This is a genomic window from Streptococcus gallolyticus subsp. gallolyticus DSM 16831 (genome assembly GCF_002000985.1).
Lineage (GTDB): Bacteria > Bacillota > Bacilli > Lactobacillales > Streptococcaceae > Streptococcus > Streptococcus gallolyticus.
Map to the genome: position 1 here is coordinate 1,173,892 of NZ_CP018822.1, position 57,671 is coordinate 1,231,562.

Below are 57,671 nucleotides of genomic sequence, written 5' to 3' on the forward strand. Positions count from 1 at the left end.
GGAGATATGTTTTTTGAGTGGTTGTCATATTAGAATGTCCGAGTCGTCTAGCAACACTTGCTATGGAGACGCCGGCAAAGAGCAGTAGTGAGGCATGAGTATGACGCAAACCATGAACGGAAATAATAGGAATACCAGCATTTTTACAATGTCGAGCTAAACGGTCGTTTACAGTAGAGTTATAGATTTTTCCTTTGACAAAAATCGGCTTATCTTCGGGCAAATTTTTTAGTAATTCTGCAAATTGAATAACAGTCTGCCAATCAATAGGAATTTTTCTGATTGAGGATTGATTTTTAGTCGGTAGAAATCCACCGTCGCCTTTATAATCCCATGTTTTTGAGACGGAAAGTGTTTGTCGCGTTAAATCAAAATCTTTAGGGGTTAGAGCAAGAGCCTCTGAAAAACGTAAGCCAGTTTTTGCTATCAATAGAATCAACCAATCCATATTAATTTGTGGGGCTAAGTCAAGGTCATCAAGCAATTTATGAAGTTCATACTGATTAAGAAATTTTGGTTTCTTAGCACGTGGTTGCTTTCCTTTGATAATAGCCTTACGTGTAGGGTCTCTTCGGATGAGCCCTTCATCAACAGCGTCCAAAATCGCACACTTTAAATGATGATGAAAGTCCATAGTTGTTTGTTTTTCGTGAACACTTGCATATTGATTTAATAATTTTTGATAAGAAATACGATCTAAATGTTGTATCTGCAATTTTGGAACTAACTTTTCGAGCCAACGATAGGCCATATAGTACTTTTTCATGGTTACAGGACGTATAGCTCCCTCTTTGTAAACCATAATCCATTGCTTATAATAATCACAAAATAACATTGTTTCAGAATTAATTATCATTTCATCCATTTAAATTATAAACCTCCTCTCAATAATGTATCATAAAGGCACTCAAAATGTACTTTTAAAGTTGAATTTTCAGCAGAAATAGCAGTCTCTATCAAAATCCCCACATTTTTGAACCAAAAATCCTTACGCTGATGAAGAGTGATGAGGCGGTCGAGGTGGCTGAAAAATCTAGCAATCTTTTCTTGTTCATCATATGAAGCTACGTCCACAATAAATTCCTGCATCTCAGAAGCGAGGATATGTTTAATGGTATTACCTGTTGTTATGTTCTCGATTTTCTTTTTTGCCTTGACTGTCTGGTACTGATAATTCAAAAAATACGGTTCAATCTTAACCTTTGGATTTCTGAACATAATAAGTGCGTGGGCGGCTGAACAGTCCAGCTCTTCTGGAATTACAGCAGCATGACCAACATGTCCAGATTGAACCATAACCATATCACCAGTGTGCAGCCATTTATCTTTTTGTTTCTCATAAAACTCATCATTAATAAATACTTCGGTATTATGGTTTATCTGTCCGTCTTTTACATTATTGGATTCAAGATAGAAATGTCCCTCTTCAACATAATACGGAGTAGCAGTTCCAACAAAGGCATTTCCAATATCTCTGTATATATCCGACAACTTACGCTGTTCCCAAGGGTGAGTATACTAGAGATTTTTAGTTTTTAAAAGAAACGCTAATTTAAAATCAAAACAAAATAGTACATTTTATCCACTTAAACAGGTACTAACTTAATAGTTAGTACCTGTTTTTCTATATCATTCACTCTAATTTCCCAGCGCTAGCTTATTTTCTTCTCAATCTAAAAAATCCTTGAACAAAGTTTGCTATACTCAATTAACTTCACAGCTCCGCCATTTTCCAAAAGAAATAACACTAAAAACTTCGGCAAAAATATGTTAAAATAAAGCAAGGTTATTTAGAACAGAACGGGAGTAGGTTATGGTTCCAGCGTATATTAGAATTCATGATGCGATTAAGAAAGAGATTGATGGGGGCGTTTGGGAGATTGGTCAGCGTTTGCCGAGTGAGCGTGATTTGGCGGATGATTACGAGGTGAGTCGGATGACACTTCGTCAGGCGATTACGCTTTTGGTCGAAGAGGGCATTTTGGAGCGCCGTGTGGGTAGCGGGACTTATGTGGCTAGCCACCGTGTGCAAGAAAAAATGCGTGGGACAACCAGTTTCACCGAAATTGTGCGTTCGCAGGGTAAAACGCCGTCGTCACAATTGATTTCTTATCAGCGAAAAACTGCTAATGAAACGGAAATCCAGCAGTTACAACTAAAAGCGACAGATACCGTGGTGCGTATGGAGCGCGTGCGTTTTGCAGATAACGTTCCTTTGGTTTTTGAAGTGGCATCAATTCCAGAAAAGCTCATTCAGTCTTTCAATCAAGAGGACATCACAGAGCATTTCTTTCAAACATTAACGGATAATGGTTATGAAATTGGCAAGAGTCAGCAAACGATTTATGCTAAAAATGCAAGCGAGCGCGTGGCGAATTATCTCAAAGTGCCTAAAAATCATGCGGTTCTGGCATTGACACAGGTATCCTATTTCACAGACGGACGACCATTTGAATACGTTCATAGCCAATACGTCGGCGACCGTTTTGAATTTTATTTGGAGAATAATTAAGCTTGCAGGACAGTACGTTATGGTGCTGTCCTGTTTTTAGTGAGTTTACTTGTAAATTATGATAGAATAAAGGAAATAACATCAAGGAGAATGGGAGGAGATTTGATGGAAATTAAAAGCGATTTATCTGCGGCGCAACAACATGCAACAGCGTTGACAACTGCTAAGGATCAGTTGTTAGCGGATGCGTCGTCGGTTACGTTGGATGAGCAAACAACCGTGCAAGGAAACCCGAAAGCTAAAGCCGTCATTCAACGAAGCGGGGCAATAGCTAACCAGGTTAAAACAGCTTTAGCCACGACAATGGAACATTTGCATTCTGTTGCCAGTGATTTTGAAGCGGTTGATCAAGAGGGAGCACAAGCGTTAAAGGGAGAGTAGGATGAAACGGTATGAAATTGAAAACCAGATAGAAGAGACCTATGTGGTTCGGCGAAAAACAGCGGAGTTACAGGAGACCTACGAGTACTATTCAGGAATAGCGGCTCAAGCAGAGGAGTTTTTCTGGCAAGACGGTTATCAGAGTTATTATGCGCCTCGTTTTGAAATGGCTTTAGACCTGACAAGCCGTTACCGTCATCATTTGATTGGGGAAGCAGATGAGGCATTAGCGGAGCTTAAAAAACAAGAAGATGACCTCGAAGACGCTCTTGTTGACCTCTTGCGAAAGGAGGCACAAGATGAGCATTGATATGATTTTAGAGGACTCACAAAGTCAAGCACAAACGACCACCAGTTATTGTCAACACCAACTGGAAGGGTATCAAGCTATCCAACAAGCGATTAATCAGTTTGTTTCCGATACGGAAAGCTTAAAAGGCAAAGCTTATGATTCTGCCAGGACTTTTGCGGAGACCGTTCTTCAAGCGTTAGCTCGTGGTGGGGAACTCTACGAGGAAACCTTAAGCCAACTGATTAGCAAACTGCCGAATGATTATATTGAGATGGTGGACGGAAAGTCTTGGCGAGAAGATGAGTTGCTGCAACGCATCGACCAGCAACAGCAGTGCCTAAATGTTCTGGAAGAGGCGGAGTTGCAATTGTCCTTGATTTCAGTGATGTCATTAGAACGCAAAACGAGTCTTCATCAATACCATGCGGAATTGATTGAGATGCATGCGGAGCTCAAACGGACTTATGAAGAAATCTTAGAAAAGCTTTACGCCTTTGACACTTATTCAGCCAGTATCTTTGATGCGTTAGCTGATATTGATACGCAAATGACGCTTGGGTTATCTCAAATCGACCAGTCATGGAATGCCCAAACAGGTACTTTTCAAACCATGGCGAATATGTCTTGGGCAACGGTTCTAAATAACCAGTATGCGGTAAAGGATGTTAAAGCCACTACCGAAGAAAAAACATTCATGGCTAACTTGATGACTCAGTACGGTTTTGATGCAGAAACCGCTCAAATTATCCTAGATGTTAAACGAGGTATTGACAAAGAGTTCCCGAAACTCTCACAAGACGAAAGAGATTATTTGTTGTTACGGCTTATTGGGAGTGTCTCTTACGGTGCGGTTAATGGAACTACGGACGAAATTCTCTGGAATACAACCGCAGGAGACTTGACAAATTACTTTTATCATGAAAAATCAACAGCTAGCGGCAATTCTGTCTATCGTGTTGGAATGACTTATGACGAAATCATGGCAAAACTTGGCATATCAGCGGAAGATTCCGAGACACTTTATAAAAATCTAACACTTCAGCATGGTCTGTCGGGTGCGGATTTAACAGGAGAAAATCTTTTGAAGTATGCTGAAGGTACTGTACGCGACTATAAAGATAATAAAGGTATTGATATTACCGTTGAAGAAGTCTTAGCTGGAATTGAGACCATGAATCACAAAGCTGATTTTACTCATCAATCCATTACGATGGCTACGCACTTACGACCGTCTACTTATCCACTGATTAATGGGCAAGTGGAAGATTTAGCAGGTTGGGAAGGTGATACCACTCGAAATGCAAATGAAAGAGATCCAAGTATTGGCATTGATGATTATTTAGCCGATTTGGATGCGGTTAACCTTACGAGTCGGATGTCATCAGGGCAATCTTATATGACTGCCTTGAATAGCTACCAATCAGAGTTAAGGGCGGGGAAAACAACCCGTGAGGCAGAGTTTAAACAAAACATTGACCTTAAGGAAGTTAAAACGACAATCTTTTCTAGCTTAGTGCCAAAAGAAGTGGTTGCAGTAAACCCTGTTACTGGAGCTCCGATTTATGCTTCGGTTTCAGAAGACGAAGCCATGGCTTATTTGCAAGAAAATTACGAGGGCTCTTACTTGTTTATTCAGAGTCTAGAAGAGGAAGAAAACTTATTTGGAGAGGACAACTAATGAAAAAGAAAGTATTTCTAATGTTAGGACTTGTAATAGTAGTTGCTCTATCTGGCTATTGGTTCTCCGTTTATCGTAGTTTAAAGAATCCCTTTGATGAGATGTATTATTCGGAAACAGAAAGCATTAACATTGTTGGGTTACCAAAGTTGAGTGATGTCGTGGGTAGTAAAAGTCATTATGATCCCGTTGAACAAGATGTCTCCATTCTAACTTATGATAAAGATTATCTGGATGATAATGAGGAGTTTTTGAGTATTTATTTGACAGAGCAAAAAAGTTATTTTAGTTTTTTATATCGTTACCAATTAGCTGATAATGTCTTTTTGACAGTAAGTTATTCTTATAATTTTAACGATTGCTCTTTGATACAAGAAATATCTATTGCAGACCAAACTGGCACAGAAGATATTGTGGATGATCCAGATGAAATTATTACGCAGCTTGCAAGTTACGGTAAAGATTTAGATTGGCTTCAAACCACATGTCAGACTGTTTTAGAAGATGATATTTTAGGACTTTGGTTTAAGAAAGGCAGTCATCGTTATTCTTTGGATAACTTAGGCGATCTAACCATTACTTACGATGATGTTTTGAGTGATAACTAAAAAAGCGATTGTAATGGTTAAATACTCTTTATGAGGATTAAAAAAATGAAAAAACTTAAAAAGTGGCTTATCTTTTCCATGTCATTAGTGGTGCTTTGCCTAGGTTATTTTGCCATCCGCCATTATATTATTCATAATATTTTTGATGAAATTTACTATAATCAAAAGAATTCATTAGGAACACCAGCCTTGGAAAGAATTGAAGGAGTTTCTAATCCTGCTAGTGGAGAACCTATTGTTGATGAGTTACAACAGGAAGAATATGATGAAGAACATTTACCTAAATCTGTGACTAGCTTAGGTTATGTGTTTAATTACACAGATAAGCATCTCGCTTTTGAAATTAGGTATGATATTGGAAATGACAGTCCTCAAACCTTGAATATCAGCTATCAATATGATGTTAGTAAGCGACAGCTTTCAAGGAAGCTATGGATATTTAACGGTGCTACTCATGACAACAATAAAGAGTATGTACAGACATTTCTTGAAGAATATGGTAGCAGCATTGATGAGTGTATTACTTTTGGTGACAATGTGGTTAAGAACGTTCTTCTAAAAGATTGGTGCTCTGTTTACAATAGCCGATATTCTCCAGATGATTGGGGAGATGTGACTGTTAAAAGTAGGTGGGAGTGATGAACTATTTTTGTTCAATTTTATAAAAATTAATGCGATGAGCCTAAAAAGCACAATAGGGAGTTAGAGACATCTCTAATCGTAAGCCCCGCTGGAAGCTTTTCCAGCCGTGCTTTTATAAAATGGTAATAAAAATTAAAATCCAAGAAATAAAACTTCTTGGATTTTAATTATACTCACAATCACTGCAAGTCTTTCTTGGCTAGGTTTTCGATGGCATTTTTTTGCCTTCGGTTGGTAAAGTAATTTGAGGTGTAGAGCAGGCTATAAAGGCAATTTAAAATGTAATGCATGGCGGTTTGTGAATAGTAACCGCCTGCTTTGTTAACGATACTTTCTTTAGCAGGAAAAGTGATGTTTAAGTCAATCTTATCTTTAAAGGCTTTGGAAGAAATCAGAATCGTCTTTCCATGACGGGTTTTGATAAGCTCTAATTCTTGAGCGTAGGTGTTCAAGATATTGCCAGAATAAGATAAAAACAGAATCACATCATCTTTGTTTGAATGATAAATCACAGCGATACTGTCATGAAATTGATTGACCATGATTGCTTGAATGCCAAGTTTTACCAACATATTTGAAAAAGACAAGCCAACCAAGTAAGAATCTCCTGTCGCAAAAATGTAAACACGCTTAGCCTTGGCAATTTGCTGCGCAGCTTTGGCGACTAAGTCTTGTGACACCGAAGCATAGCAAATATCGATAGCTTCCTTAGAAATACTGGCAACGTTTTTGAAGATATTCGCCGTATTTTCGCTCATGGAGAAAGGATTGTCAAAATCAACATGACTTTTTGAGAAACGTTGTTTTTCGAGTTCGGCTGCTAAGGCGATACGAAAAGCTTTGTAACCAGCCACACCAAGCTTTTTACATAGGCGATTGACAGTAGCATTTGACGTAAATGATTGCTGAGCTAACTGCGAAATCGTCAGCTGTGGAATGTCGTTTAAATGCTCTAAAATGTAATTAGAAAGCTCTTTTTCAAGCTCGGTAAAGGTTGTTTGATTTTCCAAATCTGCAATAATTCCCATATCATGCTCCTTTTCTTTAAGTATATCAAAAATGTCTGAAAAAAATGTCCATAAAAGAACTATCTAGGCAAAAAAATCGTGAAAATAATTTTCTAAATCTGCTCAAAACCATGCTTTTTTAATAAACAAGGCGTAAGATAACAGTATCAAGTCACAAAGGAGAAAAACAATGAAATTAGGTATTATCGGAGCAGGTTTAATTGTTGAAGAATTTTTACCGAAATTGGTTCAAATAGAGCAGTTGGAAATTTTAGGGATTCAAAGCGTTCCAAGTGATATGGACAAGCTAAAGCAGTGGTGTACAAAGTATAACATTCCTCTAGCCACCAGCGATTTTGAGGAATTAAGTCAATCTGGCATCGATACCGTTTATATTGCCGTTCCTAATTTTTTACACGTTAGTTTTGTTGAAAAGGCGTTAAATAGCGGGCTCAACGTCATCGTTGAAAAACCAATGACAAGTAATGCCAAAGAAGCGCAGCATTTGAAAGAATTAGCACAATCTAAAGGATTGTTCTTGTTTGAAGCTATCACGACACGTTATTTTAAAACCTATCAAAAAATCCGTGAATGGTTACCGAAAATCGGTCAGATAAAATTAGTTGAAAGCAATTACAGTCAATATTCTCATCGTTATGATGCTTTTCAGAAAGGTGAGGTTTTACCTGTTTTTGACCCTGCCAAAGCTGGCGGTGCCATGATGGATTTAAATTTGTATAACTTGCACTTTGTCATGGGACTTTTCGGTCAACCAGAAAATCAGCATTATTTTGCAAATGTGGAACGTGGCATTGATACAAGTGGTGTTGCTGTGTTAAACTACCCAGACTTTATCGCGGTTTGTACAGCAGCAAAAGATAGCAAAGGAAAATCTGGCAGCCTTATCCAAGGAACAAAGGGTTATATCGAAACAACGCTATCTCCAAATCTCGTCGGTGAGGTCAAATTGGTCTTAAATGACGGTAGCAAAGAAAGTTTTGATGACGGTTTGTCACAAGCAAGACTTATTCCAGAATTTCAAGCTTTTGTCAAAATGATTAATGACAATGATTTGGAAGCTTGTTACAAAGAACTTGAAGCCAGTCTTTCTGTTAGCAAAGTTCAAACACAATTGCGTAAAGAAGCAGGCATTATTTTCTCAATGGATAATTAATTATATGGCAAATGAAACGATTTTAGAGAAAACAAAAGGCTATTATAAAACTGAACATTTGGAGGAGTTAGAGAAACTTGAACATCAGCTGCGCTTTCAAAGTTTTGGCAGCCAAGAGGCACTTGCTTTGGGTGGAAAAATACTCAAAAATACAGAGCAAGCTGAAAAACTCGCTATCCAAATCATCAGAGTATCTGACAAAGTCCCCATTTTTCAATACGTTGGTAACCAAGCGAAAGAACGAAATCTCAGTTTTGTTCAAGGCAAGATAAAAACTGTGTTAAAAACAGAGCACAATAGCCTCTGGGCTTTAGTTGCTCATCATGTGGGAGAAATGACTTTGACAGAAACGGAAATCCATTCGCAGTTACCCGTTAGCGGCGCTTTTCCGATTAAGGTGGGCGAGGAATTGGTCGCCGTAGTTGGATTATCAGGTTTAAAAAATGGTGATGATTTTCGTGTTCTAGTAGCAGGAATGGCAGATTATCTTTCGGTTCAAGCAGAGCCATTCACAGGATTTTTGATTTAATTTATAAAAGGAGACCTATCATGACAAAACGATTGACAATTGGTTATTATGGCAATGGTAAAAGCACGAATCGCTACCATTTACCGTTTTTAATGCGTCGGCAAGATACTATTTTTGTAAAGACGATTTATGCCCCAACTTTGCGAGATGATTGGGCTAGGTGGGAAGGTGTTCATTATACCGATAAATTAGATGACTTGTTGAACGACCCAGAAATTGATGTCGTTGTTGTAACAACGCCTGCTCCCGCGCATTATGAGACAGCTAAGCAGGTCTTAGAAGCAGGTAAAAATCTTGTTCTTGAGAAACCATTTACTCAGTCTGTTAAGGAATCACAAGAATTATTTGATTTGGCAAGAGAAAAAGGGCTCATGATACAAGGGTATCAAAATCGCCGATTTGACAGTGATTTTTTGACAACGCAAGCGGTGATTACTTCTGGAAAATTGGGTGATTTGTTAGAAGTTGAAATGCACTACGATTACTACCGCCCTGAGGTGCCAGAGAATGTTACACAATATTCGAAAGATGAATCTTATGTTTATAACCATGCTTGCCACACGGTAGATCAAGTGATTTCTTATTTTGGCAAGCCTGATGATGTGCAATATGATGTGCGTCAGCTTTTAGGTGCTGGGCGCATGAATGATTATTTTGACATTGATTTTTATTATCAAAATTCAACAGATGTATTTCATGTTGCCCCTGGCGGCTTAAAAGTTTCGGTAAAATCAAGCTATTTCAGAGTAAAAGAACGTCCAAGTTTTGTCGTTTATGGTCGCAAGGGCATGTTTGTTAAATACGAAAAAGACCGCCAAGAAGCGGATCTCAAGAAATTCTATTTGCCAGACAATGACGACTTTGGTTTGGATAAACCAGAAAATTTTGGCACGTTAACGTATTACGATGACAATGGGCATTACCATGAAGAAGCAGTAGAGACAGTCAAAGGAGATAACGGTCGCTTTTACGACGCCTTGTATGAAACCCTCATCAATCACAAACCAACTTTGGTAACAGAGGAACAAACCATTCTCCAAATGCACATCCTAGAAGAAGCCACAAAAGATTTGAAATGACAAAACTCATGATTCGCTTTTTCATTTCTAGGCTTATTAAAAAAACTGTCCACTGGACCTAACTCGCTTTTTAATTTTTAGGCTCATAAAAAAACTGTCCACTGGACAGTTTTTTTAATAATGGTCTTTGCAAGAATAAAAGTAAATAGTAGTTTCATCAACACTGTAAATTAAACGATGTTCATCGGTTATGCGTCGTGACCATTTGCCAGATAAATCGTGTTTAAGTGGTTCAGGTTTACCAATGCCAGTAAAAGGAGTGCGGTCAATCTCCTTGATTAGGCGATTAATTTTTTTAATTGTCGCTTTATTTCCTTGATTATACCAATACATATAGTCGTTCCACGCATCGTCAGACCATGCTTTAATCATCATCTACCTCGAGCAATTCATGTGTCTGAAAATTAGCTGCTTTGAATTGTTCATCGCCGCGTTTAATTTTATTCATTAGGTAGTTATTAGACATAATGCGAAATGTTTCTTGCATGCTATCATAGTCACGTTTTGAAAGGACTACGACAGTGTCATCAATATTTTTAGAAGTTACAATAAGTGGTTCAGCGTCATCATTAACTTGTTTCATATAATGTTTTAAATTTTGTCTAAAATTTGAATATGCAACAGCTTCCATATTGGCTCCTCCTCTGTCTATTTTGTACAATAAATTGTACCACTTTACGCTAAATAAAGCAAGAAAAAGCATTTTTACTATTATTTTTATCGAAAATGAGGTATCATGATTTTTAACCATTTCTGACTATTAAATTCAGCTAAATTATGGTAAAATAAAGGCTATGGAAATTGAAAAAACCAATCGTATGAATGCTCTTTTTGAGTTCTATGCTGCTTTGTTAACGGACAAGCAGATGAATTATATTGAACTATATTATGCGGATGATTATAGTTTGGCAGAAATTGCTGAAGAATTCGGTGTGAGCCGTCAAGCAGTCTATGATAACATTAAACGAACAGAGAAAATCTTAGAAGCTTACGAGATGAAGTTGCACATGTATTCAGATTATATTGTTCGTAGCCAAATTTTTGATGATATTTTAGAAAAATATCCTGATGATAAATTTTTGAAAGAGAAAATTTCCGTTTTGAGTAGTATTGATAATCGTGATTAATCCGTATTATTCATCAAACAGAAGAACATTTGTAAAATTATAGAGATACTTAGGTAGGAGAAAAGATACTATGGCTTTTGAAAGTTTGACAGAACGCCTGCAAGGGGTGTTTAAAAATATTCGCGGAAAGAAGAAGTTGTCTGAAAAAGACGTCCAAGAAGTCACAAAAGAAATTCGTCTGGCATTGCTTGAAGCTGACGTTGCTTTGCCAGTTGTTAAGACTTTCATCAAACGCGTGCGTGAACGTGCAGTTGGTCATGAAATCATTGATACACTTGACCCAACACAACAAATCGTTAAGATTGTTAACGAAGAATTAACTGAAATTCTTGGTTCTGAAACAGCTGAACTTAAAAAATCACCTAAAATTCCAACAATCATTATGATGGTTGGTCTCCAAGGTGCTGGTAAAACAACATTTGCAGGGAAATTAGCTAACAAGCTGATTAAAGATGAAAATGCACGTCCGTTGATGATTGCTGCCGATATTTACCGCCCAGCGGCTATCGACCAATTAAAAACACTTGGTAATCAAATCAATGTGCCAGTTTTTGACATGGGAACTGACCACTCAGCTGTTGAAATCGTGACAAATGGTTTGGCACAAGCCAAAGAAAATCACAACGATTACGTTATCATTGATACGGCTGGTCGTTTGCAAATTGACGAAAAACTCATGGAAGAACTCCGTGATGTTAAGGCTTTAGCAAATCCAAATGAAATTCTTTTGGTTGTTGATAGCATGATTGGTCAAGAAGCTGCCAATGTCGCTGACGAATTCAACAAACAATTGGATATCACAGGGGTTGTTTTAACTAAGATTGACGGTGATACACGTGGTGGTGCTGCGCTTTCAATCCGTGAAATTACTGGTAAACCAATCAAATTCACTGGTACTGGTGAAAAAATTACGGATATTGAAACCTTCCACCCAGATCGTATGTCTAGCCGTATCCTTGGCATGGGTGATTTGCTGACATTGATTGAAAAAGCCAGCCAAGAATATGACGAGAAAAAATCATTGGAACTCGCGGAAAAAATGCGTGAAAATACCTTTGATTTCAACGATTTCATCGACCAATTAGATCAAGTTCAAAACATGGGACCAATGGAAGATTTGCTTAAAATGATTCCTGGTATGGCAAACAATCCAGCGCTTAAAAACTTTAAAGTTGATGAAAAAGCTGTCGCTCGTAAACGTGCTATCGTGTCATCAATGACACCAGAAGAACGTGAAAATCCTGATTTGCTCAACCCAAGCCGCCGTCGCCGTATTGCTGCAGGTTCAGGAAATAGCTTCGTTGAAGTTAATAAATTCATCAAAGATTTCAACCAAGCAAAACAAATGATGCAAGGTGTTATGTCTGGTGACATGGAAAAAGCAATGAAGCAAATGGGAATCAACCCAAATAATCTCCCTAAAAATATGCCAAATGGTATGGATATGTCATCACTTGAAGGCATGATGGGCGGTAATGGTATGCCAGACCTTTCAGCACTTGGTGGCGGAGATATGGATCTTAGTCAAATGATGGGCGGCGGTCTAAAAGGGAAAGTCGGCGAATTTGCGATGAAGCAATCAATGAAACGCATGGCAAATAAAATGAAAAAAGCGAAGAAAAAACGCCGTAAATAAGGTTAGATAAAACAAACTAAAAACGAAGCTAGACTTTGTCTCAGCTTCGTTTTTAGTTTGTTTTCGTTAATATTTATTCTGCAAGTTTTTGTGATTTGCAAATTTCGTTTTGGCAATTATCGCATGGCAATCTTTTTTGGATAAAAGAGGTTTGTTTCTTGATGTCATGCGGATAGACACCGATATATTTTTTAAAAAGACTCGAAAAACGGCTGTGCGAATGATAACCAACAGCGATAGCAACTTCTTTAATTTCCAGTTGTGTGGTTGTTAGTAATTGCTCGGCTAAACTCATGCGTCGCCGTTGAATGTACTCTGTCAAGGTCATATTGTATTTTAATTTGAAAGAGTCCTTTAATTTTGTTTTGCTCATCATGGCGATTTTAGCCAATAAATCCTGTGGAATGGTCGTTGTCAAATGGTCATTAATGTAATGTTTGACGTTTTCTAGTGCCAGATTGTCATCTCGGTTGATTTGTTTTTCGTTTTGGCGATTGTAGTAGTCGTTGATAATGATGCTAAGCCATTCTTTAGCCTTAATTTCGTAAAAAAGCTCACTTCCGATAGAAGAAACTTTGTAATTGATGATTTCGTCAGCAATTTTTCCAAATCGACCACCAATAAAGCTGTTAGCCTCTTGAAAAATCTGAAAAATTTCGTCTTGATTCAGTTGGTATTGCCCTACTAAATACTCATCAACCATTTTTTGCGTAAAATCAATGTTGACAGCATAGTAGTTGGAATGCTGATGCAGGTGTGTTTGCAAGGTTTGATGCTGATTGAACAGTACCAAGCTTTGATTACTAGAGAGTTGCTGATAAGGAGGGAGAATCTCACCGTTGGCACACATGATGTGTGATGAAAAGGCGACATATTTTGAGAAGTCTTCTAGCTGATAAGCATAACTAAGCGTCTTTTTGAGGTGAAAATCGAAAATCGTAATGGCGAAATAATCTGTCTTATATTCCCAGAAAAAGCCGTCAACCTCATCATTTACGAGGTGATAAGTTTGTCCGTGCGGAGCAAATCTCACACAATTTTTTAATGGAATGGCTTCTTTACCAGCATGATTGAAAAAAATCGAAGTCATTTTCTCTCCTTAATTAAATAAAATAACACGATTAGCCAAATAATACAATTCGCCAATCTTATCTTTTATGCATTGAACTGATAATTATTACATGATAAAATGTATCTCAAACCTATTATAATGCTTTGTTACTATTTTAGCAATATTTTGGTTAAAGTGAAAAAGGAGAGAAAATGTTTAAGGTTTATAAAAAATTATTTTCCTATGTGCCTGAATACAAATTCATGGCTTATCTTGCTATTTTATTGGCTGCGCTTTCATCGATTTTGTCAATAGGCGCCTTTTATTTTGTCTATCAGTTTTTGAATCGATTAATTGTTCAGAATAATGCGACAGATAGCGCTTTTTATGCGATGATTATCATGGTTATGATGGTTGCTAGCATTTTGATTTATATGTTTGCTGGTGGTCTGACACACTTGGTAGCCTTTCGTTTGGAAACGAATTTGAGAAAGAAAGGGATTGATGCGTTAACGACCTCAAACTTTTCATATTTCGATACGACAACGTCTGGTAAAATCCGTAAAACGATTGATGATAATGCTGCAGAAACACATACAATTATTGCGCATTTAATCCCTGATAATACGACGAGTTTTGTAACGGCAGTGGTTCTTTTGGGGATTACGTTTGCTATTAATGCTTATATGGGAATTGCCCTTCTCGTTCTAGCAGCGGTAGCTATTTTCCAAATTAAGAACATGATGGGAAATGCAGAATTTATGAAATCTTATATGCAATCTCTTGAAAATATGAACAGCGAAACGGTTGAATACGTTCGTGGGATGCAGGTGATTAAGATTTTTAAAACGTCTGTTCAATCCTTTAAAGCACTTTATCAAGCGATTAAAGATTATTCTGATTATGCTTTGAATTATAGCTTTTCATGTCGTCAAGCTTACGTGATTTTCCAAGTGATGTTTGCGGCTTATACCGTTTTATTTATCCCGATTTATACTGCGCTTGTGCCACAAAGTCAGCATTTGGAGTCTGTGCCACAGTTCATTTTCTTTTTCTGTGCAGTTGGGTTGATGTATTTGACTTCTATGAAAATCATGTATGTTTTTATGTACCTCTACAAAGGTGACATTTCGGCTGAAAAAATTGAAACGATTTTTGAAGAAATGACTAGCAACCGTGTCTCTACTGGACAAGAGGAAGTCTTTGCGGATGGTAGCATTCGTTTTGAGAATGTTTCTTTTGGTTATGAAGAGCAAAATATCATCGAAGATTTGTCATTCACACTTGATGAAAATAAAGTTTATGCTTTCGTCGGAAGTAGTGGTAGCGGAAAATCAACGATCGCAAAATTAATTGCTGGTTTTTATAAGATTAACAGCGGTAGCATTTTACTAGGTGGAAAACCGATTGAAAATTATCGCCAAGAAGCCCTAATGAAACACGTTGCCTTTGTTTTCCAACAATCAAAACTTTTTAAAATGTCAATTTTTGACAATGTCAAACTTGGCAATCCAAAAGCAAGTTATGAGCAGGTCATGAATGCTTTGAAACTGGCATCATGTCAAGAAATTTTGGATAAATTCCCTGAACGAGAAAATACAGTGATTGGCTCTAAAGGAGTGTATTTATCTGGCGGTGAACAGCAACGTATCGCCATTGCTCGCGCTATTTTGAAAGACGCTAAAATCGTTATCCTAGATGAAGCGTCAGCCGCTACGGACGTTAACAACGAATACCAAATTCAAAAAGCATTTGCTAATCTTATCGCCAATAAGACGGTTATCATCATTGCGCACCGTTTGTCATCAATCAAAGGTGTTGATGAGATTCTTGTTATTGACAAAGGCGCTATTGTTGAACGTGGTAGTGACCAAGAATTAACGGTTGCCGCTGGTCGATACAAACACTTTAAAGAACTTTACGCATCTGCTAATGAATGGAGGGTCTCATGAAAAACAAATTACAAAATGTATTTGGAGTGACTGAAAATGGCGCCAATAATGTAATCAAAGCTTGCTTCACTGCGATTTTAGTATTCATTGCAGAAATGGCACCGATTGGCTTACTAGTATATTACGTGCAAAATGTGATTGAAGGACATCCGTTGTCACTTTCGACAATGATTATTGGGCTTATTGCTATTATTGTGGTTGCTTACAGTTTTATGTACATTGATTACAATGCGACATACACCGCTACTTATCAAGAAAGTTTTGATATTCGAGTTAATATTGCTGAGATTCTTCAAAAATTGCCTTTGTCATATTTCTCACAACGTGATTTGACAGACTTATCTCAAACCTTGATGAGTGATGTGGAGCGTTTGGAACACGCTCTTAGCCATGCCATTTCAAAAACGGTTGGTTTTGTGATTTATTTTACATTGGTTACAATTGCCATGCTTTTCTTTAATGTGCCACTAAGCTTGTGTATTTTAATACCAGTATTAGTGAGCGCAGCTTGTTTAATTTTCTCTAAAAAAGCTCAAGAAAAAGCTGTCACAAAATATTGGAAGCAACTCCGTGCCAATTCGGATAGTTTCCAAGAAGCGATTGAATTGCAACAAGAAATCAAAGCTTACAATTTAGCAGAGCAATTCCATGATAGTTTGTATCAACAAATGGAAGATAGCGAACGCATCCATATCAAGTCAGAATTTACGCAAGGAATGCCGCTCAGTATCGCCAATCCGTTGGTACGATTGACAATCGGTATTGTGATTTTCTTTGGTTCAACGCTTTATTTCCAAGGAAAAGTTTCGTTGATTGTTTTCATTGTCTATCTTTTGTTAGCGATAAAAATTTCAGATGCCTTGCAAAATGTCTATTTTGACGTCGCGGAAATTTTCTATATCAATTCTGCGGTAAAAAATATCAATACTCTTCGTAACATTGAACAACAAATCGGAGAAGATGTCGCCCTTGAGACGTTTGATATTGAGCTCAAAGATGTGAAATTTGGCTATAAAGACGCCCAGCAAGTGATTAAAGGCGTATCGTTTACAGCTAATCAAAATGAAATCACAGCGCTTGTCGGACCGTCAGGCTGCGGAAAAACAACTTTATTACGTTTAGTCTCACGCCTTTATGATTACGAAGAAGGACAAATTCTCGTTGGTGGACATGATATCAAGCAAATCAGCACCAACAGTCTCTTTGATAAGATTTCAATTGTTTTCCAAGACGTGACTTTATTTAATAACACTGTTTTAGAAAATATCCGCATAGGACGACCTGATGCAACAGATGAAGAAGTCAAAGAAGCAGCACGTCTGGCGAATTGTCAAGATTTTATCGCTAAATTGTCACAAGGTTTTGATACTAAAATCGGTGAAAATGGTGCAAAATTGTCTGGCGGTGAACGTCAACGTTTATCAATTGCTCGCGCGATTTTGAAACAAGCACCGATTGTTCTTCTTGATGAAATCACGTCATCACTTGATATCGAAAACGAGAAATTGATTCAAGAAAGTTTGAATTACCTCTTGAAAGATAAAACTGTTTTGATTATTTCACATCGTTTGAAATCAGTTGAAAATGCCGATAAAATCGTTGTTCTGAAAGATGGACAAATTGACGGAATCGGTCGGCATACTGATTTGCTAGAAAGTTCAGCTGTCTATCGTGAATTGATTGAAACCTCACAAAAAATCGAAGATTTCAAATATAAAAAGAACGCTTAGGAGAACATTATCACATGAAAAAACAATCGTTTTCTGTTAAAGATTTAATCAACGCAGGTCTCTTTTCATTGCTTGTTTTTGCAGCAATGTTTGTCGGTGGCATAATTGGTTTTATCCCAATATTTATGCCGTTTATTCCATTTATTTGTGCTCTTTGTTCAGGACCAGTATTTATGCTTTATAGCACAAAAATTCACCGTTTTGGAATGGTGCTCATCATGGGTACTATTATCGGTTTGTTATTTATGGTGACTGGTCATGGTATTTATGTCTTACCAGGGACAATGTTGCTTGCTCTTATTGGGGAATACATTCTTAAAAAAGGAAATTACGAAAGCCTAAACCACACAAGATGGTGCTTTACGGTTTATTCGTTAGCATCAGGTTTTATGATGATTCCGATTTATATTACACGTGATGCTTATATTCAAAGATTAATCGACCAAGGTTATGGTCAAGCTTACGCTGATAAAATGATGAGCGTATTGCCAAACTGGACATTTCTTCCTGTCTTGCTTTTGGGAGCAATCGGTGGCTACCTTGGAGCAACGATTGGTATTAAAATGCTTCAAAAACATTTCAAAAAATTAGGCATGGCTTAATTGTTATAAAAATAGATAAAAGGAGAATGGGTGAAGTGGCTATTTGTGGCTTGCTTCACCTTTTAAATCATTATGAAATTAGACTTTCGGACAAAAGCATTGATGACAATTGTGATTTCTCTTGTTCTGTTATTTGGAAACTTACAAAAAACTTACCCTTGGGTGGCTTGGTGTTTAATGGCACTGCCTTATATGCTCTTATTAAGTGAAAAGAAATTCGGGAAAGCTTTTAAGGGAATTGCTTGGTTGATAGTAGCGCTTATTTTAGAAAAATGTGCGGTCTATTTTTCGTTTTCAGGCTTGCTAGCATCGGTTGCTTTGTTCTTTTCGATTATTGTGTTGCGTATGCTACCAGGCATAGTCATGGGAGAATACAGCCTTTTAACAACATCTATGAGTGATTTAGTGGCTTCTTTGCAAAAAATGAAATTGCCTGATGCTCTAATCATTCCGATTTCGGTCATGTTTCGTTTCTTTTATACGGTCAAAGAAGATTATCAGCAAGTCACAGAAGCCATGTATCTGCATGGGCTTGTTGGGCGACGATTTTTCCGCCAACCGCTACGCATGATTGAATATCGTTTTGTTCCTTTATTGCTTTGCTTGTCACGCACAGCAGACGACGTTGCTATCTCTGCCACAACAAGAGGAATGGTCGTTGGGCAAAAACGTTCAACGATTTCAAATACAAAACTAAGAATCCTTGATTATGTTCTTATATTAGCGATGTTAGCAGTATTAGTGTTAAATTTTTGGAGTCAATATGCTTAAAATAAAAAATTTTACGTTAACTTATGACGAACCTGTTCTGGAAAATGTCAATCTCAGCTTTAAATCTGGTGAAATCACAGTATTAACTGGGACATCAGGAAGCGGAAAGAGCAGTCTTTTAAAGGTTATCAATGGTGTTATTCCTTATTTTCAACCAGCCGAACTATCAGGTGAAATCACTTATCAAGGCAAAAATTTGCTTGATTTGGATATGTCTGAACGTAGCAATATCGTGGCTACCGTCTTTCAAAATCCTAAGACACAATTTTATGCTGTCAATTCCACAGATGAAATGGCTTTTGCCTTAGAAAATCGCCATTTACCACCAAAAACCATTTTTCAGCGTATCAATCAATTCACACAATTGTTAGAAATGGAAGATTTGCTGAATCGCGATATTTTCGCTTTATCAGGTGGTGAAAAGCAGCTTTTAGCCATTACCAGCGTTGCTTGCATGGATAACGACATCTATCTTTTTGACGAACCGTCGTCATCGCTTGACCGAGAAGCTATTGCACGCTTTAAAAAAGTCTTGGTTAAATTGAAAGAAATGGGCAAAATCGTCATTATTGCCGAACATAGATTGTATTATTTAAAAGAATTAATGAACCAGTTAATCGTTATCAAAGATAAAAAAGTGACTAGTTATCCAGCAGTTGATATTACAGACGACTTCACCAAAACACAGAATCTTCGTCAATTAAACGAAATCAGCAAAACAGAGTTAATCGAAAGCCTACCGTATCAAAAGCATTCCAAAAAATCACAAACTTTGCCTGAATCAAGCGATTTAATTTGCCAAAATTATCGCTATAAACACCGTGATAGCAAGGATAATATCTTTGATTTCAACCTTGGATTGGATAAAGGAATTAACTTTATTATTGGAAAAAATGGTGTCGGAAAAACAACCTTTTTACGTTGCCTATCGGGGCTCAATAAAACGTTCAAAGGGCAAACATTCTATGAAAAACAACCTGTAAAGCCCACATATGACTGGATTAGTGAGGTTGTTCAAGATGTTAATTACCAATTATTCACCGAATCGGTCTGGTCAGAAATTTCCATTGTGAGTGATGATGAAAAAACTAAAAAGGATGCGCTTACACAATTTGGTTTAATCGATAAAATCGAAAGACATCCGCAAAGTTTATCAGGTGGTGAAAAACAACGATTGTTATTAGCCATGGCTAAAGCTTCAAATAAGCCAATTATCATTCTAGACGAGCCAACAAGTGGACTTTGCAGACTGCAAATGGAACGTATGATTGAAGATTTGCATGATATGGCAAAAACAGGGAAATTAATCATCGTTGTGACACATGATTACGAACTTATCAAAAACTGCAGCGGAAAGATCATCGAATTCGTTGAATAAACGACCATATAAGAGATAGCGTTAAAATCCAAAATCAGCAAATTCAATACAAAATCAACGTCAATAAATAACATAATATTTGTTGACGTTTTTTAGCGCAAAAAATAGAAAAAATAAAATAAGACAATACAGAAAAAAAGTAAAAGCAGTTCCGAAAAAAATATTAAGTGAATTTCTCATAATATCTTTCCGAAAAACTGTAATTTTCTTGAAAAACAAATCAGTCTGTGATATACTCCTATTATAAAGACATCTCAAGGAGATTTTTAAATGAAACGTGAAAAATTACTTGAAAAAATTGATGAACTTAAAGAAATAATGCCTTGGTACGTCTTAGACTATTACCAATCAAAACTTTCGGTTCCTTATAGTTTCACAACTTTATATGAATACTTAAAAGAATATCGCCGATTTTTCGAATGGCTTTTGGATTCTGGAATTTCAGATGTTACTAAAATTGCTGACGTTGAATTAACGACTCTGGAACATCTTTCTAAAAAAGACATGGAATCATTCATCCTTTATCTGCGTGAACGTCCTTCTTTGAACACTTATTCAACAAAACAAGGTGTCTCACAAACAACAATTAATCGGACGTTATCAGCACTTTCAAGCCTGTTTAAATACCTAACAGAAGAGGTCGAAGATGAAAATGGTGAGCCCTACTTCTATCGAAATGTCATGAAAAAAATCGCTACTAAGAAGAAAAAAGAAACGCTGGCAGCTCGAGCTGAAAATATAAAAGGCAAACTTTTTCTAGGTGACGAGACCATGGCATTTATCGACTATATCGATACAGAGTATCAAAATAAGCTCTCTCACCGCGCTCTCTCCTCCTTCCAAAAGAATAAGGAGCGTGATTTAGCGCTTATTGCTCTTCTGCTTGCCTCTGGTGTCCGTCTTTCAGAAGCTGTTAATCTTGATTTGAAAGACTTAAACCTTAATATGATGGTTATCGAAGTCACTCGTAAAGGTGGAAAACGTGATTCTGTCAATGTTGCTAACTTTGCTAAGCCTTATTTAGAAGCTTATTTGCAAATCAGAGCGCCTCGCTATAAGGCGGAAAAACAAGACCAAGCTCTCTTTTTAACAGAATATCGCGGTGTTCCTAACCGTATTGATGCTTCAAGCGTTGAAAAGTTAGTTGCTAAATACTCTCAAGATTTCAAAGTTCGTGTAACACCCCACAAACTGCGCCACACACTTGCAACACGTCTTTACGATGCTACTAAATCACAAGTCCTAGTTAGCCACCAATTAGGACATGCCAGTACACAAGTTACCGACTTATACACCCATATTGTCAACGACGAACAAAAAAATGCCTTAGATAAGCTTTAAAAATTAACCTGAACCATTAATAGTTCAGGTTTTTTATTATCTCCTTGCTGACAAATAAATAATGAATGTTCTAAAAATATTTTACATAATATTATTTATGTAAAACTAAACTTCAAGTGGCATGAAATTGCCGACAATCTTACCAATGATTCGAGGATTTTCATCATAAGGCGCGAATTTATCGGCGTAGTGTTTGTTGAGTGAGACTAAACGAAGTCCGTCCTCTTCTCGATAAACTTTCTTAATATAAGTTTGCCCATCCCAATCAACAGCATAGATAGCACCGTCATAATCAAAACCTGTTTGCTTAATCAAGACAACCTCACCATTTAAATAAGTGGGTTCCATTGAATCCCCAAAGACCCATGAAGCAAAGTCATGGTCAAGTTGTTCATCATAAAAAACAGTATCATAATTACCGTCACCAAAATAAGAATATCCAGTACCTGCAGATAATTTTTCAAAAACCTTGTAAGCATAATACTTAGGCAACTGAACTATTTTTTCTTGCTCTTTGAGTAAATCGTCAGCATAATTTTCGAGTTTATGACGGTTGTCTTTATTGAGTTTGAAATAGGTGTCAACAATATCATATTCAGATACAAAATAAGTTTCCTCGACACCGAGTAACTGACTCAAAAGGTTAAGATTTTTTTGATTTGGCTTTGTTTTACCATTTTCCCAATTAAAGTAGGAAACTCTAGAAATATTAAGTAATTTAGCTACTTCTGCCTGTGAGTAACCTTTTTCTTCTCTAATATTTTTTAACTTTTCTCCAGAAAACATAAACTCCCTCCTTGTTAGTTTATAAACTAACAATATTATAAAAAAATAAACCTAAAAAAGCAAGGGCTTAGCCCCTACTTCTGTTAATTTTTATGTGATGAAATTTCGACTTGTGTTCCTTTATCGATTTGGCTATCGATAGTGATGTTTAGGTTAAGGGTGTCTAAAACTTGTTTAGTCATGTACAGCCCTAGACCAGTTGCTTTTTGGTGTTCATGACCGTTAAATCCAGTAAAACCTTCGTCAAAAAGACGTGGTAAATCTTCTTCTAGTATTCCAATACCATCATCAGATATAACGATATTTCCATCACTTATACTAATAATAATTGTTCCGTCTGTTTTGGAATACTTAACGGCGTTATCAATAATTTGTGAAATAGCAAAGCTTAGCCATTTTCGGTCAGAACTTAGCTCCCAATCACCGACAACCTCAACAGAAAGATTTTTTAGTAAACACGGAATACGATATTTTTTGATGATCTTTGTTGTAACATCTCTGACAGATAGTTTTTCAAAGCGAAAATCGTCTTTGTTTTGACTGAATTTTAAATAAGTCAACAACGTATCAAGATAGTTTTGAAGTCGTGTCAATTGTTGCTGTACTTCGTTTGAGTCGAGTTGGTCAGTCTGTGCCATTAATGAAAGGGCTGATATGGGAACTTTCATTTGATGTGACCACATTTTGACAAGATTTTGCAGATTTTCAGTTTGCGTCTTTTCAGCTAGCAGTTCATTGGCGCTAGTTTCTTTTAGTTTGATGATAATGTCTCTATAAGCCAGTTCTGACGGCAATTCTAATTCATCTAATTCTTTTACATAAATAAAATGATGTAAAATAGATAATTTCTGCTTAAATTTAAGGTATTGCCAAATGCTGATAAAGATTAAAATCGTTAAATTGATTAAAATACTAACTTTAAAGTAAGCCAATGGCAGGCGATATAAGGCAAAAATAACAATGAATAATATACTTAAAAGGATATAAGTTAAATACCAGACGGAATATTCTTTAAAAAATTGTCGAATCATTTTAGAAGGTAGCCAACTCCTCTCACGGTGTGAATACGATCAAAACCTAATGGTTGTGTTTTCTTGCGCAGTCGTGTTATGTTAACGCTAAGGGTATTTTGGTCAATGAAACTTTCATTTTCCCAAAGTTTCTCGAGTAATTCCTCTTTGGGCACGACTTGATTTTGATGTTCAAAGAGAACCGCTAAAATCTTATTTTCTGTCGGAGATAAGGTGATATGGTCGTCACCGTTTGATAAAATTCCGTCACGCGACAGAGAAAACTGGTCCAATTGGTAATTATCCGAGGTAAACTGGTAAGCACGTCTTAAAAAGGCTGAAATTTTGGCGTCTAAAATCGTTAGAGAAAATGGTTTTGACACAAAATCATCCCCTCCCATGTTAAGTGCCATGACAGTATCCATTTCATCATCACTAGATGAGATAAAAATAATCGGCAATGTCATAGTTTTACGAATTTCTGTTGTCCAATAAAAACCATTAAAATACGGCAACGTGATATCAATCAGGATAAGGTCAGGCTTGATTTCTTCGACTTCCTGCTTAATAGCTCGAAAATTAGTGACACTAAAGACATCATAAGTTTGACTAAGATGTTGTTCTAAAAGTTTAACGATAGTTTCATCGTCCTCGACAATATAAATCTTTCCTTGTTTCATAGTTTTATTGTAACAAAAAATGGTCATCACGACCATTTTTTAGTAAAAATTTTCAGAATCTTTCAAACGACTGTTCGAAGATAGGAGTTAACGTTCAATAATTTTATAGTAAGTTCTACTTGTGAATTTATAGATGAAGAAATAGATTACGGTGATGCTTAGTATTGTAATACCACTGACGGTATAAATCATACTTGAGCTTGTTACCCCAAACATGAGTAACATTTGTTTTAGCATGACAAGCGCTACGGCGAAGTGTAAAACTGCAAAACCGAGTGGCATGAAGAATACGAGTAAAATTTGAGAATTAATTGCTCGCTTCACTTCTTTTTCTCCCATTCCCACTTCTTGCAAAATTTTATACGATTTTTTATCTTCAATCCCTTCAGAACGTTGTTTATAGTAAATGATTAGGGCTGCACCAAGCAAGAAACTAATACCAAGTAAGAATCCTGTAAAGAGAAAGCCACCTGTAAAGCCATACATGTCCTCAAGGAAAGATGATTTGGTATCGACAATTCCTGTTGCTGCGTTGCCATCTGAATCAAGATATTGACCTGTTTCGTCTGAAATGTAACCGTCATCATTTGTAATTTTAGCGATTTCGGCTTTAGAAAGGTCAGCGTAACCAGTGAAATTACTTTGGAATTGGAAATTGTGTTGAGTAAAGAGCTCTTGAAGTTCATTTAAAACATTTTTATCACTAACGATTAACAACGCTGGATTATAAGTATTAGCAATATCAGGGAATATAACACTTCTTAGATTTTCGACATTGTCAAATTCTTTTCCAAAAAGGGTTAATTTTTTCAGTTGGCTATTTCCCTTTTGAACGTAAAAGGCAGATTGATTTTCTTTTAAAGTTGGTAGGCTATTACCTAAATTTTTAAAATCATCTTGGGTCATGATATATAAAGAGCCCATTTTTGCCATATCAGGAGTGTCTATATCTTGGTCTGTTATTGTGATTTCTTTATCAGTTGATACTGGAATTACTGAGGAACCAGTATAGTAGGTGATATAGTCACTTTCTGGTTTATCTAATTTATCGATAACTGCTGTTTTGAAAAAAGCTTCCGCATCTGTATCAGTCGTCGAATAGATTGTAATTTGAGTGTCTTTTGGGAACATATCGTCGGCTTGTTTTTGAGTATTGACATACAAAGACGTTGTTGTGGCAATCGTTACAAAAGCCATAACGGCTAGTAGCGTAATATTAGCAAGTCCGACAGCATTTTGTTTCATTCGGAAAATCATTTGTGCTGTGGTTACGAAATGTTCAGGTTGGTAAAAATATTTTTTGTTTTTACGACGGCGTTTTAGGTACCAAGTCATAAAACTGATGTAAAAAAGGTACGTTCCAATGATAACAAGAACAACCGCGATAAAGAAACGATATAGGACGACAAGCGCAGCTATTCTCGTTGAAGAAATTGAAAGATAATAACCTGAGCTTAAGCAAATGATGCTTAACAACGCAAAGAGAATATTGCCGCGTGGCTCTTTTTCACCCTGTTCTTGCCTCCTAAATAAAGCTAGTGGCGATGAACGACGGATATTAAAGAGGCTGATAAGTTCTAGGAAAAAGAAGATTGCAGCGAATGCAAACGCTGTGCTAATAAACGCTGCTGGTGATAAAGTCATTACCAACTGATTATAGTGTAAAAGATTAATAAAAATCAAATAAAACAATTGTGAAAAGACAGCTGATAAAAGGCTTCCTAAGATAATCACACCCACAAAAATAACAATCAGTTCAATAGTCGATACAAGACTGATTTGAAACCTGTTCATCCCAAGGATGTTATAAAGCCCGAATTCCCTACTTCTTTGTTTTAAAAGGAAATTATAACTGTAAATCTCCATGATAATCGAGAAGATAAAAAGGACAACAATGGATAAGCCAAGTGTTGCGGCACCATATGACATGCTTTTTCCAACAGGGCTAAATAAAATCAGCAAGGTTGAACAATTTAGAAGAAATAAAATGGTGCTTGTGAGTAAAAATGGTCCAAAAATATTGACAGATTTTTTGAGGTTTGACCAAGCTAATTTAGCATAGAACATATTACTCACCTCCAAGAAGTGCGCTCATTGCAAGTGAAATATCCTTGCTGAATTCTTGATTGGTTTTGTTACCACGATAAATTTGGTGGAAAATGCGACCATCTTTGATGAAAAGGACACGTTTAGCATGACTAGCAGCGTTTGCTGAGTGTGTTACCATAAGCAATGTTTGACCGTCATTATTAATATCCTCAAAAAGGTTTAGAATATCTTCAGAATTGCGATAATCTAGCGCTGCTGTCGGTTCATCAGCCAAAAGTAACTGCGGATTTGTGATAAGGCTGCGAGCGATAGCAACACGTTGTTTTTGACCGCCAGACAATTCAAATGGGCGTTTTGCTAACAAATCTTCGATATGAAGTTTTGGAGCGAGTGTTGCTAGTCTATTTTCCATTTCTTGGTAGTTAACACGACCAAGTACCAATGGTAAGAAAATATTATCCTTGACAGAAAGCGTGTCTAATAAATTGAAATCTTGAAAGACGAATCCGAGATTGTTTAAACGAAATTCTGCTAATTGGCTTTCTTTGATTTTTGTGATTTCTTTCCCATTTAGAACAACAGAACCTTTCGTTGGCTTTTCCAGGGTTGCTAAGATATTAAGCAAAGTTGTTTTCCCAGAACCAGATTCTCCCATGATAGCGATAAATTCATTTTCATCTACTTTGAAATCAACATCTTGCAAAGCACGTGTTACTTCTTTTGAAAAACGTGTGCGAAAAACTTTTTCTAAGTGATTAATCTCCAGTAACATAATTTCTCCTTTGTTTCATTATACCTTTTTTCGATTAAATAAAAACTCTAATCGGAATGTTTTTGCTAAAAAGCAATTAATTTAAATTTAGTATTTTAATACTAAGAGTGTTTCAAAGGTCTTCTTCCACTCCAATACCAAAGAGCGAGACTTACTACTCCCACTACGACGATAAGAAGAATTGTAATAAGACTATAAAAACCTACCATTTCAAAAACCTCCTCCTATTATTTTGTGATACGGAGGGTATAACAGACAATATAAGTAATGGAACCTAAAATAACCATGACTAACCAAATCAGAAGATTACTCCATAAATTAATATGTCTTTTGATTTCTTGACTCATATGACTGCTCCTCTCTTATTGACAAGTTTATTTTATCGAAAATCAGGTAGTTACTTCCTTACAATTTGAAAGTCAAATCTTACAAAAATGTAAGGTTGCTTTTTGGCAACAAAAAAGCCCAAAACAAACGTTTCAGGCTTAACAGTTACTACTTACTATTGATTGCTTGTGCTACTTTTGTAAGGTAGGCGTGGCTTTCAAGCTGCTCAATGGGATTGTTTAAATCTTTTAGGTTAATCTCGTAAATACTTGTGGCTTTTTCGTTGAACAATGGCAGAGCTTCTGCCCAATTGATTTTTCCATGACCTAGTGTCAAACTATCATGCGTTTCACCTAAAGAGTCAACTAAATGATAGTGAATAATAGTCTTTTTCAAAGTTTCTAGTGAGCATTGCAAAGCTTTATTATCCCCATGCAGATAAATGAAAGCATGAGAAATATCATAAGCAAGTGGATAGCCTTTTTGAGCTAACAATTGGTCGAATTCAGGCTTGCCAAATGAAAATAGTTTTGAAATACCATTTTCAAACATGATATGATTTTCACCAAGCTCACAAAATTCATCCATGCGAGTAAAAAGATAATTTTGCGCTTCTTCAATGTTTTCAAAAGGTTCTAGCAAATCTTTTTCACGCAGTTCATAAGAGCCATGAACTAAGACTTTACAATCGAAATCTCGAGCGATTTTCAATAATTCTTGGGTTGAATAGTTGATAAAATCGACTAAATCAGCCTTATTTTTAGGGTGCGCCACAAGTTCTAAAAATTGACCTTGGTATTTCATCGGATGATGAAGAACAATCGCTTTGACACCACTTGCTTTTACTGTTTGAACAGCTTCTCTAAGGTGTTGTAAGCCGCTAGCAGTGAAGTCGGTTTCAGATGTGAAAAATTCAAAGACATCTGGATGATATTTTAGGCGACTTTCCATTTGCTCAAGGTCGCAACTAGCTTTTAGTCCTAATTGAATTGGAAACATTTTGTCACCTCTTTTAATATAGTATTGGAATACTAAACGTTAAGATAATCTTGCAAATCGTTTAAAGCACGTTCAGCAACTTTTTCATAACGTTCTTTTTTATCACGGATACGTGGTCCGTCAAGCTCTTTAACGATACCGAAGTTAACATTCATTGGTTGGAAATGTTTGCTTTCGGCATGTGTAATGTAATGTGGAAGAGAGCCGATAGCAGTCGTTTGCGGGAAGATAACCGCTTCTTCTCCTTTAAAACGACGTACAGCGTTGATACCAGCAACTAGCCCTGAAGCAGCTGATTCCACATATCCCTCAACCCCTGTCATTTGACCAGCAAAGAAAAGGTCTGGATTTTGGCGTGTGGCAAATGTTTCGGTCAAAAGATTTGGAGAATCCATGTAAGAGTTACGGTGCATTACGCCATAACGGACAAATTCGGCATTTTCAAGACCTGGAATCATGCGGAAAACACGTTTTTGCTCACCCCATTTAAGGTGTGTTTGGAAACCAACGATGTTAAAGAGACTACCAGCAGTATTATCTTGACGTAATTGAACAACGGCATATGGTGTCTTGAATTCACCGTCACGAGGTCCTTTGTAGTCATCTGGGTATTCTAAGCCAACAGGCTTCATTGGACCATAGAGCATTGTTTTAATGCCGCGTTTTGCCATAACTTCAATCGGCATACAACCTTCAAAATATTTTTCTTTTTCAAAGCTATTAAGCGGAGCTTCTTCGGCATTGACAAGCGCTTCATGGAACGCCATAAATTCCTCTTTGGTCATTGGACAGTTAAGATAGGCAGCTTCTCCTTTATCGTAACGTGATTTCAAATAAACCTTGTCCATATCGATAGAATTTTTATCAACGATTGGCGCTGCGGCATCATAGAAATAAAAACCGTCGCCACCGTTCAATTCATGAATTTTTTCAGCAAGTGCATCTGATGTTAAAGGACCACTAGCGATAACAGTAATGGCATCAGTTGGAATTTCTGTGATTTCTTCACGAACGACTTCGATAAGTGGGTGATTTGTCACTTCATCTGTCACCATTTGTGAGAAACCGTCACGATCAACCGCTAAAGCACCACCAGCGGGGACGCGCGTGCTTTCTGCTGCCTTCATGATAACAGAGTCTAGACGACGCATTTCTTCTTTAAGCAGACCGACAGCGTTTGTTAAGCTATCACCGCGCAGCGAATTTGAGCAGACCAATTCCGCAAATTTATCTGTTTTGTGTTGTGGTGTTGCTTTCTTACCACGCATTTCATAAAGTTTTACTGGAATGCCACGTTTAGCAATCTGATATGCAGCTTCAGAGCCCGCTAAACCAGCTCCAATAACGTTAATGTATGATGATTGAGACAATATACTAATACCTCCAAAAACAAGCTTAGGAAGTCCTAAAACTCATTTTCCAGATAAGGGAGAAAGCCCTTATCCAAATCTTTCTAATTTTGATACTTGATTATCATAACATAAAATTTGTGAAACTCAAATAATATTATATAGTTTATTTACATAAATAAAAATATGTAAACGAGTTATTGATTATCCTTTTTAATCATATTCTGATATTGTAAGTGAATACCAATGTGACCAATTCCCAAAATAATTGATGCCAAGGTCAGAAATGGATTTTTACCATAGATGGATATGCATAGAACTGCCAAAATCGGCAAACTTGCTCCTGCTACTGGAATTTTTAAAAATGTGGTGTAAAAATCTGCCATTCTTTTTGGTCCCATAAAATAACGAATCCAAAACATTTCATAAAGAATCATACAAAAACTAGCAGCTATCAACCACCAATTCCAATTAGTCCAGGGCTGCCAGTTAAAATCAGAAAAGATGAGAATCAGACAAGTCACAAGTACTTCTCCGATACGTTCAAGTAAGGATAAGTATTTATTTTCTTGATACTGATAATGTTCATAATCTTTAGGTTTGTTTCGTGTCCAAATAAGATTTGGTATCATTAGTAGCATTAAAAAGATGAATCCAACATAAGAGAAGCCAAAATGCATAGTCAGTCATCCTCATTTAAAACAAACAAATCCAAGCAGATAGTAAAACACTTAAAATGCTGAAAAGTGACCCAATGAGATAGTATTCCGCAAATGTGGGGCTTTCGGAAATTTTATTATAACGAGCGATTGATTTAGCAGTAAAAACAAGTCCGATTGAGGCGAATTGATTGAAAATGATACAAATACTCATCACAATACGCTCCAAAAGTCCAATCGTTGCTCCAGCACCTGGAATGGTGTCCATTTTTTGACTGTCCTCTGGCTGGTATTTTTGAAAGAAAATCTTGAAAATAACATTAGTTGGTTTTGTAATCAAGACGATAAACAGGATAATATTAAGCGTTTCTCCTGTTAGGAAATTTGGCAGAAATGTTCCTTTAGCAAGCGGGGCAAGTAAAAGTATAATTCCTAGATGTAACATTTGGTCCAAAAGGAAAGTTACCAACGGATTTAGCTTGAAACTATTAGCCACATGAGGTTTTCCAAAGTCAATAATAGAATGACTAAGCAAAATAAGCAAGCTAATGCCCCAGATGCTTGGGATAAAAATAGTTACCAAAATTAACGGAACAGCTACCCAAATGAGATGAATCAAAAGATAAGTTTTATCGGTATTTTTACGGTCGGCAACTGTTTGGCTTTGCAACTGAAAGTCTGACAAAAAGTGACAAATCAGTAACAGGGTTAATATAGGATTTTGGCTAAGGTAGTGAGAAAGACCTGTGATTGACATTAGTTTAACTCCTCTCCAGCGTTTTTAAGCAGATTTAACGCACAATTTCGCGTTCGTAGGTAAACTTTGATATTGCTGCTTTTCAATCGTTTTGACAGCGCACTTGTGCTTAATTCGAGCTGTTTTCCCAAAATTTGTTGGTCAAAATGCTCATCATAAATGCCAAGTTTCAAAAGTTCCTGCAAGATAATTTCTTGGCTAGCGCGCCAATCGGACTTAATTGCTTCGCTACTGGCAATCAGTGTATTAATAATGTTTACCTTGGTATCATCTTCAAAGGAAACAGCGATTTGCGTATTGCCGTAATCATTTTTTTGGTGGATGTAATTGATTGCTTTTCTAGCGTGCCAGTAAGCGGGACCGTCAGCGCCAATGCTTTGCTCTGGGTTAATATCTGTCAGAATTTCTCCTAAACCAAGACCAAAACGTACTTGATAAGGCTGCATTGCGAAGTTAATACGGTCAATTATCTGAAATAAAGGGGCGTCCAAGGTTAACAATCCTTGAAATTCATCGCCTAAAGTGATAGATAATTTTGAAACCAAGACATCTTTAAATTCAATATTTAACTCGTTTAGGCAAGTCTCCAATGTTTTTTGGACTTGGTAACGATTATCGATTTTTTTGGAATCAATAATATCTCCAATTAATGCAAAATAATTCATAGCGTACCTCTCATAAGTCTATTATAACAGACTTATCAAAAAAAGTCCGTTATAACGGCAATTATTTAAAAAGTCCATTATAACGGAAAGCATATTTTCCATACAATCAAAAAGAAACTGAGCATCTCTGCTTCAGCTTCTATCGTTTTATTTAATTTTTGCTTCTTCGTAGTCGCATTCTTCATTGCTGCAGACGACTTGTTTACCACCACCGCGGATTTTCTTCTCAACCAAGAAGTCTCCAGATTTTGGACAAGAACGTCCGACAGGTTTATCCCATGATGTAAATTCACATTCAGGATAACGATCACAACCATAGAAAATACGATTACGTTTGGTTTTACGCTCAATTACTTGACCTTTGCCACAGACTGGACAAGTCACGCCGATTTCTTTAGTGATTGCTTTTGTATTGTGACACTCTGGGAAATTGCTACAAGCGTAAAATTTACCATAACGCCCCAACTTGATAACCATTGGGTGTCCACAAACATCACAATCAAAGCCAGCTGGCTCATCTTTGATTTGAATTTTTTCGATTTCGGTTTCGGCTTTGGCAAGTTCTTTTTCAAATGGTTTGTAAAATTCATCGATAACTTTTTGCCATTGCTGTTTGCCTTCTTCGACTTCATCAAGTTTACCTTCCATATCAGCGGTAAATTTGACATCAACAATATCAGGGAAGAATTCAACAATCAAATTATTAACGATTTCACCAAGTTCCGTAGGTTCAAAACGTTTCGCAGCTAAGCGAACATAGTAACGTCTTTGGATAACGTCAAGTGTTGGTGCATAAGTCGACGGACGCCCAACGCCATTTTCTTCCAATGTTTTAATAAGTGTTGCTTCAGAATAACGAGCTGGTGGTTGCGTAAAGTGTTGTTCAGGATTTGTTGACACTTTCTTAACAATATCACCTTCAACCATGTCAGGCAACATCTTATTCTTGTCAGAATCGTTATATACGGCTAAGTAACCGTCAAATTTTACTTGACTACCATTGGCAGTAAAGCGTACGCTATTTTGCTCCAAGTTAACTTTCATTGTGTCAAAGACTGCTGCTGTCATTTGACTGGCAACAAAACGATTCCAAATCAATGTGTAGAGTTTTAATTGGTCTTTATCTAAGTGCTTAGCGATTGATTCTGGTGTTAGATTGACATTTGAAGGGCGAATGGCTTCGTGAGCGTCTTGAGCTCCTGAAGCATTTTTAACACGGCTACCGTGTTTAGAGTATTTTTCACCGAAACGTTCTGTGATAAAGTTTGCGGCATCATTTTGCGCAATTGGACTGATACGTGTTGAGTCAGTACGCATATAGGTAATCAAACCTTGCGTTCCGCTCTTACCAAGACTGATACCTTCGTACAATTGCTGTGCAACCATCATGGTTTTACGTGTACGGAAGTTGATTTTATTAGCAGCATCTTGTTGGAGAGATGATGTCGTATAAGGAAGTGGTGCATTGCGACGACGTTCTTTCTTTTCAACCTTAGCTACGGTAAATTCGTCACTAGTCAATAAAGCAAGAACTTTTTGAACATCTTCGTTCGTTTCGAGTTTTAATTTTTTACCATCAATGCCATAAAATGAAGCTTGGAATTTCTTTGTTCCTTTTTTAAAGAAACCGTCAATTGTCCAGTATTCTTCTGGTTTAAAGGCTTTGATTTCATTTTCACGGTCAATGATCAGTTTTAATGCAACGGATTGAACACGTCCTGCTGAAAGACCTTTTTTAACTTTTTTCCAAAGCAATGGTGAGATAGAATATCCCACGATACGGTCAAGAACACGACGCGCTTGTTGAGCATCTACTAAATCCATATCGATTTGGCGTGGTTCAACAAAAGCATTTTTGACAGCGTCTTTGGTGATTTCGTTGAAAACAACACGGTTTTTGTCGTTTTCATCAAGGTCCAAAATATGAGCTAAGTGCCAAGAAATCGCTTCTCCTTCACGGTCCGGGTCACTTGCGAGATAAACTTTTTTAGACTTTTTCGCTTCTTTTTTAAGGTCGTTAATCAATGGACCTTTACCACGAATATTAATATATTGTGGTTCATAATTATTTTCAAAATCAATAGACATGCTTGATTTTTTCAAATCGCGGATATGTCCTACTGAGGCTACAACTTTATAATTACGTCCGAGATATTTTTCAATTGTTTTTGCCTTAGCTGGAGATTCCACAATAACCAAATTTTTCTTGGCAGCTGTTTTTTTCTTTGTTGTTTTTTTGCTTGATTTTTTAACAGCTGTTGGGGCTTTTGTAGTAGTCGTCGTTGCCATAAGCTCACTTCCTATCAGTAATAAACTTATAACATGATAACCCGCTTTTCTTAAACTGTCAATAAAAAAGTTGTATTTAATAGAAAAAACTTGCTTATATTTGATATTCCGAAAGGATATCTAAGCCTGATGTGACGCATTTTGCGCCCTCTTTTATCAAATGATGACAGCCATCAGATTTTCCATCTAAAATATTTCCTGGAATGGCAAAAACGTCTCGTCCTTCTTCCAATGCTCTTTCACACGTAATCAAACTGCCTGAGCGCAGCTTAGCTTCTACTACGATAACGCCTTGTGATAGCCCTGCAATAATACGATTTCGCTCTGGAAAATGGAATTTCAGCGGTGCTTCTCCTGCTACGTACTCACTTAATACGAGGTGATTTTTAGCCATGTACGCCTGCAACTGCTTATTTTCTTTGGGATAATAAACGTCCAGTCCGCAACCGATAACGGCAATCGATGCACCACCGTTTTTTAGAGCTGATAAATGCGCACTGGTATCAATGCCACGCGCCAACCCACTAACGATAACAAAATGATTCCCGAGTTCTTTGACAATTTTCTGTACGGATTTTGTCCCTGTTGCTGATGCTGTTCTTGCTCCTACTACTGCCATTTTTGGGCGATTAAGTAATTCTAAATTTCCTTGATAAAACAGCAAAACAGGTGGATTATAACAATGTTTGAGTTCTAATGGGTATTCGTCATCTAGTATGGAAACACTAGGAAAACAATTAAATTCTTTGCGCAATTCTTTGGTGTCCAGTGCTTTGTATTTTTCCATAAAAAGGATAGGATTTTTACATTTTGAGACGACTGCCATATTACGCAAAGATAGTGATTTCTCTTGCTTTTCTTGATAATCTAAAATAGCTAAAATATTAAGATTTGTTAATCCTGCTTTTTTTAATTTAAACAATTCAAAATTATTCATGTTTTCTACCTCACTAATTTATTATTCGAAAAAAGCCCTGAAAAACAGGGCTTAGTGAGTGTATTTTACGTATTAATCAAGCGTTTTTATGATTTTTGCAGGATTTCCAGCGAGAACCACGTTATCGCCAAAAGATTTTGTAACGACTGCGCCAGCACCAACGACAACGTTGTCTCCTAAGGTAACCCCAGGTAGAATGGTCACACCGCCGCCAAACCAGGCATTATCTCCAATAGTGATTGGTGCACCGTATTCAAGACCTGAAATACGTTCTTTGGCATCAAGTGGGTGTAACGGTGTTAACAATTGACAATTTGGTCCAAACATTGCGTTGTCGCCAATGTGAATCTCACAGACATCAAGCATGGTACAGTTATAATTGGCATAGAAATTCTCACCCACATAAATATTTGAACCATAATCACAAACAAAACGTGGATTCATTGTTAATTTTTCACCTGTTGACCCAAACAGAGATTTTATGATCTCTCTTTGCCTGTCACGGTCGTCCTCGTTATTGAACAACTTCATTTTTTGGCGTGCTTCCAGACGCATGGCAGTTAGTTCTGCATCCCCAGCATCGTATAGTTGCCCAGCTAACATTTTTTCTTTTTCGCTTGTCATATTAAGACTCCTTTAGCATGGATTTTATTGGTTCGAATGTTTTACGGTGAATTGGTGTGATGCCATATTTTTTTAGGCCTTCTAAGTGCTCTTTGGTTCCATAGCCAACGTTTTTTTCAAAGGCATACCCAGGATAATCATTGGCATAGTCAGCCATCATGCGGTCACGTGTTACTTTAGCAACGATAGAAGCCGCTGCAATTGATAAGGAGTTGGCATCACCTTTGATGAGTGATTGTTGTGGGATCGAAGTTTCCAAATGCATGGCATCAATTAAAAGATAATCAGGTTTTGTCACCACACCTTTCAGTTGATTAATGGCTTGCAACATACCGACTTTTGTAGCTTCGTAGATATTAATTTGGTCAATGACATTATTGTCAACAATTCCGATTCCAATTCCTAGAGCACGCGCAAGGATTTCTTGATAAATTTCCTCATGGTGCTTCTTAGGAATTTTTTTAGAATCATTGAGGTGTTTAATTTTACAATTTTTTGGAAGAATAACGCACGCTGTGACAACAGGTCCTGCTAATGGTCCTCTACCAACTTCATCAATCCCAGCAATGGCTTGGTAACCCTGTTGATAAAGTTCTTTTTCGTAGCGCAGCATATTTTCCAAGCGCAAGTCTTCATCAATATCCGCTTGAATGGCTTTTTTACGCTGCTGAATCGCCTTTTGGACACCTGCACGACCATCTGACTCATAATCTTGCCAGCGTGCGTCATCAAGGCTCTCAATCGCTGCTAGCGCTTCTTTGATTTCTTTAACGGTCGCCATTTTCAACTTCTCCTACGACGTCCAGAGTGTAACGACCAAGTTTGCCTTCGCGGACATCTTTAACAAAAAGGCTGTAAAAACGGTCATAATCATCACGAAAGCCCAATTTTTGTGTCATAGCCATAATAATCTCAGGCGCTTCTTCTTCTAAGTTGATACCTTTGAAGCGTTCAACAAGACGTTCTGGATAGTATTTTTTAAAGAAATTAAGGCCGAAAATTGTTACTTCATCCATTGGCAAAAGCTGGTCCTTGATAGCACCTGTTAAGGCGAGTTTGAGTCCTACTACTTCATCTTCGAATTTTGGCCAAAGAATCCCTGGGGTATCTAGGATTTCCAAGTCTTTATTAGACTTAAGCCATTGTTGTCCTTTAGTAACCCCTGGTTTATTACCAACAACTGCAATTTTTTTACCTGCTAAACGATTCATTAATGTTGATTTACCAGCGTTTGGAATACCGATAATCATTGTGCGCAAGGTTTCTTTTTGAATGCCACGTTCACGTAATTTAGCTAATTTATCAGCCATTAGTGATCTGGCGGCATCGGTTACCAATTTTACAGTAGCTTGTTCTTTTGAATTAACAGCTAGGGTTTTGATGCCTTGTTTTTCAAAATAGTTACGCCATTCTTTTGTTCGATTGCTATCAGCAAGGTCGGCTTTGTTCAGAATCATCAATTTCGGTTTATCTCCGACGATTTTGGTTAACATTGGATTTTGGCTTGATAGTGGCAAACGAGCGTCAACCAAAATTGTTACAAAATCAACGTGTTTCAGATTTTCCTGAACTTGTCGGCGTGCTTTCGACATATGCCCAGGAAACCATTGGATATTAGCCATGTAAAATAAATTCCTTTCATCGATAAGTGTTAAAACTTATATTTTATTATCATTCTTTAGTTTTTATTGCAATTAAAAGCAATTATCAAATCATTTTCTATTATACCATAAACTATTTCTGATTATGGGGAAAAGCTTACCGCGCAGCTATTGTCATAAAGAGAAAAATCTATTCATTCTTGACTATCTTTTGCCAAGGCGATACAATGAAAACGTATCAAAAGGCTTACTAAAGGAGATAAGATGAACGATTATACTGAAATGACGATTGAAACTTACTTGGCGGAACGTTTAACTAAAGAAATTGCTGCTTACGAGAAAAAGAGCCACTTTCACCGTGCATGGTTTATTGTTTTTAAGGTGATTCAAATCATTGTTTTGGCGCTTGTTCCGATTTTAGCAAGCCTTCCAATTCCTTGCTTTAAACTGCTTGCTGTCATTGCTTCGTGCCTTGTTTTGGTTCTTGAAGCTCTGCTTGCCGTTTCAAATCACAAAGATAAATGGCGTATTTATCACGCCACATCAAAAGAACTTGCTTCAGAAAAATTCACTTTTGAAACGACATCTGGCATTTATAATAAAGAAAAATTAACCGAAGACCGCTTCGCTCTGTTAGTTGACCGTTGTGAAAATATTATCAAAAATAAAGAGTAAAAAACGCCCCTGTATTTAAAACAGGGGATTATTTTTTAATTTGTAAAAGTAGTATTGGAATACTCATTAGGCTTAGATAGTATAAGATATAAAACCATTCACGGCTTTGATGAAATTCTAAGTAGGTAATTCCTAAAATCAATAAACAGTACGAAAGCCATAGGAATAACACCAATTTTCGATGTTTCAGAATAAACGTAATTGGATTATTAATCAATGGTTTGATAGTTCCTTTCAAACGTTTTTTCGGATATTACGCGATGATTAGTAATATCAAGATAATCACCGATATAACCCAGTTCATACATACCATATCCTGCAAAGCCGCCTCCAAGACTTCCTACTACTCCTGTTTTTAGATTTTCAGTAGTCGAAGGATTAAGCCCTGCCATTAAAATACGAAGATGGTTGTCTAACCAATGCAAGTAACCTTTAGCAAAAGCGTCTTTTACCCAATCAGGCTGTGCAGATTTATCTTGACTGATTTGCCAGACGGTAGCAACTTTCCCTTTATAAAGAGCTTTCATTATCGCTCCTCCTTTCTTTTTTAACAGCTGTAAAAAATAAAATTGAAAAACCGATTAACCCAATACTGTTTAATATTAATTTCAGAGTGGATAATTCTTTTTGAAAATTAAGTAGGCACAAAATGAGAAAAAATAATGTCAAAAAAATAGCTGTTTGTGTTGATTTTTTCATCGTATTACCTTCCTTCCTTTGCTTCAAAAATAGCTTTCACAAGAACCAACGTTGAAACGACCAAAAATAATCTGACGAGTGTTCCCGTTGTTGATATAATGGCTCGTATGCCAAATGCCAGAAAAATACCAGCAGCGATTAATTTTCTGAGCAAGATAACCCCCTTTTAAATCATATAACAAATCTAGTATTAAAATACTAAATCTAATTAATATCTATTTTTTTGTTTATTATACCAATTTTAGCGAGCAACTCATCACCCAAGTCGTAAAATGTCATTTTTTAGTCGCGAATGGGAGAATTTGTTCAGAAAATCAAAAAAAGAGACGCAATGTCTCTTTTTTTATATGTTACATAAGTTCGTTAAAGTCCCAGACTTCTGTCCAACCTTCGTAAAAATCAGGTTCGTGACAAACCATGAGAATGCTTCCTTTGTAGGCTTTTAGGGCACGTTTGAGTTCTTCTTTGGCATCAACGTCCAAGTGGTTGGTTGGTTCGTCAAGGACAAGAACGTTATTTTCACGATTCATTAATAAACAGAAGCGAACTTTGGCTTGTTCACCACCTGAGAGCACCTGAATTTGACTTTCAATGTGTTTTGAAGTCAATCCACAACGTGCAAGTGCTGCACGGACTTCTGCTTGATTGAGCGCTGGGAAAGCATCCCAAACAGCTTCCAGCGGCGTTTGACGATTTCCTGCTACGACTTCTTGTTCAAAATAACCAAGTTCAATGTAATCGCCACGTTCAACACTACCTGAAATTGGCGGGATAATACCAAGCAAGCTTTTCAGCAAAGTCGTTTTACCGATACCATTGGCACCAATGATAGCCACTTTCTGATTGCGCTCAAAAGTGAGATTGAGTGGTTTTGTCAATGGGTGGTCATAACCAATTTCTAAATCTTGTGTCTGGAAGATGAAACGGCTTGGTGTACGTGACTCTTTAAATTCAAAAGAGGGTTTCGGTTTTTCAGATTGTAATTCGATGCGTTCCATCTTATCCAATTTTTTCTGACGTGACATTGCCATATTACGTGTTGCAACACGCGCCTTGTTACGATTAACAAAATCTTGCAAGTCTGCGATTTCTTTCTGTTGACGTTCATAAGCTGCTTCTAATTGTGCTTTTTTCATGGTATAAACAGCTTGGAAATTATCATAATCACCAGTATAACGCACCAAATCATGATTTTCCACATGATAAACGATATTGATAACATCATTTAAGAATGGAATGTCATGTGAAATCAAGACAAAGGCATTCTCGTAGTTCTGTAAATAACGTTTCAACCATTCGATGTGTTCGGCATCAAGGTAGTTGGTCGGTTCGTCCAAAAGTAAGATATCTGGCTTTTCAAGCAACAGTTTTGCCAATAACACCTTGGTACGTTGCCCACCAGAAAGTTCGGTAACATCAGAATCCATACCGAAATCCATCACACCAAGGGCACGCGCGACTTCATCGATTTTAGCGTCTAGGGTGTAAAAATCACGTGATTCCAGACGGTCTTGTAGTTCCCCTACTTCTTCCATCAAAGCGTCCATATCAGCGCCATCATCCGCCATAGACATATAAATCTCGTTGATACGTGCTTCTGTCTTGAAAAGCTCATCAAAAGCTGTTCGCAAAACGTCACGCACGCTCATTCCTGCCTCAAGAACCGTGTGTTGATCCAAATAACCAGCCGTTACGTATTTTGACCACTCTACTTTTCCCTCATCTGGCTGCAAATGACCAGTAACAATGCTCATAAAGGTTGATTTTCCTTCACCATTGGCTCCGACAAGACCGATATGCTCCCCTTTTAACAGACGAAATGAGACATCCTCAAAAATCGTGCGCTCATCAAAACCATGACTTAAATGTTTAACTTCTAAAATACTCATTACTTATATACTTTCATTCGTTTTTTATTGAAAATAGCTGCGCTAGCAGCCTAATTTTTAAATAATCTTTTCAATTATAGCATGAGTTTAAAGCCTAAATCAATGCTTTCTTTTATGAAAACGTTGATTTTCAGTAAGTAAAAAAGCTCTTGTTCAAGAGCTTGAAAAATCATTCAGAAATGGTTTTGGGTTGTGCGTGATGTGAAAAGATTTGTTTGAGAATTGGGTAGAGAATTGGAACAGAGATAATCGTTACCAGAGCTGACCCGAATGTGCCACCGATTTTAACCAAGGCTGCTAGGAAAGCGACTTGAAACTGGAGACCACCGACAATGCTATTGATAATCGTGTATTTGACAAGATTACTAATAATTTTTGTTATCGCTGCAACTATCCCAACAATGATAACGTTGCGCGTTTTATCATCAGAGTGCATTAATTTTTCAAACACAAAATGAAGAACCAGACAAACTATCAAAGACTCTAATATGGTAATCCAAACTTCTGCAGCGTATCCATTTAACACATCGAATAAACCTAGTCCGATAGCTGCTACTAGCGCACCTAATCGTGAACCGTAAAGTAAAACAGCAACAACCACTAAAGCATTTCCGAAATGGACAAATTGAGCTCCAAGAGGAATACGCAAAAATTGGACACTGATGAAAATTAAAGCCGCATATAAGCTTAATTCGACAAGTTGACGTGTAGTGAGATGTTTCATTCTTTTTCCTCCTTCAAGCGCTTCATTTGAATGGCTAAATCCAACAAATAAGGTTCATAACAAAGTCCTAATTTCAAATCTCGTTTCAACTCTAAAGTCAATTGCAAGGTTTTATCAATAAAATCAAGCGCTACTTCTGCTGTTTTATCCAACGATAAGCCATGAAAATAACCAGCTCCCAAAACAGCACACAATAAATCACCTGTTCCAAAAAAATGGTGCGGATAAGCTTTAGACATATGATAAGTGATGCTGCCGCTCTGTTGATTGAAATGTGCTAATCCGATTTGCCCTGTTTCAAAAGAAACACCCGTTAAAATCACGTGCTTATTATGAAATTTTTTAAGCCTTAAAAGCAATTCTTCAATATCTTTTCTTGTATAATCTTCACCGAGATAAGGAACATCTGCTAGTAAACAAGCTTCAGTAATGTTTGGCGTAATGACATCAGCATTCTGACAAAATTGCTGCATGACGGTCACAAAATCTTGCTGATAGCCTGCATACAAACGCCCATTGTCAGCCATGATAGGGTCAACAAAACGTGCCAGTTTTCTTTGTTTAGCAAATTCTGCTATTTGATGCAATTGTTTTTGAGAGTTGAAATAACCAGTCATCAAGCCATCAACAGAAAAATTTATGGTATTCCACTGGGTTAAAAAGCCTGTTGTCGCTTGATTCAATTCTATAATGCTAATATTTTCAAAACCACCTGTATGCGACGATAAAAGCACTGTTGGCAACGGAATGACCTCGATCTGACAAGCTGACAAAACAGGTAAAGCCGTTGACAAGGCGACCTTACCCAAACCGACAATATCATTGGCAACGATAACTGACTTTGTAGGATTCTTCATAAAAAGCAACTTTCTAATCTTTTCTCTAAAATAGCGATATCTTTAGATTAAGAGATTAAAAATATTGTAAGAAAATTCAATTTATAATACAATAGAAACAATTAAAAACTGTACGGGGACAGTCTATGACAAGTAAATATCAAGAAATCATGACGGCTATTGTAGAACAAATTGAATCTGGAATCTTAAAAAAAGGAGATAAAATCCCTTCAATTCGTACCCTTAGTCAAAGCTATCATTGTAGCAAAGACACGGTACAACGGGCACTCTTGGAACTCAAATTTAAAAATTACATCTATGCTGTTAACAAGAGCGGTTATTATGTTCTTGAAGGCAAAAGTCAAAAAGAAGAGCCGCTTAATTTGAGTTTGACAGAATATAATAACATGGCGTACGAGAATTTCACGACGTGTTTGACAGAAACGTTAGTTAATCGCGAAAATTACCTTTTTAACTACTACTATCAACAACAAGGGTTGCAAGAATTGATTCTATCCTTAAAAAACTACTTGGAAAAAGGGGCTATTTATGCTAAGGAAAACGATATTTTAGTCACTTCAGGAACCCAACAAGCGCTTTATATTCTTTCACAAGTTTCATTTCCAAATAAAAAGACAACGATTCTCTTAGAACAGCCGACTTATCACCGTATGATTGATTTGGTGGCTTCACAAAATCTTCCTTACCAGACGATTGAGCGTGATTTTAACGGTATTGATTTGACCGCATTAGAACGATTGTTTAAAACGCAAGACATCAAGTTTTTCTACACGATTTCACGATTTTCAAACCCGCTCGGACTATCTTATACCCCAGCTGAAAAGCAAAAAATTGTAGAATTAGCTCAAAAATATGACGTTTACATCATCGAAGATGATTACATGGGAGATTTCACGAAATCAACGGATTTGCCCTTGCATTATTATGATACGTCAGGTCATGTTATCTACTTAAAATCATTTTCAATGACCATTTTTCCAGCTTTGCGTCTTGGGACAATTGTGCTTCCTCAGCCATTAATGCAGGCTTTTCTGGAGCACAAAAAAATGATTGACTATGACACCAATCTCATTATGCAAAAAGCCTTGTCTCTCTATTTGGATAGTGGCATGTTTGAAAAAAATCTGAATTATCTGAGTCAGGTATTTCATGAACAAGTCGCTAAAACGACCGTGCTTCTCTCACAATTTCCAAATATTCAGCATTACAGCGCATCGCTCCAGCACCTTCTGATTGAATTGCCACAAGATAGACATTTAGGAGAACTCAAATTTACCAATAAAATCAATTATTTAGAAAATAGTTATCTGACAACTCCTCAAAAGCGTTTTATCCAAATTCCAAATGATAATCATCTATCAGAAACGCTAAATATTATTGCAAAATAATCTATTCAGTAAACAGTTTAAGTTCTGATAATGCAAAGAATCCCCAGAAATTTAGCTTTCTGAGGATTTTTATGTTTACATTAATAATCTGGACGCAAAACGCCTGTGACTGTTTCTTTGGTAGCTTCAACATCACCGTCAATAACAACGTCGATAATGCGTTTTGCATCTTCTGGTGGGCATGATACCAATGGTAAACGCAATGGACCAGTTTCAAATCCAAGGTAATTCAACACCGCTTTGACTGGTGCAGGACTAGGATAAGAGAACAATGCATTGACTTTTGGAATGAATTGACGTTGGATAGCTGCCGCTTTTTTAATATCGCTGTTTTCAATCGCTGTAAGCATTTCGTGCATTTCGTCACCGTTAACGTGAGAGGCAACAGAAATAACACCGTCAGCCCCAAGATTCATCGCATGGAAAGCGTCGCCGTCCTCACCTGTATAAATCAGGAAATCATCAGGCTTATGCTCGATAAGGTAAGCCATATTAGCAAGGCTTGTACATTCTTTCACACCAATAATATTTGGGTGTTCAGCCAAACGCAACATGGTTTCTGGTGTCATTTCAACAACAACACGACCAGGGATATTATAAATGATAATTGGAAGCTCGCTCGCATCGGCAATTGCTTTAAAATGTTGATACATACCTTCTTGAGACGGTTTGTTATAATAAGGAACAATAGCAAGACCAGCAGCAAAGCCACCAAATGCAGCTACTTCGCGCGCAAATTCGATAGAATCACGTGTGTCATTTGTACCAACACCAGCGATTAACGGCACACGACCATTAACGATTTTTTGAACAGCAGCGAAAAGCTCTAATTCTTCATCGTGGGTTAGTGTTGGACTTTCAGCAGTTGTTCCCGCTAACAAGATTCCGTCAGTGTGGTGAGCAAGCAAATGTTCAACAAGTTTTGGCAGAGCATCAAAATTAATTGAGCCGTCGGCATTAAATGGGGTAATCATCGCAGTGATGATTTTTACATTTCTTAAATCTTCAATAGCCATAGTAATCTCCTATTCTGTTAATTGTGTGAGATTTAGGGATTTGTTTACAGTAAATATGCTCAAAGACCAGTCTCCTAGGAAACTGGCTTGAGTTATTTATGATTATTTGAGTTCAAATTTAAGTTCTTTAGTTGGGTGTACAAGACCACGTTCATGGAGAGTTTCAGCAATTTGAACAGAATTCCATGCTGCACCTTTAAGAAGGTTGTCTGAAACAACCCACATATGGATACCATTTTCAACGTCTAAGTCTTTACGGATACGACCAACGAATGTTTCGCGTTTGCCAACAGCATTAGCAGCTTGTGGGTAAACTTGATTAGCAACATCATCTTCAAGGACAGCTCCTGGGAAGGCAGCAATTGCCGCTTTAACTTCTTCAATTGGTGCTACTTCTTTTGTTTCGATGTAAACAGATTCGGAATGAGAGAAAAGAACTGGCACACGAACACAAGTTGCAGAAACTGGAAGGTCTGGTTCTTCCATAATTTTCTTCGTTTCGTTTGTCATTTTCATTTCTTCGTAAGTGTAGTCATTGTTAGTAAAGACATCAATTTGCGCAAGAGCGTTAAATGCGATTGGGAAGTGTTTCTTATCACCACCGCATGGCAAAATATCAGCGTGAACATCTTTTGGTTCAGCACCGTCATTGACTACTTCTTTGATTTCACGAATAGTTTCGTTAATAGCTGATTGACCTGCGCCAGATACGGCTTGGTATGTTGAGACGATAATACGGCTCAAGCCCCATTTTTGGCGGACAGGTTCCAAAGCAACCATCATTTGGATAGTTGAACAGTTTGGACAAGCAATGATACCGTTGTGAGCATCCAAAGCGTGAGCATTGACTTCAGGTACGACAAGTGGCACATCTGGATTTTGACGGAAATATGATGTGTTATCGACAACAACTGCTCCTGCTTTAACAGCATATGGAGCGAATTTTGCTGACACAGAACCACCTGCAGAGAAAAGAGCAATATCAACGCCTTCAAATGAATCTTCGGTTGTCAATTCAACAGTAACATCTTGTCCCTTATACTTCAATACTTTTCCAGCAGAACGTGAAGATGACAAAAGACGTACTTTGTCAATAGGGAGTGTTGATTGTTCTAATTGTTGAATCATGCGAGTTCCAACGGCGCCTGTGGCACCAACGACAGCGACTGTATAGCCCATTTCAATACCTCTTCCTGAAAAATAGTGTACTATTCTCAATTTTCTAAAAAATTATAGTAGATACATTATACAATTTTTTGAGGTAAAAGAAAAGACTGAATTTTACTTAATTTTAAAAATATTTTGACAACAAAAAAATCCCTACCAAAAAGTAGGGAAACGAGGCACTCAAACGAGTGTGACAAAAAGGTTCACACAAATTGTCAAAGTCCGCTCCTGCGTTTCTAGTCGAACTAGAATGACCTCCTCTGCGCAAATAAACTCTCAAATTGAGTTAATTCGGCTCATCGCATGCAACTAGTATATCACAGATAGTAAGATTTGCAAAGAGTTACTCCTACATCAACGGTGCGATGGTTTTGACAAGGAGTCCGATGATTTTTTCGTGTGCTGGGCGGTTGTTAACCATTTCAGGGGTAACACGTTTGCAGTCTTTTAGAGTTTGCATACAGTCCTTATAAATATCTTGAATGGCATCAACTTTGTACATATAGGTAGCACATTCAAAATGGTGATACAAACTACGGTAATCAAGGTTAATTGTCCCAACAACAGCCTTGCTATCATCGCTAATAAAGACTTTAGCATGAACAAAACCTGGTTTATAAAGGTAAATTTTAACACCAGAGCGCATGAGTTTGCTGAAATAAGTCTTAGCTAGAGCATATGGAATTGGTTTGTCAGGAATTCCTGGCATAATAATTCGGACATCTACACCACGTTCAGCTGCAAAGCAGATAGCATGCTCCATTTCACTATCCAAAATCAGGTAAGGTGTCATGATATAAACGTAATCTCTGGCGTGATTGAGGATGTCGATATAAACATTTTCTCCTACTTTATCGGTATCCAAAGGAGAATCTCCGTAAGGAATGACATAGCCGTTGGCACGCCTTGATTTATCATGTTCAACTAGATAAGGTTCAATAACCAATTCTTTTTCGGTTACAGACCACATTTGCAAGAAAAGCACGACAAAACTGTTAACAGCTTCGCCCTCAAGCATGATTGCAGTATCTTTCCAATGACCAAAACGTTCTAATTTATTAATGTATTCATCTGCCAAATTCACGCCACCTGTGAAGCCGACTTTACCGTCGATAACAATGATTTTTCGGTGGTCACGGTAATTATAATAAGTCGAGATAAATGGTGAAATCGGTGAAAATGCCTTTGCTTGAATTCCTAGTTTTTTCAAACGTTGTGTGTAGTCAAAAGACAAGGTTGAAAATTCAATCATGCCGTCATAAAGAACACGAACTTCAACGCCTTCTTTCACTTTTTGCTCGAGAATACTAAGAATTTCCCCCCACATAACTCCTTCAGCGATGATGAAAAATTCCATAAAAATGTACTTTTCGGCTTTAAGTAGCTGTTTTTTTAATTCTTCAAAAAAAGCTTCGCCAATCGGAAAATAAGTGACCTCTGTATTTTGATAAGCTGGGAAATTTCCACGGCTGCGGTCAAAATATTGTACCAAATGATAGGTCGTCGATGTGTTACCTTTTAAAACTTTCAAAATCTCTTGATTGTCTGGCAAATATTTAGCACTGCTATCAACCAATTCGTTCATTCGTTGCTTGAGCCCACGATAGCCCCAGTCAAGTTTAGTGTAAATGAGAAAAAGTGACCCCAATAATGGCGCAATCATAACCAAAATCAGCCATGTGACGCGCGAGAGAGCATCCATTTCACTATTTACCAAATACAAAACAGCTGTAATAGCCAAAGCACGCTCGATAATTTCCATCCAAATGCGGTATTGATCAAGCCAAGCAAAGGAAGCTATCAAGAAAAATAGTTGCAGTATCAAGAGAACAGAAATAACGGTTGTTCGACTAAAAATCCCTCGAAGAAAACTACGTCGGCTCTTGTCCAACAAGCGCATAGCCTTATCTTTGTTTTTATTTTCGATAATCATAACCTCCATGTTCATCTGTTCTTGTTAACCATTATATCATATTTTCCACCTCGTTTTCCTATTGAAAAACCAGAACTAAAAAAAGCCAACCGAGGTTGACTTTTTGACTATGTTGATTTTAGAATAATCCGATAGCTGTGCCGTCTTCAGCGACGTCCATGTTAAGTGCAGCTGGTTTTTTAGGTAAACCAGGCATTGTCATCACATCACCTGTGAGAGCGACAATGAAGCCTGCACCAGTTTTTGGTACAAATTCTCGGATTGTGATATCAAAGCCTTCTGGTGCTCCGAGGAGTGCTTGGTTATCAGAGAAGCTGTATTGTGTTTTAGCCATACAAACTGGCAATTTATCCCAGCCGAATTGGGCAAATTGTTTTAATTGTGTTTTGGCTTTCTTGCCAAAGATAACTTTGTCACCGCCATAGATTTCAGTCACGATTTTAGTGACTTTTTCTTCAAGAGAATCTTCATCTGAATAAAGACGTTTGTAATCGGCATTACCATTTTCAACAGCATTAACAACAGCATTGGCAAGGTCGATACCGCCGTCAGCCCCATTTGCCCAAACGCTAGCAAGTTCTACTGGAACGTCGATTTCAGCGCAAAGTTCTTTAAGCGCAGCAATTTCAGCTTCAGTATCTGCGACAAATTCATTGATTGCTACGACTGCTGGTACGCCAAATTTACGAACATTTTCAACGTGACGTTTAAGGTTAGCAAATCCAGTGCGAACCGCTTCAACATTTTCTTCACCAAGATCTGTTTTAGCTACGCCACCATGCATTTTAAGGGCACGAATTGTAGCAACAATAACAACCGCATCTGGTGTTGTTGGAAGATTTGGTGTTTTGATATCAAGGAATTTTTCAGCACCAAGGTCAGCACCAAACCCTGCTTCTGTGATTGTGTAATCAGCTAAGCGAAGCGCTGTTGCTGTTGCAAGAACTGAGTTACAACCATGAGCAATGTTGGCAAATGGTCCGCCGTGAACAAAAGCTGGTGTTCCGTAGATCGTTTGAACAAGGTTTGGTTTGATAGCGTCTTTAAGGATAAGTGTCAAAGCACCTTCGACTTTAAGATCACGAACGTAAACTGGTGTACGGTCATAACGGTAAGCAACCACGATATTTGCCAAACGTTCTTTCAAATCGTTGATATCAGTTGCTAAGCACAAGATTGCCATGATTTCTGAGGCAACAGTGATGTCAAAGCCGTCTTCACGTGGAATACCGTTAACAGGGCTGCCAAGACCAATTGTGACATGACGAAGGGCGCGGTCATTGAGGTCAACAACACGTTTCCAAATAATACGACGTTGGTCAATGCCAAGCTCGTTTCCTTGATGAAGGTGATTATCGATAATTGCTGAAAGGGCATTATTTGCCGTCGTAATCGCATGCATATCACCCGTAAAGTGGAGGTTAATATCTTCCATTGGAAGAACTTGGGCGTAACCACCACCTGCTGCTCCACCTTTGATTCCCATGACAGGACCAAGAGATGGTTCACGCAAAGCAAGCATAGTTTTTTTGCCGATTTTATTTAAAGCATCAGCAAGACCGATTGACATTGTTGATTTTCCTTCACCTGCCGGTGTTGGGTTAATCGCTGTTACAAGAACCAATTTACCTGGTTTGTTTTCTTGAACAGATTTGATTTTATCGAAAGATAATTTGGCTTTGTATTTACCATAAAGTTCAATATCATCAAATGTAATACCGACTTTTTCAACAACTTCTGTGATTGGTTTGAGTTCGACACTTTGTGCAATTTCGATATCAGATTTCACGGGATTCTCCTCTAGTTAGTTAATGATTAATAAAAATATTATAACATACTTTTTCAAAAACGCACGTTATTTCTTAGAATAAATATTAATGTTCGTGTTTTATGTTTATGAAATTTAGAAAAATAATTTTAAATTAATTGAAAATAAATTTTCGTTGAACACGATAACTTAGGATAAAGAGGATTGTCTCGGTCAAAAGTTTTGAGAGAATTAAACCAAGTCCAATGCTAATCAGAACTTTTAACATAAAATAATTACAAGTCAAAATGACAGCGACTAATAGGAAATACCGAACAATCGAGATCAAAAGTGGATTACTTCGATTGAAAACAAGATTTGCATTTAGTAAGCATTGGGTTGTTGCACTGATAAGGCGCGCTAAAATAACAGAAATTAAGAGATTTTTAGTTAAAGCGACCAGCGTAAATAATGCTAATGCATCAACTATCGCTGCCAAAATAGACGCGCCAGAGAATTTTAAAAACGGGCTGTAAATCCGAATAGAATCTTGAATTGGTCGAAAATGAGAGCTTTCGTTCCCTTCGATATAGACCGTTTCGATTGGAACTTCATGAATGTCATAGCCGCTCCGATCCGCTTCAAGCAACATATTAAATTCATACTCGAAACGTTCGCCTTTTAGCGATAACAGCCAAGGGATTAATTCTGTCGATAAACCACGTAAGCCAGTTTGAGTATCAGTAATGGCTACTCCTGTCACTAATCGGAAAAGTTGAGCGGTTACTTTATTTCCAAAACGGCTTCTAGCAGGCACTTTTCCGACAAAAGCACGCGCACCAAGGACGATGCTTTCTGGATGATGTTGCGTCGCACGTGCAACTTTGACAATATCTTTAATTAAATGTTGCCCATCACTATCAACCGTAATCATAATATCACTATTGACAGATACGGTTTGAATATGCGTAAAAGCTGTCTTGAGCGCTGCACCTTTTCCAAGATTGTTGGGGTGAATCAGCACCGTAGCCCCAAGTTGTTCAACTTGATGATAAAACGTGTCATAAGAAGCGTCGCTACCATCATTGACAACAATGATATCTGCTTGAAGTTCTTCTTTGATATCTTGCACGACTTGAACAAGCCGCTGGTCTGGTTCATAAGCTGGAATGATAATGTACATAATAGAGATTCCTTTCTTCTTGTGAACCCAAAACTATTTCTTAAAATCCACCAGGACCTCCGCCGGCACCAGGTCCACTTTCAGTAATTTCTGTTTCTGTTTCACCGTTGACAATCAAAGTGCCGCCATTGTAAGTTGCATTACCACTGAAGTCAAAGGCTGATTGTCCAGTGATATTAATTGTTCCACCGTTAACTACTAAATCACCATTTGAGTCAATACCGTCTGTGTCACCGTCTGCCATATTGATTGTAATATCCCCGCCGTTGATTGTGATGAGAACGCCATCTTGTGCTTCCATTTCGTCACCTGTAAATGCCCAGTCTGTCGCATTGATACCGTCATCTGAGGCGTTAATTGAGATAGTACCGTCGTTGATTGTGATAGTCTTACCTTCCAAACCTTCGACACATGATTGAATATCGATTGTTCCGCCGTCAATTACAAAATCATTAGAAGCGTGGATACCGTCATCACCTGCATTAATGGTAATATTTCCTGATTGAATGTAGATATTTCCTAAAGAAGTATCTTCGTCATTATCGGAATGAATAGCATCTTCGGTAGAAGTTAAATTAAGGGTTGAATTATAAATATCGATAGCGTCATTTGCCGAAATAGCATGTTTAACGGTTGATGTGATATTATACGTTCCGCCTGTAAATTTAACGTCGTCACTTCCCTTGATAGCATTGTTATAATTACCTTCGACAGTCAATGTTCCAGAACCGTTAAAGGTTAAATCGCTTTTACTGTAAATGGCTGCACTGTAATCATCTGTTGTATGTTCAGAGTCCGTCAAAGTATTCGTTGTACCGTCTGCAGATGTAATCACCACTTTATCGGCTGATGTGACTGCAATCAAAGCATCGCTTCCTGTCATTGTGACACCGTTGAGAACAATCTGAACCTTGTCAGAGTCAGCGGCAGTAACTTTGATTTGAACCCCGTCACTTTCACCTGAAACAATGTAAGTTCCTGCTTCAGAAATCGTAACTGTTGAGCCATCCACGCTAACACCGTCACCAGATACTTTGGCTGATGAATCCGATAATTTAATCGTTGATGCTGATGATTCGTCGTAGGTTGATGTTAAGTCAGTTTCAGTGAAATAATCAGTATTAGCATCTGTCGAAGTGCTTGCTGACGTTGTACTTGCTACTGTCGATGATGAACTTGACGTTGATGATGTGCTACTTGTTTGAGAACACGCGCCCAAACTTAGCAAAGTAAGCGCACATACGCTATATAATAATGTCTGTTTTGTTTTCATAAAATTCCTCAGTTCTTTTAATCCGTTGATATGTTAATGTTGTTTTTTGTCTCGGCTAAGCAATCCTATGACTAGGCTCAAACCTGAAAAAGCAAGTGCAGCCCACCAATACGGTTGGTCATAGGAACTCGTTCGTCCAGAAACTTCGATAATGCCTCTCACCAAGCAAGCACTAGCAATAATAGCTAAGCTTGAATTAAATAAAAGAAATGGTCCGCGTTTCGTTATCCAAGTCAAATTAAGACCTGATAAAAATGAGACCACTGCTCCTGCTAAAGGTGCTAGAAACATTAATCGCATGAAAATGGAAGATTCACCATAACTGAATTTTTCATAAATAATGGTAAATACAATGCAAAAAATGGTTAAGCCGAGATAAACAAGGGTTGCTCTGCCAAATGTTCGTTTAGTAACCGATGTAAACAATGTCACTCACCGCTCTTTCTTCTATTGTGTTACCACTTGTTGTTGGATTGTTAATGACTTTACCGTTGAAATACATGGTTGATGAGCCACCACCATCCAAATTATAAGCTGTCGTCACACCATAAGATTGCATCAGCTCTGCCATTTCATACAAGGTCAAGCCAGCTGATTCATCCGTACGACCGTCAGAAACAATAACGATGTAATGCAGACTACCGTCATCTGTTTCGATAATTCCGATAGCTGTTCGTGGATTTTCTGCCATAGCTTGTCCAACTTCTTCAGATTCAGAAACAGCAATTTGACCATTTGAAACAAGGGTTGGACCAAAAGCAAAGGTATTGACAACACCGCTGTCTAGTAATTCCTGCGCTGTCGTGTCACTTTCGTTAAACGTTCCAAAACTACCGTCTGAATAGATAGCTAAATCATCATAATCAGATTGTCGATTGGTGCTACGATATATCACACCGTTTTTAATCACATAACCTGACGTATTAGCGCCGTAATAATCACCGTTAATGGCAAAAATGGCATTTTTACTTGAAGCTATACTAGACGTGGTTTCTGTAATATTCGTCCCAAAAGTGTCCTGTGCTAACGCTGTTTTTAAATAATCTGCACTAGAAAGTGTAATATCTGCTACATAATACGTTGTATTGCTTGTATTTCCTGTTGTAATGGTGATGGAGATATTGTCATCTTGATATGAAGTATCTGTTGTCGTCACTTCGCCTGTTTCTGTCGATGCTGTCGTGCTACTTGTTTCTGCAGCAACTTTAGTTACCGCTGATGGTATCACAAATGTTTTCAAAAGAACATAAACATTTGCAGATAATAAAGCTGTGCTAAATAACAAAGTGTAAGCATGTTTTTTTAGAAACCTCATCGCCCCCTCCTTTCATGCAACGTAAGCTTAATTAAGCCTATCGAATTTGGCTAAAGATTTTCTGAAAAATAGCTAAAAGAAAACTTAATTCTTGATTTTGTATTAAACAATTTACGAAAAAAATGTTTTTGTGTACAATAAATCTATGAAAATCTTAATCACATCTGGTGGAACAACCGAAAAAATCGATTCTGTTCGTGGCATTACTAATCACGCAACAGGAAGTTTAGGAAAATACATTGCAGAAATATTTTTAGAAAATGGACACGAGGTGACTTTAGTAACAACCAAAGGAGCTGTCAAACCACAAAAACAACCAAATTTGACAACCTATATCGTCTCAAATGTTGACAGTTTGGTTGAAACTTTAGAGCCACTTGTCAAAACACATGACGTTTTTATTCATAGCATGGCTGTGTCTGATTACACTCCTGTCTATATGACCGATTTAGATGAGGTTGAAAATGCCGAGCATATTTCAGATTTGCTGACACAGCAAAATACCGAATCAAAAATTTCATCTAAAGCAGACTATCAAGTGCTCTTTTTAAAGAAAACACCGAAGGTTATCAGTTTGGTCAAAACATGGAATCCTGATATCATGCTGATTGGCTTTAAATTGTTGGTTAACGTCAGCAAGGATGAATTGTTTGCGGTGGCGCGTGCTAGTTTGAAGAGAAATAAAGCACACTATATCGTCGCCAATGATTTAAATGAAATCAATGGGACACAGCACCACGCTTATTTGCTCAGTGAAAACGACGTAACCGAAGCCGAAACAAAAGCTGAGCTGGCTAAATTAATTTTTGAAAGGGTGACAAATCATGACTAAAACAATCGTACTGGCTGTTTCAGGGAGCATTTCTGCCTATAAAGCAGCTGATTTAAGCAATCAGTTAACCAAATTAGGGTATCAAGTGCACGTTTTAATGACTGAAGCTGCAACGCAATTTATAACGCCACTAACATTGCAAGTTTTATCAAAAAATCCTGTTCATCTTGATGTTATGAAGGAAGACGACCCAAAAGTTGTTAATCATATTGAACTAGCAAAACAAGCCGACTTATTCGTAGTTGCTCCTGCTTCTGCTAATACAATCGCTAAATTAGCTCATGGTATCGCAGATAATATTGTCACAGCAACTGCGCTAGCTTTGCCGACAGATACTCCAAAATTGATTGCGCCAGCTATGAATACCAAGATGTATGACAATCCACTAACGCAACGCAATTTACAAATCTTGCAAGAAGTCGGTTATCAAGAAATTGAACCGCGTTCAAGCATGCTTGCCTGCGGTGATGTTGGACGTGGTGCTCTTGCTGAATTAGACGTTATCATTCAAAAAATTCAAGACACCATTGAGAACTAAAAATTAAAATCAATACTTGTCAAGACAGTTGTAAATTTGTATAATGAATTGGGCATTTGGAAAACTAAAAATTCCAGATGCTACATTTTTTCAGTCCATTTAGGAGGAATTATGAAAAAAAATAAAGCAGCAACCGATGTTGCTATTATTGCTATCTTCTTTGCTATTATGCTTGTGATAAATTTTCTAACAAGCTTAGTGTTTAACCTTTGGCCTGTTCCAATCAAGCCTACGCTCGTGCATGTTCCAGTTATTATCGCTTCTATTGTCTATGGACCACGAATTGGCGCTATCCTAGGTGGATTAATGGGGATTATGAGTGTTACCGTAAACACTCTGACATTGTTACCAACAAGTTATCTCTTTTCTCCATTTGTTGAAAACGGGAATTTTGCTTCGCTAATCATTGCTCTTGTTCCACGTATTCTAATCGGTATAACACCTTATTTTGTTTATAAATGGTTACATAATAGAACTGGACTCGTTATCGCTGGTGCGATTGGTTCGATGACAAATACCATTTTCGTTTTAGGAGGCATTTTCCTACTCTTCTCAAACGTTTATAACGGAAATATCCAAGCTCTGCTTGCTGTCGTTTTCGGAACAAATGCTATCGCTGAAATGATTATTTCTGCCATTTTAACACTTGCACTTGTTCCAAGTTTACAAAAAATTAAAAATTAACGTTGAAAATCATGGGCTAAAAAGCTTGTGATTTTTTACTTAAAGCTAGTAAAATTTTCAAGTTTTTTCACAAAAAAGTGAGTGTTTTCAAGGGTTAAACAACCGTTTGCGTAATCTTCGAAAAAATCCCTCAAAACCCTTATATATCAATATATTCACTTATCTCAAATTAGGACTAGAAAAATCTTTTACAAAGTGGTATAATGAAAGCGTTTAGAAGAACAGAGAAAAGGAGTTCCATTATGACTTACACTGAAAACTATCAAAAATGGCTTGACTTTGCGGAACTGCCTGACTATCTCCGCGAAGAATTAGTAGCCATGGATGAGAAGACCAAAGAAGACGCCTTCTACACAAACCTTGAGTTTGGTACTGCAGGTATGCGTGGTATCATTGGTGCTGGTACTAACCGCATTAACATCTACGTTGTCCGCCAAGCAACTGAAGGTTTGGCAAAACTCATCGAAACTAAAGGTGAAGACGTTAAAAAACGTGGTGTTGCGATTGCTTACGATTCTCGCCACTTCTCACCAGAATTCGCATTTGAATCTGCTCAAGTTTTAGCAAAACATGGTATTAAAGCTTATGTTTTTGAATCACTTCGTCCAACACCGGAATTGTCATTTGCAGTTCGTCATCTTGGCACATTTGCAGGTATCATGGTAACTGCTAGTCACAACCCAGCTCCATTTAACGGTTACAAAGTTTATGGTGAAGACGGTGGACAAATGCCACCAGCTGACGCTGATGCTTTGACTGACTTTATCCGTGCGATCGAAGACCCGTTTGCTATCGAATTGGCTGACCTTGAAGAAAGCAAGGCTTCTGGTCTTATCGAAGTTATCGGTGAAGCTGTCGATGCTGAATACCTTAAAGAAGTTAAAGATGTTAATATCAACCAAAAATTGATTGATGAATACGGTAAAGACATGAAGATTGTTTACACACCACTTCATGGTACTGGTGAAATGCTTGCTCGTCGCGCACTTGCTCAAGCTGGTTTTGATTCAGTTCAAGTTGTTGAAGCTCAAGCTGTTCCAGACCCAGATTTCTCTACTGTAAAATCCCCAAACCCAGAAAACCAAGAAGCTTTTGCTCTTGCTGAAGAACTTGGTCGCAAAGTTGACGCTGACGTTCTTGTCGCAACTGACCCAGACGCTGACCGTCTCGGTGTTGAAATTCGTCAAGCAGACGGTTCATACCGTAACCTTTCTGGTAACCAAATCGGTGCTATCATCGCTAAATACATTCTTGAGGCTCACAAAACAGCTGGAACTCTTCCAGAAAATGCGGCTTTGGCAAAATCAATCGTTTCAACTGAATTGGTAACAAAAATCGCTGAAAGCTACGGCGCTACAATGTTTAATGTCTTGACTGGTTTCAAATTTATCGCTGAAAAAATTCAAGAATTTGAAGAAAAACACAATCATACTTACATGTTTGGTTTCGAAGAAAGCTTCGGTTACCTCATTAAACCATTCGTACGCGATAAAGATGCCGTTCAAGCTGTTCTTATCGTTGCTGAAATCGCAGCTTACTACCGCTCACGTGGTTTGACATTGGCTGACGGTATCGAAGAAATCTACAAAGAATACGGATACTTCGCAGAAAAAACAATCTCAGTTACACTTAGCGGTGTTGATGGAGCTGCTGAAATCAAGAAAATCATGGATAAGTTCCGTGACAATGCTCCTGCACAATTCAACACAACTGACATTGCAAAAACGGAAGACTTCTTGGCTCAAACAGCCACAAGCGCAAACGGCGTTGAAAAATTGACAACTCCACCAAGCAATGTATTGAAATACACACTTGCAGATGATTCTTGGATTGCTGTTCGCCCTTCAGGTACTGAACCAAAAATCAAATTCTATATCGCTACAGTTGGTACAGACTTAGCTGATGCAGAAGCTAAAATTGCTAATATCGAAAAAGAAATCAACGATTTCGTTAAATAATCATTGATTGATTAATATCAAAACAACTCCTTCTATCATGAGGGAGTTGTTTTTACTTCATAACTATATTCATTTTAAAGTAAAAAGGATTTAAAAGAGCTTAGTTACATAATTATATTTATGCAAACAAAAAAACACCTCATAATCATGAGGTGCTCAAATATATAAATAGCCAAAGAACCAAGATTAGACGTTACCAGTTAGCCATGCGATGATAAAGAATAAAGCGAAACCAAATAGATAAACAAGACCAATGATTGATAACCTTTTAAGCCAAGGTTTAACTTGATGTTCTTTGTTATTTACTAATGAATAATTAAGATAAGCAAAGAATGGCGTTGTGATGAATGATGCAATCATTGCAAAGCGAAGCATTGTTGCAACATTACCAGCAAAAAGATAAACAATGACCAATCCAATAACTGCTGTCAATGTCATCCAACCATAAAGTGCTTTTTGAGAAGCTTCCTTTTTGTCAAGAAGTAGACGAAGCGCTTCGTTATTCGCACGTGAATACCCGTCAATAACTGTGATAACCGTTCCGAAAATACATAGGAAAGCAATAAGCGTAATCAAGAAACGAGACCATTCGCCAAGAACAGAAGCGTACATATTGACAAATTGAGCAATGTAAGCTGCTGAAGCGCTTTGTACTTCTTCACCTGAACCAAATTGAATAAGGGCACCCAAAGCACAGAAAATGAGGGCTAAAATGGCTGTTCCGATATAACCAGTATTGAAATCAAAAATAGCATCTGCTTCTGACATTTTGACTTGTTTGCGCTTTTCGACAGACCAC

At 37.4% G+C, this 57,671-nt stretch carries 59 protein-coding genes (2 of these 59 only partly in view); 23 read left to right on the forward strand and 36 right to left on the reverse strand.

The features are described from left to right. Both BTR42_RS05940 and BTR42_RS05945 read right to left on the reverse strand, forming a co-directional pair. A protein-coding gene (locus BTR42_RS05940; RefSeq protein WP_167367621.1) for a site-specific integrase crosses the window boundary here: on the reverse strand, nt 1-856 show its 5' portion. It extends 71 nt beyond the left edge of the window; the window shows 856 of its 927 coding nt (coding positions 1-856); its start codon is at nt 854-856; its stop codon lies off the left edge, out of view. 14 nt (nt 857-870) lie between these two features. Then, nucleotides 871-1,491, reverse strand: a complete 621-nt coding sequence (locus BTR42_RS05945) for a restriction endonuclease subunit S (protein ID WP_231873080.1) — start codon at nt 1,489-1,491, stop codon at nt 871-873. Nucleotides 1,492-1,813: 322 nt separating this feature from the next. On the opposite strand from BTR42_RS05945, the gene BTR42_RS05950 reads away from it, so the two are divergent. The 6 genes from BTR42_RS05950 (at nt 1,814) to BTR42_RS05975 (ending at nt 6,110) form a co-directional block, all read left to right on the forward strand. Continuing rightward, a complete protein-coding gene (locus BTR42_RS05950) occupies nt 1,814-2,512 on the forward strand; it encodes a GntR family transcriptional regulator (RefSeq protein WP_077496826.1) in 699 nt (232 codons plus the stop codon). Nucleotides 2,513-2,617: 105 nt separating this feature from the next. Then, complete coding sequence (locus tag BTR42_RS05955) at nt 2,618-2,893, forward strand: TIGR04197 family type VII secretion effector (RefSeq protein WP_061100444.1); 276 nt, start codon at nt 2,618-2,620, stop codon at nt 2,891-2,893. A 1-nt stretch (nt 2,894) separates the two neighbouring features. Then, nucleotides 2,895-3,203 (forward strand): hypothetical protein, encoded by a 309-nt coding sequence (locus BTR42_RS05960; protein WP_077496828.1) that lies wholly within the window; start codon nt 2,895-2,897, stop codon nt 3,201-3,203. Then, complete coding sequence (locus tag BTR42_RS05965; protein WP_077496830.1) at nt 3,193-4,863, forward strand: LXG domain-containing protein; 1,671 nt, start codon at nt 3,193-3,195, stop codon at nt 4,861-4,863. The genes BTR42_RS05960 and BTR42_RS05965 overlap by 11 nt, the downstream gene beginning before the upstream one ends. Then, complete coding sequence (locus BTR42_RS05970) at nt 4,863-5,471, forward strand: TipC family immunity protein (RefSeq protein WP_111697148.1); 609 nt, start codon at nt 4,863-4,865, stop codon at nt 5,469-5,471. The genes BTR42_RS05965 and BTR42_RS05970 overlap by 1 nt, the downstream gene beginning before the upstream one ends. A 45-nt stretch (nt 5,472-5,516) precedes the next feature. Further along, nucleotides 5,517-6,110: a TipC family immunity protein gene (locus BTR42_RS05975; protein ID WP_231873081.1), complete on the forward strand. Its 594-nt coding sequence runs from the start codon at nt 5,517-5,519 to the stop codon at nt 6,108-6,110. A 182-nt stretch (nt 6,111-6,292) separates the two neighbouring features. Here the strand turns inward: BTR42_RS05975 and BTR42_RS05980 are convergent, their stop codons facing one another. Next, nucleotides 6,293-7,141, reverse strand: a complete 849-nt coding sequence (locus tag BTR42_RS05980; RefSeq protein WP_077496834.1) for a MurR/RpiR family transcriptional regulator — start codon at nt 7,139-7,141, stop codon at nt 6,293-6,295. Nucleotides 7,142-7,310: 169 nt separating this feature from the next. Between BTR42_RS05980 and BTR42_RS05985 the strand changes: the two genes are divergently transcribed. The 3 genes from BTR42_RS05985 to BTR42_RS05995 are packed head-to-tail and all read left to right on the forward strand — an operon-like array spanning nt 7,311 to nt 9,902. Beyond that, nucleotides 7,311-8,294 carry a Gfo/Idh/MocA family protein gene (locus tag BTR42_RS05985; protein ID WP_077496836.1) on the forward strand — a complete coding sequence of 328 codons (984 nt, stop codon included), beginning with the start codon at nt 7,311-7,313 and terminating at the stop codon, nt 8,292-8,294. A gap of 4 nt (nt 8,295-8,298) precedes the next feature. Then, on the forward strand, nt 8,299-8,823 hold the full coding sequence (locus tag BTR42_RS05990; RefSeq protein WP_009854177.1) for a heme-binding protein: 525 nt from the start codon (nt 8,299-8,301) through the stop codon (nt 8,821-8,823). A gap of 20 nt (nt 8,824-8,843) precedes the next feature. Then, complete coding sequence (locus BTR42_RS05995; protein ID WP_077496838.1) at nt 8,844-9,902, forward strand: Gfo/Idh/MocA family oxidoreductase; 1,059 nt, start codon at nt 8,844-8,846, stop codon at nt 9,900-9,902. A 114-nt stretch (nt 9,903-10,016) separates the two neighbouring features. Here the strand turns inward: BTR42_RS05995 and BTR42_RS06000 are convergent, their stop codons facing one another. Both BTR42_RS06000 and BTR42_RS06005 read right to left on the reverse strand, forming a co-directional pair. Continuing rightward, nucleotides 10,017-10,274: a Txe/YoeB family addiction module toxin gene (locus BTR42_RS06000; protein WP_014620143.1), complete on the reverse strand. Its 258-nt coding sequence runs from the start codon at nt 10,272-10,274 to the stop codon at nt 10,017-10,019. Next, nucleotides 10,267-10,533 carry a type II toxin-antitoxin system Phd/YefM family antitoxin gene (locus BTR42_RS06005; protein ID WP_012961966.1) on the reverse strand — a complete coding sequence of 89 codons (267 nt, stop codon included), beginning with the start codon at nt 10,531-10,533 and terminating at the stop codon, nt 10,267-10,269. The genes BTR42_RS06000 and BTR42_RS06005 overlap by 8 nt, the downstream gene beginning before the upstream one ends. 163 nt (nt 10,534-10,696) lie before the next feature. On the opposite strand from BTR42_RS06005, the gene BTR42_RS06010 reads away from it, so the two are divergent. Both BTR42_RS06010 and ffh read left to right on the forward strand, forming a co-directional pair. Further along, on the forward strand, nt 10,697-11,029 hold the full coding sequence (locus BTR42_RS06010) for a putative DNA-binding protein (protein ID WP_009854181.1): 333 nt from the start codon (nt 10,697-10,699) through the stop codon (nt 11,027-11,029). Nucleotides 11,030-11,099: 70 nt separating this feature from the next. After that, nucleotides 11,100-12,665 (forward strand): signal recognition particle protein, encoded by a 1,566-nt coding sequence (gene ffh, locus BTR42_RS06015; RefSeq protein WP_061100435.1) that lies wholly within the window; start codon nt 11,100-11,102, stop codon nt 12,663-12,665. A gap of 73 nt (nt 12,666-12,738) precedes the next feature. Here the strand turns inward: ffh and BTR42_RS06020 are convergent, their stop codons facing one another. Further along, entirely contained in the window at nt 12,739-13,755 is a 1,017-nt protein-coding gene (locus tag BTR42_RS06020) for a helix-turn-helix transcriptional regulator (RefSeq protein WP_077496840.1), read from the reverse strand. Nucleotides 13,756-13,928: 173 nt separating this feature from the next. Here BTR42_RS06020 and BTR42_RS06025 point away from each other — a divergent pair, with 173 nt between their 5' ends. From BTR42_RS06025 to xerS, 6 genes are all read left to right on the forward strand, one after another. Further along, on the forward strand, nt 13,929-15,668 hold the full coding sequence (locus tag BTR42_RS06025) for an ABC transporter ATP-binding protein (protein ID WP_012961969.1): 1,740 nt from the start codon (nt 13,929-13,931) through the stop codon (nt 15,666-15,668). Further along, nucleotides 15,665-17,398, forward strand: coding sequence for an ABC transporter ATP-binding protein (locus BTR42_RS06030; RefSeq protein WP_077496842.1), 1,734 nt, complete (start codon nt 15,665-15,667; stop codon nt 17,396-17,398). Before BTR42_RS06025 ends, BTR42_RS06030 begins: the two co-directional genes overlap by 4 nt. 14 nt (nt 17,399-17,412) lie before the next feature. After that, nucleotides 17,413-18,000, forward strand: a complete 588-nt coding sequence (locus tag BTR42_RS06035; protein WP_061100431.1) for an MptD family putative ECF transporter S component — start codon at nt 17,413-17,415, stop codon at nt 17,998-18,000. A gap of 72 nt (nt 18,001-18,072) precedes the next feature. Next, nucleotides 18,073-18,771 carry an energy-coupling factor transporter transmembrane component T gene (locus BTR42_RS06040; RefSeq protein ID WP_077496844.1) on the forward strand — a complete coding sequence of 233 codons (699 nt, stop codon included), beginning with the start codon at nt 18,073-18,075 and terminating at the stop codon, nt 18,769-18,771. Continuing rightward, entirely contained in the window at nt 18,764-20,149 is a 1,386-nt protein-coding gene (locus BTR42_RS06045) for an ABC transporter ATP-binding protein (protein WP_077496846.1), read from the forward strand. Before BTR42_RS06040 ends, BTR42_RS06045 begins: the two co-directional genes overlap by 8 nt. Nucleotides 20,150-20,419: 270 nt before the next feature. Further along, nucleotides 20,420-21,490, forward strand: coding sequence for a tyrosine recombinase XerS (gene xerS, locus BTR42_RS06050; RefSeq protein ID WP_003064732.1), 1,071 nt, complete (start codon nt 20,420-20,422; stop codon nt 21,488-21,490). A 105-nt stretch (nt 21,491-21,595) separates the two neighbouring features. On the opposite strand, the gene BTR42_RS06055 is transcribed toward xerS, so the two are convergent. The 15 genes from BTR42_RS06055 to ylqF form a co-directional block, all read right to left on the reverse strand. Then, on the reverse strand, nt 21,596-22,276 hold the full coding sequence (locus BTR42_RS06055) for a LexA family transcriptional regulator (RefSeq protein ID WP_009854191.1): 681 nt from the start codon (nt 22,274-22,276) through the stop codon (nt 21,596-21,598). A gap of 83 nt (nt 22,277-22,359) precedes the next feature. Beyond that, nucleotides 22,360-23,307, reverse strand: a complete 948-nt coding sequence (locus BTR42_RS06060) for a sensor histidine kinase (RefSeq protein WP_077496848.1) — start codon at nt 23,305-23,307, stop codon at nt 22,360-22,362. Further along, the gene (locus tag BTR42_RS06065; RefSeq protein WP_174564803.1) at nt 23,304-23,966 is read right to left on the reverse strand and encodes a response regulator transcription factor; all 663 of its coding nucleotides are present in this window, start codon (nt 23,964-23,966) and stop codon (nt 23,304-23,306) included. Before BTR42_RS06065 ends, BTR42_RS06060 begins: the two co-directional genes overlap by 4 nt. Nucleotides 23,967-24,053: 87 nt before the next feature. Beyond that, nucleotides 24,054-26,033: an FtsX-like permease family protein gene (locus BTR42_RS06070; RefSeq protein ID WP_077496851.1), complete on the reverse strand. Its 1,980-nt coding sequence runs from the start codon at nt 26,031-26,033 to the stop codon at nt 24,054-24,056. Nucleotide 26,034: 1 nt separating this feature from the next. Beyond that, nucleotides 26,035-26,787 carry an ABC transporter ATP-binding protein gene (locus BTR42_RS06075; protein WP_009854195.1) on the reverse strand — a complete coding sequence of 251 codons (753 nt, stop codon included), beginning with the start codon at nt 26,785-26,787 and terminating at the stop codon, nt 26,035-26,037. Nucleotides 26,788-27,282: 495 nt separating this feature from the next. Next, nucleotides 27,283-28,113 carry a sugar phosphate isomerase/epimerase family protein gene (locus tag BTR42_RS06080; protein ID WP_077496853.1) on the reverse strand — a complete coding sequence of 277 codons (831 nt, stop codon included), beginning with the start codon at nt 28,111-28,113 and terminating at the stop codon, nt 27,283-27,285. Nucleotides 28,114-28,145: 32 nt separating this feature from the next. Then, the gene (gene trmFO / locus BTR42_RS06085; RefSeq protein WP_077496855.1) at nt 28,146-29,483 is read right to left on the reverse strand and encodes a methylenetetrahydrofolate--tRNA-(uracil(54)-C(5))-methyltransferase (FADH(2)-oxidizing) TrmFO; all 1,338 of its coding nucleotides are present in this window, start codon (nt 29,481-29,483) and stop codon (nt 28,146-28,148) included. 176 nt (nt 29,484-29,659) lie between these two features. After that, nucleotides 29,660-30,094 carry a hypothetical protein gene (locus tag BTR42_RS06090; RefSeq protein WP_237394389.1) on the reverse strand — a complete coding sequence of 145 codons (435 nt, stop codon included), beginning with the start codon at nt 30,092-30,094 and terminating at the stop codon, nt 29,660-29,662. Nucleotides 30,095-30,158: 64 nt separating this feature from the next. Then, entirely contained in the window at nt 30,159-30,878 is a 720-nt protein-coding gene (locus BTR42_RS06095; RefSeq protein ID WP_077496857.1) for a DUF3307 domain-containing protein, read from the reverse strand. Next, nucleotides 30,878-31,543 (reverse strand): SatD family protein, encoded by a 666-nt coding sequence (locus BTR42_RS06100; RefSeq protein ID WP_039693668.1) that lies wholly within the window; start codon nt 31,541-31,543, stop codon nt 30,878-30,880. Before BTR42_RS06100 ends, BTR42_RS06095 begins: the two co-directional genes overlap by 1 nt. Before the next feature lie 147 nt (nt 31,544-31,690). After that, complete coding sequence (gene topA, locus BTR42_RS06105; protein ID WP_077496859.1) at nt 31,691-33,832, reverse strand: type I DNA topoisomerase; 2,142 nt, start codon at nt 33,830-33,832, stop codon at nt 31,691-31,693. Nucleotides 33,833-33,926: 94 nt separating this feature from the next. Then, nucleotides 33,927-34,769, reverse strand: coding sequence for a DNA-processing protein DprA (gene dprA / locus BTR42_RS06110; protein ID WP_074657162.1), 843 nt, complete (start codon nt 34,767-34,769; stop codon nt 33,927-33,929). 72 nt (nt 34,770-34,841) lie between these two features. Further along, nucleotides 34,842-35,393, reverse strand: coding sequence for a sugar O-acetyltransferase (locus BTR42_RS06115; RefSeq protein ID WP_009854204.1), 552 nt, complete (start codon nt 35,391-35,393; stop codon nt 34,842-34,844). 1 nt (nt 35,394) lies between these two features. Continuing rightward, nucleotides 35,395-36,174, reverse strand: a complete 780-nt coding sequence (locus tag BTR42_RS06120) for a ribonuclease HII (protein ID WP_077496861.1) — start codon at nt 36,172-36,174, stop codon at nt 35,395-35,397. After that, the gene (gene ylqF / locus BTR42_RS06125) at nt 36,161-37,015 is read right to left on the reverse strand and encodes a ribosome biogenesis GTPase YlqF (protein ID WP_064593005.1); all 855 of its coding nucleotides are present in this window, start codon (nt 37,013-37,015) and stop codon (nt 36,161-36,163) included. The genes BTR42_RS06120 and ylqF overlap by 14 nt, the downstream gene beginning before the upstream one ends. 243 nt (nt 37,016-37,258) lie before the next feature. On the opposite strand from ylqF, the gene BTR42_RS06130 reads away from it, so the two are divergent. Beyond that, nucleotides 37,259-37,669: a DUF4231 domain-containing protein gene (locus BTR42_RS06130; RefSeq protein WP_077496862.1), complete on the forward strand. Its 411-nt coding sequence runs from the start codon at nt 37,259-37,261 to the stop codon at nt 37,667-37,669. A gap of 209 nt (nt 37,670-37,878) precedes the next feature. Here the strand turns inward: BTR42_RS06130 and BTR42_RS06135 are convergent, their stop codons facing one another. From BTR42_RS06135 to BTR42_RS06155, 6 genes are all read right to left on the reverse strand, one after another. After that, the gene (locus BTR42_RS06135) at nt 37,879-38,196 is read right to left on the reverse strand and encodes a hypothetical protein (RefSeq protein WP_077496864.1); all 318 of its coding nucleotides are present in this window, start codon (nt 38,194-38,196) and stop codon (nt 37,879-37,881) included. Then, nucleotides 38,180-38,368, reverse strand: a complete 189-nt coding sequence (locus BTR42_RS06140; RefSeq protein WP_077496866.1) for a hypothetical protein — start codon at nt 38,366-38,368, stop codon at nt 38,180-38,182. The genes BTR42_RS06135 and BTR42_RS06140 overlap by 17 nt, the downstream gene beginning before the upstream one ends. A 4-nt stretch (nt 38,369-38,372) precedes the next feature. Then, the gene (locus BTR42_RS12670) at nt 38,373-38,522 is read right to left on the reverse strand and encodes a hypothetical protein (RefSeq protein WP_014294551.1); all 150 of its coding nucleotides are present in this window, start codon (nt 38,520-38,522) and stop codon (nt 38,373-38,375) included. Nucleotides 38,523-38,718: 196 nt separating this feature from the next. Next, nucleotides 38,719-40,257, reverse strand: coding sequence for an ABC-F family ATP-binding cassette domain-containing protein (locus BTR42_RS06145; RefSeq protein WP_077496868.1), 1,539 nt, complete (start codon nt 40,255-40,257; stop codon nt 38,719-38,721). Nucleotides 40,258-40,426: 169 nt separating this feature from the next. Continuing rightward, the gene (locus tag BTR42_RS06150; protein WP_077496870.1) at nt 40,427-40,981 is read right to left on the reverse strand and encodes an ECF transporter S component; all 555 of its coding nucleotides are present in this window, start codon (nt 40,979-40,981) and stop codon (nt 40,427-40,429) included. After that, nucleotides 40,978-41,838, reverse strand: coding sequence for a pyridoxamine kinase (locus BTR42_RS06155; RefSeq protein WP_077496872.1), 861 nt, complete (start codon nt 41,836-41,838; stop codon nt 40,978-40,980). Before BTR42_RS06155 ends, BTR42_RS06150 begins: the two co-directional genes overlap by 4 nt. A gap of 125 nt (nt 41,839-41,963) precedes the next feature. Between BTR42_RS06155 and BTR42_RS06160 the strand changes: the two genes are divergently transcribed. Continuing rightward, nucleotides 41,964-43,226, forward strand: a complete 1,263-nt coding sequence (locus BTR42_RS06160) for an aminotransferase-like domain-containing protein (protein WP_077496874.1) — start codon at nt 41,964-41,966, stop codon at nt 43,224-43,226. Between the two features lie 80 nt (nt 43,227-43,306). On the opposite strand, the gene dapA is transcribed toward BTR42_RS06160, so the two are convergent. The 8 genes from dapA to BTR42_RS06200 all read right to left on the reverse strand — a co-directional run bounded on the left by dapA (nt 43,307) and on the right by BTR42_RS06200 (nt 52,860). After that, entirely contained in the window at nt 43,307-44,242 is a 936-nt protein-coding gene (gene dapA, locus BTR42_RS06165) for a 4-hydroxy-tetrahydrodipicolinate synthase (RefSeq protein ID WP_009854220.1), read from the reverse strand. A gap of 102 nt (nt 44,243-44,344) precedes the next feature. After that, a complete protein-coding gene (locus tag BTR42_RS06170) occupies nt 44,345-45,421 on the reverse strand; it encodes an aspartate-semialdehyde dehydrogenase (protein WP_077496875.1) in 1,077 nt (358 codons plus the stop codon). Between the two features lie 337 nt (nt 45,422-45,758). Next, the gene (cls, locus tag BTR42_RS06175) at nt 45,759-47,351 is read right to left on the reverse strand and encodes a cardiolipin synthase (RefSeq protein WP_174564815.1); all 1,593 of its coding nucleotides are present in this window, start codon (nt 47,349-47,351) and stop codon (nt 45,759-45,761) included. Between the two features lie 109 nt (nt 47,352-47,460). Continuing rightward, a complete protein-coding gene (locus BTR42_RS06180) occupies nt 47,461-49,131 on the reverse strand; it encodes a formate--tetrahydrofolate ligase (protein WP_009854223.1) in 1,671 nt (556 codons plus the stop codon). Nucleotides 49,132-49,264: 133 nt separating this feature from the next. After that, complete coding sequence (locus BTR42_RS06185) at nt 49,265-50,272, reverse strand: bifunctional glycosyltransferase family 2/GtrA family protein (protein ID WP_077496877.1); 1,008 nt, start codon at nt 50,270-50,272, stop codon at nt 49,265-49,267. A 40-nt stretch (nt 50,273-50,312) separates the two neighbouring features. Beyond that, nucleotides 50,313-51,545, reverse strand: coding sequence for a carbohydrate-binding domain-containing protein (locus BTR42_RS06190; protein ID WP_009854225.1), 1,233 nt, complete (start codon nt 51,543-51,545; stop codon nt 50,313-50,315). A 33-nt stretch (nt 51,546-51,578) separates the two neighbouring features. Next, nucleotides 51,579-51,971: a hypothetical protein gene (locus tag BTR42_RS06195; protein WP_012961980.1), complete on the reverse strand. Its 393-nt coding sequence runs from the start codon at nt 51,969-51,971 to the stop codon at nt 51,579-51,581. Then, nucleotides 51,952-52,860 carry a phosphodiester glycosidase family protein gene (locus tag BTR42_RS06200; RefSeq protein ID WP_009854227.1) on the reverse strand — a complete coding sequence of 303 codons (909 nt, stop codon included), beginning with the start codon at nt 52,858-52,860 and terminating at the stop codon, nt 51,952-51,954. Before BTR42_RS06200 ends, BTR42_RS06195 begins: the two co-directional genes overlap by 20 nt. 145 nt (nt 52,861-53,005) lie before the next feature. On the opposite strand from BTR42_RS06200, the gene BTR42_RS06205 reads away from it, so the two are divergent. The 4 genes from BTR42_RS06205 to BTR42_RS06220 all read left to right on the forward strand — a co-directional run bounded on the left by BTR42_RS06205 (nt 53,006) and on the right by BTR42_RS06220 (nt 56,872). After that, nucleotides 53,006-53,692, forward strand: a complete 687-nt coding sequence (locus BTR42_RS06205; RefSeq protein ID WP_077496879.1) for a phosphopantothenate--cysteine ligase — start codon at nt 53,006-53,008, stop codon at nt 53,690-53,692. Beyond that, nucleotides 53,685-54,230, forward strand: a complete 546-nt coding sequence (coaC, locus tag BTR42_RS06210; RefSeq protein ID WP_077496881.1) for a phosphopantothenoylcysteine decarboxylase — start codon at nt 53,685-53,687, stop codon at nt 54,228-54,230. The genes BTR42_RS06205 and coaC overlap by 8 nt, the downstream gene beginning before the upstream one ends. 111 nt (nt 54,231-54,341) lie before the next feature. After that, the gene (locus tag BTR42_RS06215; RefSeq protein WP_009854230.1) at nt 54,342-54,914 is read left to right on the forward strand and encodes an ECF transporter S component; all 573 of its coding nucleotides are present in this window, start codon (nt 54,342-54,344) and stop codon (nt 54,912-54,914) included. A gap of 242 nt (nt 54,915-55,156) precedes the next feature. Further along, nucleotides 55,157-56,872: a phospho-sugar mutase gene (locus BTR42_RS06220; protein ID WP_077496883.1), complete on the forward strand. Its 1,716-nt coding sequence runs from the start codon at nt 55,157-55,159 to the stop codon at nt 56,870-56,872. Nucleotides 56,873-57,058: 186 nt separating this feature from the next. Here BTR42_RS06220 and BTR42_RS06225 read toward each other — a convergent pair whose 3' ends face one another. Beyond that, nucleotides 57,059-57,671: the 3' portion of an NRAMP family divalent metal transporter gene (locus BTR42_RS06225; protein ID WP_009854232.1), read on the reverse strand. 647 nt of this gene lie beyond the right edge of the window; the window shows 613 of its 1,260 coding nt (coding positions 648-1,260); its start codon lies beyond the right edge, outside the window — the gene reads right to left on this strand; the stop codon is at nt 57,059-57,061.

Excerpts from the sequence above, each read along its gene's own strand:
- BTR42_RS05950 (WP_077496826.1), top strand. The coding sequence starts at position 1,814 with ATGGTTCCAGCGTATATTAGAATTCATGATGCGATTAAGAAAGAGATT.
- BTR42_RS05955 (WP_061100444.1), top strand. The coding sequence starts at position 2,618 with ATGGAAATTAAAAGCGATTTATCTGCGGCGCAACAACATGCAACAGCG.
- BTR42_RS05960 (WP_077496828.1), top strand. The coding sequence starts at position 2,895 with ATGAAACGGTATGAAATTGAAAACCAGATAGAAGAGACCTATGTGGTT.
- BTR42_RS05965 (WP_077496830.1), top strand. The coding sequence starts at position 3,193 with ATGAGCATTGATATGATTTTAGAGGACTCACAAAGTCAAGCACAAACG.
- BTR42_RS05970 (WP_111697148.1), top strand. The coding sequence starts at position 4,863 with ATGAAAAAGAAAGTATTTCTAATGTTAGGACTTGTAATAGTAGTTGCT.
- BTR42_RS05975 (WP_231873081.1), top strand. The coding sequence starts at position 5,517 with ATGAAAAAACTTAAAAAGTGGCTTATCTTTTCCATGTCATTAGTGGTG.
- BTR42_RS05980 (WP_077496834.1), bottom strand. The coding sequence starts at position 7,141 with ATGGGAATTATTGCAGATTTGGAAAATCAAACAACCTTTACCGAGCTT.
- BTR42_RS05985 (WP_077496836.1), top strand. The coding sequence starts at position 7,311 with ATGAAATTAGGTATTATCGGAGCAGGTTTAATTGTTGAAGAATTTTTA.
- BTR42_RS05990 (WP_009854177.1), top strand. The coding sequence starts at position 8,299 with ATGGCAAATGAAACGATTTTAGAGAAAACAAAAGGCTATTATAAAACT.
- BTR42_RS05995 (WP_077496838.1), top strand. The coding sequence starts at position 8,844 with ATGACAAAACGATTGACAATTGGTTATTATGGCAATGGTAAAAGCACG.
- BTR42_RS06000 (WP_014620143.1), bottom strand. The coding sequence starts at position 10,274 with ATGATTAAAGCATGGTCTGACGATGCGTGGAACGACTATATGTATTGG.
- BTR42_RS06005 (WP_012961966.1), bottom strand. The coding sequence starts at position 10,533 with ATGGAAGCTGTTGCATATTCAAATTTTAGACAAAATTTAAAACATTAT.
- BTR42_RS06010 (WP_009854181.1), top strand. The coding sequence starts at position 10,697 with ATGGAAATTGAAAAAACCAATCGTATGAATGCTCTTTTTGAGTTCTAT.
- ffh (WP_061100435.1), top strand. The coding sequence starts at position 11,100 with ATGGCTTTTGAAAGTTTGACAGAACGCCTGCAAGGGGTGTTTAAAAAT.
- BTR42_RS06020 (WP_077496840.1), bottom strand. The coding sequence starts at position 13,755 with ATGACTTCGATTTTTTTCAATCATGCTGGTAAAGAAGCCATTCCATTA.
- BTR42_RS06025 (WP_012961969.1), top strand. The coding sequence starts at position 13,929 with ATGTTTAAGGTTTATAAAAAATTATTTTCCTATGTGCCTGAATACAAA.
- BTR42_RS06030 (WP_077496842.1), top strand. The coding sequence starts at position 15,665 with ATGAAAAACAAATTACAAAATGTATTTGGAGTGACTGAAAATGGCGCC.
- BTR42_RS06035 (WP_061100431.1), top strand. The coding sequence starts at position 17,413 with ATGAAAAAACAATCGTTTTCTGTTAAAGATTTAATCAACGCAGGTCTC.
- BTR42_RS06040 (WP_077496844.1), top strand. The coding sequence starts at position 18,073 with ATGAAATTAGACTTTCGGACAAAAGCATTGATGACAATTGTGATTTCT.
- BTR42_RS06045 (WP_077496846.1), top strand. The coding sequence starts at position 18,764 with ATGCTTAAAATAAAAAATTTTACGTTAACTTATGACGAACCTGTTCTG.
- xerS (WP_003064732.1), top strand. The coding sequence starts at position 20,420 with ATGAAACGTGAAAAATTACTTGAAAAAATTGATGAACTTAAAGAAATA.
- BTR42_RS06055 (WP_009854191.1), bottom strand. The coding sequence starts at position 22,276 with ATGTTTTCTGGAGAAAAGTTAAAAAATATTAGAGAAGAAAAAGGTTAC.
- BTR42_RS06060 (WP_077496848.1), bottom strand. The coding sequence starts at position 23,307 with ATGATTCGACAATTTTTTAAAGAATATTCCGTCTGGTATTTAACTTAT.
- BTR42_RS06065 (WP_174564803.1), bottom strand. The coding sequence starts at position 23,966 with ATGAAACAAGGAAAGATTTATATTGTCGAGGACGATGAAACTATCGTT.
- BTR42_RS06070 (WP_077496851.1), bottom strand. The coding sequence starts at position 26,033 with ATGTTCTATGCTAAATTAGCTTGGTCAAACCTCAAAAAATCTGTCAAT.
- BTR42_RS06075 (WP_009854195.1), bottom strand. The coding sequence starts at position 26,787 with ATGTTACTGGAGATTAATCACTTAGAAAAAGTTTTTCGCACACGTTTT.
- BTR42_RS06080 (WP_077496853.1), bottom strand. The coding sequence starts at position 28,113 with ATGTTTCCAATTCAATTAGGACTAAAAGCTAGTTGCGACCTTGAGCAA.
- BTR42_RS06090 (WP_237394389.1), bottom strand. The coding sequence starts at position 30,094 with ATGATACCAAATCTTATTTGGACACGAAACAAACCTAAAGATTATGAA.
- BTR42_RS06095 (WP_077496857.1), bottom strand. The coding sequence starts at position 30,878 with ATGTCAATCACAGGTCTTTCTCACTACCTTAGCCAAAATCCTATATTA.
- BTR42_RS06100 (WP_039693668.1), bottom strand. The coding sequence starts at position 31,543 with ATGAATTATTTTGCATTAATTGGAGATATTATTGATTCCAAAAAAATC.
- topA (WP_077496859.1), bottom strand. The coding sequence starts at position 33,832 with ATGGCAACGACGACTACTACAAAAGCCCCAACAGCTGTTAAAAAATCA.
- dprA (WP_074657162.1), bottom strand. The coding sequence starts at position 34,769 with ATGAATAATTTTGAATTGTTTAAATTAAAAAAAGCAGGATTAACAAAT.
- BTR42_RS06115 (WP_009854204.1), bottom strand. The coding sequence starts at position 35,393 with ATGACAAGCGAAAAAGAAAAAATGTTAGCTGGGCAACTATACGATGCT.
- BTR42_RS06120 (WP_077496861.1), bottom strand. The coding sequence starts at position 36,174 with ATGGCGACCGTTAAAGAAATCAAAGAAGCGCTAGCAGCGATTGAGAGC.
- ylqF (WP_064593005.1), bottom strand. The coding sequence starts at position 37,015 with ATGGCTAATATCCAATGGTTTCCTGGGCATATGTCGAAAGCACGCCGA.
- BTR42_RS06130 (WP_077496862.1), top strand. The coding sequence starts at position 37,259 with ATGAACGATTATACTGAAATGACGATTGAAACTTACTTGGCGGAACGT.
- BTR42_RS06135 (WP_077496864.1), bottom strand. The coding sequence starts at position 38,196 with ATGAAAGCTCTTTATAAAGGGAAAGTTGCTACCGTCTGGCAAATCAGT.
- BTR42_RS06140 (WP_077496866.1), bottom strand. The coding sequence starts at position 38,368 with ATGAAAAAATCAACACAAACAGCTATTTTTTTGACATTATTTTTTCTC.
- BTR42_RS06145 (WP_077496868.1), bottom strand. The coding sequence starts at position 40,257 with ATGAGTATTTTAGAAGTTAAACATTTAAGTCATGGTTTTGATGAGCGC.
- BTR42_RS06150 (WP_077496870.1), bottom strand. The coding sequence starts at position 40,981 with ATGAAACATCTCACTACACGTCAACTTGTCGAATTAAGCTTATATGCG.
- BTR42_RS06155 (WP_077496872.1), bottom strand. The coding sequence starts at position 41,838 with ATGAAGAATCCTACAAAGTCAGTTATCGTTGCCAATGATATTGTCGGT.
- BTR42_RS06160 (WP_077496874.1), top strand. The coding sequence starts at position 41,964 with ATGACAAGTAAATATCAAGAAATCATGACGGCTATTGTAGAACAAATT.
- dapA (WP_009854220.1), bottom strand. The coding sequence starts at position 44,242 with ATGGCTATTGAAGATTTAAGAAATGTAAAAATCATCACTGCGATGATT.
- BTR42_RS06170 (WP_077496875.1), bottom strand. The coding sequence starts at position 45,421 with ATGGGCTATACAGTCGCTGTCGTTGGTGCCACAGGCGCCGTTGGAACT.
- cls (WP_174564815.1), bottom strand. The coding sequence starts at position 47,351 with ATGGAGGTTATGATTATCGAAAATAAAAACAAAGATAAGGCTATGCGC.
- BTR42_RS06185 (WP_077496877.1), bottom strand. The coding sequence starts at position 50,272 with ATGTACATTATCATTCCAGCTTATGAACCAGACCAGCGGCTTGTTCAA.
- BTR42_RS06190 (WP_009854225.1), bottom strand. The coding sequence starts at position 51,545 with ATGAAAACAAAACAGACATTATTATATAGCGTATGTGCGCTTACTTTG.
- BTR42_RS06200 (WP_009854227.1), bottom strand. The coding sequence starts at position 52,860 with ATGAGGTTTCTAAAAAAACATGCTTACACTTTGTTATTTAGCACAGCT.
- BTR42_RS06205 (WP_077496879.1), top strand. The coding sequence starts at position 53,006 with ATGAAAATCTTAATCACATCTGGTGGAACAACCGAAAAAATCGATTCT.
- coaC (WP_077496881.1), top strand. The coding sequence starts at position 53,685 with ATGACTAAAACAATCGTACTGGCTGTTTCAGGGAGCATTTCTGCCTAT.
- BTR42_RS06215 (WP_009854230.1), top strand. The coding sequence starts at position 54,342 with ATGAAAAAAAATAAAGCAGCAACCGATGTTGCTATTATTGCTATCTTC.
- BTR42_RS06220 (WP_077496883.1), top strand. The coding sequence starts at position 55,157 with ATGACTTACACTGAAAACTATCAAAAATGGCTTGACTTTGCGGAACTG.